The sequence below is a fragment of the Pseudoalteromonas sp. SR41-8 genome (genome assembly GCF_014163915.1).
GTDB classification, from domain to species: domain Bacteria; phylum Pseudomonadota; class Gammaproteobacteria; order Enterobacterales; family Alteromonadaceae; genus Pseudoalteromonas; species Pseudoalteromonas rhizosphaerae.
Window position 1 is genome coordinate 314,988 of record NZ_JACJEE010000001.1, and the last position, 57,671, is coordinate 372,658.

At 40.3% G+C, this 57,671-nt stretch carries 45 protein-coding genes; 20 read left to right on the plus strand and 25 right to left on the minus strand.

Annotation, left to right across the window (positions count from 1 at the left end; genetic code table 11):
- Window positions 1-200: 200 nt before the first annotated feature.
- A complete protein-coding gene (locus H5162_RS01335) occupies window positions 201-1,175 on the minus strand; it encodes a transposase (RefSeq protein WP_182759415.1) in 975 nt (324 codons plus the stop codon).
- Between the two features lie 476 nt (window positions 1,176-1,651).
- Between H5162_RS01335 and H5162_RS01340 the strand changes: the two genes are divergently transcribed.
- Window positions 1,652-2,461 carry a peptidase S8 gene (locus H5162_RS01340; protein WP_145234434.1) on the plus strand — a complete coding sequence of 270 codons (810 nt, stop codon included), beginning with the start codon at window positions 1,652-1,654 and terminating at the stop codon, window positions 2,459-2,461.
- Window positions 2,462-2,647: 186 nt separating this feature from the next.
- Here H5162_RS01340 and H5162_RS01345 read toward each other — a convergent pair whose 3' ends face one another.
- The 3 genes from H5162_RS01345 to H5162_RS01355 are packed head-to-tail and all read right to left on the minus strand — an operon-like array spanning window position 2,648 to window position 4,371.
- Window positions 2,648-3,262: a flavin reductase family protein gene (locus H5162_RS01345; RefSeq protein ID WP_145234432.1), complete on the minus strand. Its 615-nt coding sequence runs from the start codon at window positions 3,260-3,262 to the stop codon at window positions 2,648-2,650.
- 9 nt (window positions 3,263-3,271) lie between these two features.
- Window positions 3,272-4,006 carry an SDR family NAD(P)-dependent oxidoreductase gene (locus tag H5162_RS01350; protein ID WP_182777429.1) on the minus strand — a complete coding sequence of 245 codons (735 nt, stop codon included), beginning with the start codon at window positions 4,004-4,006 and terminating at the stop codon, window positions 3,272-3,274.
- Window positions 4,006-4,371: a thiol-disulfide oxidoreductase DCC family protein gene (locus H5162_RS01355; protein WP_182730785.1), complete on the minus strand. Its 366-nt coding sequence runs from the start codon at window positions 4,369-4,371 to the stop codon at window positions 4,006-4,008. The genes H5162_RS01350 and H5162_RS01355 overlap by 1 nt, the downstream gene beginning before the upstream one ends.
- Window positions 4,372-4,591: 220 nt before the next feature.
- Between H5162_RS01355 and ppc the strand changes: the two genes are divergently transcribed.
- The 3 genes from ppc (at window position 4,592) to cdd (ending at window position 8,992) form a co-directional block, all read left to right on the plus strand.
- Entirely contained in the window at window positions 4,592-7,237 is a 2,646-nt protein-coding gene (gene ppc / locus H5162_RS01360) for a phosphoenolpyruvate carboxylase (protein WP_182777431.1), read from the plus strand.
- 396 nt (window positions 7,238-7,633) lie between these two features.
- Complete coding sequence (locus tag H5162_RS01365) at window positions 7,634-8,011, plus strand: hypothetical protein (RefSeq protein WP_145234423.1); 378 nt, start codon at window positions 7,634-7,636, stop codon at window positions 8,009-8,011.
- Window positions 8,012-8,059: 48 nt separating this feature from the next.
- Window positions 8,060-8,992 (plus strand): cytidine deaminase, encoded by a 933-nt coding sequence (gene cdd, locus H5162_RS01370; RefSeq protein WP_182730784.1) that lies wholly within the window; start codon window positions 8,060-8,062, stop codon window positions 8,990-8,992.
- Here cdd and udp read toward each other — a convergent pair.
- On the minus strand, window positions 8,973-9,728 hold the full coding sequence (udp, locus tag H5162_RS01375) for a uridine phosphorylase (RefSeq protein WP_149979966.1): 756 nt from the start codon (window positions 9,726-9,728) through the stop codon (window positions 8,973-8,975). The two genes, cdd and udp, sit on opposite strands and share 20 nt — an antisense overlap.
- Before the next feature lie 429 nt (window positions 9,729-10,157).
- Between udp and H5162_RS01380 the strand changes: the two genes are divergently transcribed.
- From H5162_RS01380 to H5162_RS01390, 3 genes are all read left to right on the plus strand, one after another.
- The gene (locus H5162_RS01380; RefSeq protein ID WP_145234417.1) at window positions 10,158-11,270 is read left to right on the plus strand and encodes an arginase family protein; all 1,113 of its coding nucleotides are present in this window, start codon (window positions 10,158-10,160) and stop codon (window positions 11,268-11,270) included.
- A 124-nt stretch (window positions 11,271-11,394) separates the two neighbouring features.
- A complete protein-coding gene (locus H5162_RS01385) occupies window positions 11,395-12,087 on the plus strand; it encodes an ABC transporter substrate-binding protein (protein ID WP_145234415.1) in 693 nt (230 codons plus the stop codon).
- 131 nt (window positions 12,088-12,218) lie between these two features.
- On the plus strand, window positions 12,219-13,514 hold the full coding sequence (locus tag H5162_RS01390) for a hemolysin family protein (RefSeq protein ID WP_145234413.1): 1,296 nt from the start codon (window positions 12,219-12,221) through the stop codon (window positions 13,512-13,514).
- Window positions 13,515-13,543: 29 nt separating this feature from the next.
- Here H5162_RS01390 and iadA read toward each other — a convergent pair whose 3' ends face one another.
- The 3 genes from iadA to H5162_RS01405 all read right to left on the minus strand — a co-directional run bounded on the left by iadA (window position 13,544) and on the right by H5162_RS01405 (window position 19,217).
- On the minus strand, window positions 13,544-14,710 hold the full coding sequence (gene iadA / locus H5162_RS01395; protein WP_182730782.1) for a beta-aspartyl-peptidase: 1,167 nt from the start codon (window positions 14,708-14,710) through the stop codon (window positions 13,544-13,546).
- 12 nt (window positions 14,711-14,722) lie between these two features.
- On the minus strand, window positions 14,723-16,129 hold the full coding sequence (yfcC, locus tag H5162_RS01400) for a putative basic amino acid antiporter YfcC (protein WP_182717600.1): 1,407 nt from the start codon (window positions 16,127-16,129) through the stop codon (window positions 14,723-14,725).
- Window positions 16,130-16,292: 163 nt separating this feature from the next.
- Window positions 16,293-19,217: a TonB-dependent receptor domain-containing protein gene (locus H5162_RS01405; protein ID WP_182777433.1), complete on the minus strand. Its 2,925-nt coding sequence runs from the start codon at window positions 19,215-19,217 to the stop codon at window positions 16,293-16,295.
- Window positions 19,218-19,556: 339 nt separating this feature from the next.
- On the opposite strand from H5162_RS01405, the gene H5162_RS01410 reads away from it, so the two are divergent.
- From H5162_RS01410 to H5162_RS01430, 5 genes are all read left to right on the plus strand, one after another.
- Complete coding sequence (locus tag H5162_RS01410) at window positions 19,557-21,257, plus strand: cyanophycinase (protein WP_182777435.1); 1,701 nt, start codon at window positions 19,557-19,559, stop codon at window positions 21,255-21,257.
- A 409-nt stretch (window positions 21,258-21,666) separates the two neighbouring features.
- Window positions 21,667-22,824: an efflux RND transporter periplasmic adaptor subunit gene (locus H5162_RS01415; protein WP_182730778.1), complete on the plus strand. Its 1,158-nt coding sequence runs from the start codon at window positions 21,667-21,669 to the stop codon at window positions 22,822-22,824.
- A gap of 12 nt (window positions 22,825-22,836) precedes the next feature.
- Window positions 22,837-25,968, plus strand: a complete 3,132-nt coding sequence (locus H5162_RS01420; protein WP_182757454.1) for an efflux RND transporter permease subunit — start codon at window positions 22,837-22,839, stop codon at window positions 25,966-25,968.
- Window positions 25,968-27,377 carry an efflux transporter outer membrane subunit gene (locus tag H5162_RS01425; RefSeq protein ID WP_182733974.1) on the plus strand — a complete coding sequence of 470 codons (1,410 nt, stop codon included), beginning with the start codon at window positions 25,968-25,970 and terminating at the stop codon, window positions 27,375-27,377. Before H5162_RS01420 ends, H5162_RS01425 begins: the two co-directional genes overlap by 1 nt.
- A 137-nt stretch (window positions 27,378-27,514) precedes the next feature.
- Window positions 27,515-28,129 (plus strand): TetR/AcrR family transcriptional regulator, encoded by a 615-nt coding sequence (locus H5162_RS01430; RefSeq protein ID WP_182730775.1) that lies wholly within the window; start codon window positions 27,515-27,517, stop codon window positions 28,127-28,129.
- Window positions 28,130-28,222: 93 nt separating this feature from the next.
- Here the strand turns inward: H5162_RS01430 and H5162_RS01435 are convergent, their stop codons facing one another.
- From H5162_RS01435 to H5162_RS01465, 7 genes are all read right to left on the minus strand, one after another.
- Complete coding sequence (locus H5162_RS01435) at window positions 28,223-28,810, minus strand: GNAT family N-acetyltransferase (RefSeq protein WP_182733975.1); 588 nt, start codon at window positions 28,808-28,810, stop codon at window positions 28,223-28,225.
- Window positions 28,811-28,950: 140 nt separating this feature from the next.
- A complete protein-coding gene (locus tag H5162_RS01440) occupies window positions 28,951-30,069 on the minus strand; it encodes a HupE/UreJ family protein (protein WP_182777437.1) in 1,119 nt (372 codons plus the stop codon).
- Complete coding sequence (locus tag H5162_RS01445; RefSeq protein ID WP_182777439.1) at window positions 30,066-31,073, minus strand: hypothetical protein; 1,008 nt, start codon at window positions 31,071-31,073, stop codon at window positions 30,066-30,068. The genes H5162_RS01440 and H5162_RS01445 overlap by 4 nt, the downstream gene beginning before the upstream one ends.
- A gap of 51 nt (window positions 31,074-31,124) precedes the next feature.
- On the minus strand, window positions 31,125-31,640 hold the full coding sequence (locus H5162_RS01450; protein WP_145234389.1) for an Ig-like domain-containing protein: 516 nt from the start codon (window positions 31,638-31,640) through the stop codon (window positions 31,125-31,127).
- Window positions 31,641-31,651: 11 nt separating this feature from the next.
- Window positions 31,652-33,244 carry a DUF4331 domain-containing protein gene (locus tag H5162_RS01455; RefSeq protein ID WP_145234387.1) on the minus strand — a complete coding sequence of 531 codons (1,593 nt, stop codon included), beginning with the start codon at window positions 33,242-33,244 and terminating at the stop codon, window positions 31,652-31,654.
- A 177-nt stretch (window positions 33,245-33,421) separates the two neighbouring features.
- Window positions 33,422-34,108: an anti-sigma factor domain-containing protein gene (locus H5162_RS01460; protein WP_182777441.1), complete on the minus strand. Its 687-nt coding sequence runs from the start codon at window positions 34,106-34,108 to the stop codon at window positions 33,422-33,424.
- On the minus strand, window positions 34,105-34,644 hold the full coding sequence (locus tag H5162_RS01465) for a sigma-70 family RNA polymerase sigma factor (protein ID WP_182734204.1): 540 nt from the start codon (window positions 34,642-34,644) through the stop codon (window positions 34,105-34,107). The genes H5162_RS01460 and H5162_RS01465 overlap by 4 nt, the downstream gene beginning before the upstream one ends.
- 362 nt (window positions 34,645-35,006) lie before the next feature.
- On the opposite strand from H5162_RS01465, the gene H5162_RS01470 reads away from it, so the two are divergent.
- Window positions 35,007-36,008 carry a branched-chain amino acid aminotransferase gene (locus H5162_RS01470; protein ID WP_169018980.1) on the plus strand — a complete coding sequence of 334 codons (1,002 nt, stop codon included), beginning with the start codon at window positions 35,007-35,009 and terminating at the stop codon, window positions 36,006-36,008.
- Between the two features lie 274 nt (window positions 36,009-36,282).
- Window positions 36,283-37,908, plus strand: coding sequence for a diacylglycerol kinase family protein (locus H5162_RS01475; protein WP_182777443.1), 1,626 nt, complete (start codon window positions 36,283-36,285; stop codon window positions 37,906-37,908).
- Between the two features lie 42 nt (window positions 37,909-37,950).
- Here H5162_RS01475 and H5162_RS01480 read toward each other — a convergent pair whose 3' ends face one another.
- Together H5162_RS01480 and H5162_RS01485 are read right to left on the minus strand one after the other, a co-directional pair.
- Window positions 37,951-38,217: a VF530 family DNA-binding protein gene (locus tag H5162_RS01480; protein WP_145234376.1), complete on the minus strand. Its 267-nt coding sequence runs from the start codon at window positions 38,215-38,217 to the stop codon at window positions 37,951-37,953.
- A gap of 65 nt (window positions 38,218-38,282) precedes the next feature.
- Window positions 38,283-38,585: a DUF1496 domain-containing protein gene (locus H5162_RS01485; protein WP_182730768.1), complete on the minus strand. Its 303-nt coding sequence runs from the start codon at window positions 38,583-38,585 to the stop codon at window positions 38,283-38,285.
- 181 nt (window positions 38,586-38,766) lie between these two features.
- Between H5162_RS01485 and H5162_RS01490 the strand changes: the two genes are divergently transcribed.
- Window positions 38,767-39,000, plus strand: a complete 234-nt coding sequence (locus tag H5162_RS01490; RefSeq protein WP_145234371.1) for a TIGR02647 family protein — start codon at window positions 38,767-38,769, stop codon at window positions 38,998-39,000.
- A gap of 6 nt (window positions 39,001-39,006) precedes the next feature.
- Here the strand turns inward: H5162_RS01490 and maiA are convergent, their stop codons facing one another.
- Window positions 39,007-39,636: a maleylacetoacetate isomerase gene (maiA, locus tag H5162_RS01495; protein ID WP_182717586.1), complete on the minus strand. Its 630-nt coding sequence runs from the start codon at window positions 39,634-39,636 to the stop codon at window positions 39,007-39,009.
- A 7-nt stretch (window positions 39,637-39,643) separates the two neighbouring features.
- Window positions 39,644-40,945 (minus strand): homogentisate 1,2-dioxygenase, encoded by a 1,302-nt coding sequence (hmgA, locus tag H5162_RS01500; RefSeq protein WP_145234367.1) that lies wholly within the window; start codon window positions 40,943-40,945, stop codon window positions 39,644-39,646.
- Between the two features lie 129 nt (window positions 40,946-41,074).
- Here hmgA and H5162_RS01505 point away from each other — a divergent pair, with 129 nt between their 5' ends.
- The gene (locus H5162_RS01505; RefSeq protein WP_149979983.1) at window positions 41,075-41,506 is read left to right on the plus strand and encodes a MarR family winged helix-turn-helix transcriptional regulator; all 432 of its coding nucleotides are present in this window, start codon (window positions 41,075-41,077) and stop codon (window positions 41,504-41,506) included.
- Window positions 41,507-41,569: 63 nt separating this feature from the next.
- Here H5162_RS01505 and H5162_RS01510 read toward each other — a convergent pair whose 3' ends face one another.
- From H5162_RS01510 to H5162_RS01520, 3 genes are all read right to left on the minus strand, one after another.
- Window positions 41,570-44,647, minus strand: a complete 3,078-nt coding sequence (locus H5162_RS01510) for a carboxypeptidase regulatory-like domain-containing protein (RefSeq protein ID WP_145234362.1) — start codon at window positions 44,645-44,647, stop codon at window positions 41,570-41,572.
- A gap of 275 nt (window positions 44,648-44,922) precedes the next feature.
- Window positions 44,923-48,099, minus strand: coding sequence for a TonB-dependent receptor (locus tag H5162_RS01515; protein WP_182777445.1), 3,177 nt, complete (start codon window positions 48,097-48,099; stop codon window positions 44,923-44,925).
- A gap of 31 nt (window positions 48,100-48,130) precedes the next feature.
- Window positions 48,131-48,994 (minus strand): S1/P1 nuclease, encoded by an 864-nt coding sequence (locus tag H5162_RS01520; protein ID WP_182730766.1) that lies wholly within the window; start codon window positions 48,992-48,994, stop codon window positions 48,131-48,133.
- Between the two features lie 222 nt (window positions 48,995-49,216).
- Between H5162_RS01520 and H5162_RS01525 the strand changes: the two genes are divergently transcribed.
- On the plus strand, window positions 49,217-50,113 hold the full coding sequence (locus H5162_RS01525) for a PhnD/SsuA/transferrin family substrate-binding protein (protein ID WP_182759424.1): 897 nt from the start codon (window positions 49,217-49,219) through the stop codon (window positions 50,111-50,113).
- Window positions 50,106-51,053 (plus strand): hypothetical protein, encoded by a 948-nt coding sequence (locus H5162_RS01530; RefSeq protein WP_182759484.1) that lies wholly within the window; start codon window positions 50,106-50,108, stop codon window positions 51,051-51,053. Before H5162_RS01525 ends, H5162_RS01530 begins: the two co-directional genes overlap by 8 nt.
- Window positions 51,054-51,131: 78 nt before the next feature.
- On the opposite strand, the gene ushA is transcribed toward H5162_RS01530, so the two are convergent.
- Both ushA and H5162_RS01540 read right to left on the minus strand, forming a co-directional pair.
- Window positions 51,132-52,766 (minus strand): bifunctional UDP-sugar hydrolase/5'-nucleotidase UshA, encoded by a 1,635-nt coding sequence (gene ushA, locus H5162_RS01535; RefSeq protein ID WP_182733985.1) that lies wholly within the window; start codon window positions 52,764-52,766, stop codon window positions 51,132-51,134.
- Between the two features lie 77 nt (window positions 52,767-52,843).
- The gene (locus H5162_RS01540; RefSeq protein WP_145234351.1) at window positions 52,844-53,041 is read right to left on the minus strand and encodes a hypothetical protein; all 198 of its coding nucleotides are present in this window, start codon (window positions 53,039-53,041) and stop codon (window positions 52,844-52,846) included.
- A gap of 263 nt (window positions 53,042-53,304) precedes the next feature.
- Between H5162_RS01540 and H5162_RS01545 the strand changes: the two genes are divergently transcribed.
- Window positions 53,305-54,048, plus strand: coding sequence for a peptidylprolyl isomerase (locus H5162_RS01545; RefSeq protein ID WP_182730763.1), 744 nt, complete (start codon window positions 53,305-53,307; stop codon window positions 54,046-54,048).
- 50 nt (window positions 54,049-54,098) lie between these two features.
- On the opposite strand, the gene H5162_RS01550 is transcribed toward H5162_RS01545, so the two are convergent.
- Window positions 54,099-54,518, minus strand: coding sequence for an MAPEG family protein (locus H5162_RS01550; protein ID WP_182777447.1), 420 nt, complete (start codon window positions 54,516-54,518; stop codon window positions 54,099-54,101).
- Window positions 54,519-54,672: 154 nt separating this feature from the next.
- Between H5162_RS01550 and H5162_RS01555 the strand changes: the two genes are divergently transcribed.
- Window positions 54,673-57,552, plus strand: a complete 2,880-nt coding sequence (locus tag H5162_RS01555) for an insulinase family protein (protein ID WP_182757443.1) — start codon at window positions 54,673-54,675, stop codon at window positions 57,550-57,552.
- Window positions 57,553-57,671 lie beyond the last annotated feature (119 nt).

The window sequence follows — 57,671 nt, forward strand, 5'->3', positions numbered from 1 at the left end:
GTTAAAAGACATCCACTACTTTTAAAAATTAAAATGACACCCAAGTTCAATACAGTTACATGAGTTTTTATGTGTCTAATGATATTAAAAAACTCTTCTCAGAATAGTAAATGTTCATTTTGGGGCGAGTATAGCAAATAACTGGCAGCACAAGCTTCAGCCTTGAGCTGATAAAAAGTAAAGAGTTGTTTTATATGGTATTACGCTAATAGTTTTTCGCAATTTTTGAGGTTACTTCGTCGTTTAAAGTGTTGGTGTTTACAATACCGGTCAATTGCATCTGGTTTACCAACAGCACCATGAAAGACTTTAGTAAACTTACTGGTGATTTTTAGCCAGTTTTCAGGGCATATGTTTAGTTGCTCTAGTAGCGGTGGCAAAGAATGATCTATATAACCTGTTTTATCTGTTCTTATGCAGCGCCCTGTTTTATCAACAAGGTTTAGGTAAGAGTTCAGTTCAAAAGGCAAACCATTTACAGTGTGTTTTGTCGTTAAACCTGCAAAGCGAAATAAGGACCTAGGTTGTTTGGCATTTTGTGCTGCTGCAATACGTTTTTTAATACTTGTATAATTTGAGTTTTCAGGTGATGAAGCGGTTCCAGCACGGATTGGGTTTAGATCGACATAGGCCATACAAGCCACTAGTGCTGACTCATCAAGTAAAGCTTGAGATTTAAAGCGTCCCTCCCAAAATCTACCTTTACAATTATCTTCTTTATTAGCTTTGCGAGCAATGTACTCATTAAGTGATCGCATAAACCAGCTAATGTCCATTAGCCTTGAACGATATTCTCCAATGCTAGACTTTACTAATTGCAGTTCGACAGTAGAGAGCACCTCATTTTTCACAAAGCGTTGAGTTAATAAAGTACCTTTAAATGCTTTGTGCCAGCGTAAAGCAATGGCTTTATCATTTAGGCGGTTAGCTTTATTATTATCTACATGAAGGATGATATGTGTATGATTACTCATCACAGCATAGGCGCATACATCAATACAAAATATTGAAGCGAGCATTATAATTTTATCTTCAACCCATTCTCTGCGGTGCTCATACGATTGGCCCGTATGCTTGTCTATGCCACATAAATAAGCTTTTCTTACGCAACGAGATATACAGTGATAGTAGCGAGTATCACTTAGGCTAATTTGTCTTTTTCGAGCGATTGCCATAAAACCTCCAATGTTGTGTTTCTATAAAAATACTAGTCACTTTATATAGGACTGCAACTTTATGATGGGTTTGAATTGGAATCAGTTGTTGAATTTAGATTTAAATGGGTGTCATGTAAGTTTATATAGGATTGTAACTTTATGATGGGTTTGAATTGGAATAAGTTGCTGAATTTAGATTTAAGTGGGTGTCATATAAGTTTTTACTTTATATAGGACTGCAACTTTATAATGGGATTGAATTGGAATCAGTTGCTGAATTTAGATTTAAATGGGTGTCATGTAAGTTTATGTATTGAATTTAGATTTAAGTGGGTGTCATGTAAGTTTTTTACTGAATTTAGATTTAAGTGGGTGTCATGTAAGTTTTTTATCATTATGCGACTTGTAATAAGGTGTAATGTTTTATTTCATGTCGACGTTTACGCTTATAGGGCTGTTAATCCTAGCAGCGTAAACGTCACAGGAACTCGACAATGATTACTTCAAAACTTTTATTTGTGGTTTTACTTGGTACGGCATCGATTGCGCATGCTGGTACGCAGTACACAACACAACCTGCAAGCAATATTACGACAACATCGGCGCAGTTAAATGGTTATTCGGCATCTACTATTGGCTTAAGTGGTGAAATAATTGATTATGGTGAAACCACAAACTATGGCTTTAGTGTTTTAGTCACACCCGCAGGAGTTAATGGCCCTGTGAGTGCGCAAGTAGCTAATTTAGATTGTGGAACGCAGTATCATTTTCGGTTTCATGGTGATCCAAAACCGCCCAGATCAACACTGCAAGGTGAAGATCTCACTTTTACCACGCTACCATGTAACCCCACTATATTAAACAATATCTCCCTAGAAACAGGTGGCCAATATTACGTTGTGGCTGAGAATAATGGGGGGGATACAGTGAATGCAAATCGTCTTGCAATTGGTCCATGGGAGCAATTTAATTTAATAGATATTAATGGCGGTGATTTGCTAAGTGGTGATGAAATACATATCCAAACAACATCAGGATACTATTTTGTGGCAGAGCAAGGTGGTGGGGCTGCACTTAATGCAAACCGAACTGCGGCATCAATATGGGAAACGTTCACTATAGAATTACCAAATAACCCTGGTGCATTAATTCAAAATGGTGACAACATCGCGCTTAAATCGATTAATGGTTATTACGTACAAGCGGTCAATAATGGTGGTTTTGGAACCAATGTTCTGCCTACAGTTATAGGTTGTAATGCAATGTATCCTTGCTCATTAGAAATGTTTAAAATAATATTTTAAGTGTGGGTCGCAATTACCAAAACAGTCTATTGTAAGGTAGTTGCGACTTTCAATATAGTACGTTGCACTTGCTGCTGAGGTTTACTCCATAGCGCAGTGTTAACAACCGTATCAAAGTATGATATTTAATTATTCAAAGTATATATGACACTCTTAACAATCATTTTCAAAGCTCAGCTGCACTATTTAACGAGGTTTTTTAGCATAGGGTAGACGCGTTATAGCGTGTGTTTTGTGATAACTATCTAAGCCGCTAATGGTGACGGTGTTGATTGACTCTAAATCGATAAAACCATCCTCTAAAATTGCTGAGTCTTCAACATGTAAGTCTATAATCTCACCGATTACTAACTCAGTGCCATTTACGGCAAGGTGTTGATGCTCAACAAATTTAACTGCATACTTTAAACGGCTTTGAGCAACAAACGGAGCCGAAAAATTAGCCAGATACTCGGTTGTAAGGCCTGTAGCATCAAATTCAGATTCATTTTTATCGTAACGGGCAGAAGTCTGGTGAGCTTGTTCCACAATCTCGCTATTCACTTGGTTAATAGTGTAAACACCGGTTGCTAAAATATTCTCGAAAGTATGACGAGGTACACTATGTGGGCGCATAATCATACCTACAAGCGGTGGATGCGCGCCAAGGTGAATAACCGAACTTACAATTGCTAAGTTGGTGTTGCCTGCACTATCTTGAGTACCAATTAAGTTGGCACTTTTAAAACCAGATAGTGAGTTTATTAAATGCGTACGGTAGTGTTTATCTAACTGACTAATGGCGTCTGTTGTAAAGTGCATGGTTTATCCTTACCAGTGTATGTGCTCACCTTGCCAATCAATGTAGGCGGGTTGACCTACCTCAGTGAGCTGTTCAGGTTGTTGTAAAAGAGTATAAAGTTGTGATGCTACAAACTCAGGTGTAAAGAGCTTACCTGCGGGTACATTTTTTTGAAACGGCTTAGATAAATTAGTATCTGTTGTGCCCGGATGAAAAAGAATTAAACGTGTTTGTTTTGCGCGTCGTTGCAGTTCAATAGCTGCTGTTTTGAATAACATATTAAGTGCTGCTTTTGAGGCGCGGTAGCTGTACCAGCCGCCTAAGTTATTGTCTGTAATACTACCTACTCGCGCACTTAAGGCCGTTATGGTACAAGGTGTTTTGTGGCTAAGTAGCGGCGCGATTGCTTGCAGGCACAAAATAGGAGTCAATGTATTGGTGTTGAGTAAGGTATTGAAATAATGCTCATCGATATCGTCGAGTTTTTTTTCAGGCAAAGATTGCGCATAATGTAGCTGGCCGTTAAAAATAACTACCTGAGTTGGGTATATTGCGCGCTCTTTAAGTAAGTTTGTTAATTCACTTAAGCGTGCTTTGGAATAGTCACAAACAAACTGCTCAACAACAATACCGACAGCGGATGTGTCAATAGAGCTGCGACTTACACAAAAAACCATAGCCTGTGGATCGTGTTTGGCAATTTCTTTTAGATACGCATTTGCAATTTCACTTCTTGCACCGAAGATAATATAAGCGTTAGTCATTATTTTATCCCACAACTTGATTGACAGAAAATGCGTGTGATCTGTCTGCGGTACTTAGCAAACAGGCGATAACCTAAATCGGCAATAAAGCGTATTATGGGTAATTGTAGCAGCTTTAGCCATGAATGACGGCCAACCGTTTGCCATGCTTCAAATGTGACATCTAATCCGTAAATCATTTCACCGTTATCACGCTGGCCATGCAAAAACGCCATGGCATCGTGGCGTTTTATGTTTATAAAGCGCTGCTCAAAATCATCTTTATTTATATCTTCGAGTATTATTTTGTTGTGTGTGTCAGCACGCTTAAGTGAATCCATTTCTTTAACACAAAGCGGGCAATTACCATCGTAAAAAATAATCATAGTTACTCAAAATTCATCGATTCATTATGTCTTGTTACGAAATAGAATAAGCCTTGGATCTGTTAAATTATCCATTTGGATGATATTAATAGAGTCTTACAAATATAAAGGTAAGCAAAGTGTCGATTTTTTACCGCATTTTACACTCCACACTTAAAAATCGAACACGGCTTATTATTAGTACCTTTATGGTATAAACATCAACAATGGAGTATCAGGAATGAGTGAACAATATGCCGCCTTGCGTGGGAACGTTAATTTATTGGGGCAATTATTAGGCCAAACAATCAAAGACGCCCAAGGACAAGCGATTTTAGATAAAGTAGAAGAAATTCGAGCTTTAGCTAAGTCATCCCGCACAGGAAACGAGCAAGACCGCCATACCTTAATTAATGTTCTGCATGCTTTAACCGATGAAGAGTTACTGCCAGTGGCACGTGCTTTTAATCACTTTTTGAATCTAGCCAATGTTGCAGAGCAGTTTCATACTATTTCTCGTTTTAATGACGTGGGTTTTTGTCAGCTAAGCCCGTTAACACAAACTTTAAAAGCATTAGCTAGCCACGCACAGCAGGGTAAAATAAATCCCAATGAAATCGCAGAAAGTTTAGCTAAACTGCATATCAATTTAGTTTTAACTGCACACCCAACTGAAGTAACTCGCCGTACAATTATTAACAAACACGTTGAATTAAGTGATTGTTTAGCAGCTCTTGAGCGTACCGATAACCTGCCTTATGAGCGTGAAAATATATTAAACCGTATCGCACAGTTGATCAGCCAAGCATGGCATACAGACGACATCCGTCGTTCACGTCCAACCCCAATTGATGAAGCGAAATGGGGTTTTGCAGTTATCGAAAATAGCCTTTGGCACGCCGTTCCGCGTTTTTTACGAGACTTTAATAAAGAAGTAAAAGAGCACCTTGATTTAGAGTTACCAAACGATTACAGCCCCGTTGAATTTACCTCATGGATGGGGGGCGATCGCGATGGCAATCCATTTGTAACAGCATTAGTGACGCAGCAAGTGCTGGATCATGGGCGCTGGATGGCACTTGATTTATACAGTCGCGATATCGACACTTTAAGCACTGAGCTTTCTATGTCACAAGCCAGTGATGAGCTAGTCGAGCTCGCTGGACAAGATTTTGAACCGTATCGTGCGGTATTAAAAGTACTCAAAGCGCAAGTGAGTGAAACCGTTGCTCATCTTGGCGCTAAAATTATGAATAAGCGCACCGATGCACAAGACATCGTTACTGACATTGAGCAGTTAAAGCAGCCGCTTGAGGCATGCTACCGTTCTTTGCTTAAGAGTAACATTGCGGTGGTAGCCAATGGCTTATTATTAGATGTGTTACGTCGTATTAATAGCTTTGGTATTCGTTTAGCTAAACTTGATGTGCGCCAAGACTCATCACGCCACAGTCAGGTATTTTCAGAGCTCACTCGTTATTTAGGTTTAGGTGATTACGACCAATGGCAAGAAGAAGATAAGCAGGCATTTTTATTAGCCGAGCTTAACTCTCGTCGCCCGCTTATTCCTAAACATTGGCAACCAAGCGCTGATGTAAAAGAAGTCCTCGACACCTTTGATGTAATCGCCAAGCAAGATGCGTCGACGTTTGGTTTATATATTATTTCAATGGCACGCACAGCCTCTGATGTATTAGCAGTACAACTGCTATTAAAAGAAAGTGGTTGTAGTTTTAAACTGCCTGTTGCGCCATTATTTGAAACCTTAGATGACTTAAATGCAGGCAGCGATGTTATTACTCAATTGCTTGATAATAACTGGTATCGAGGCCAAGCTGAGGGCATACAGAATGTCATGATTGGTTACTCAGATTCAGCCAAAGATGCTGGCATGATGGCTGCCGGATGGGCGCAATACGAGGCAATGGATAAGCTTGTACAATTGGCAGAGCAACGTGGTATTGAGCTGGTATTATTCCATGGCCGTGGTGGTACTGTTGGTCGTGGTGGCGCACCTGCTGCACAAGCCTTACGTTCACAGCCACCAGGTTCACTCAAAGGTGGCCTGCGTGTTACCGAACAAGGGGAGATGATCCGCTTTAAGTTTGGCCTACCTAACGTGGCGCTGGAAAGTCTAAACATCTATGCCGGTGCTGTGCTTGAAAGTAATTTGTTACCACCACCAGAGCCAAAAGATGAATGGCGTGATGTAATGGCGTTGATCAGTGAAAAGTCATGTGAGCATTACCGTAATGTAGTGCGTTTTGATGAAGACTTTGTGCCGTACTTTAGAATGGCAACACCAGAGCAGGAACTATCAAAATTACCGCTTGGTTCGCGTCCAGCAAAGCGTAATCCCAATGGTGGTGTTGAAAGCCTGCGAGCTATCCCGTGGATTTTTGCTTGGAGTCAAAATCGCTTAATGCTACCAGCATGGCTTGGGGCACTAACTGGTTTACAAGCTGCACTTGAAAAACATGGCATAGATACCCTTAATGAAATGAGTCAACGCTGGCCGTTTTTCAGAGCCCGTCTAGAAATGCTTGAAATGGTATTCAGTAAAGCGGACTGTTGGTTAAGTGCGCATTACGACGACGCTTTAGTTGAAGAGCAATACAAACCACTTGGTGAAAAACTGCGTAAAGAGCTCAAGCAGGCCATTTCACTGGTACAATCGTTAAGCCCACAGCAAAGTTTGCTTGCCGATCAACCTTGGATAAAAGAGTCTATTGGTTTGCGTAACCCGTATACGGATCCATTGAATGTGCTTCAAGTTGAGTTGTTAAAACGTTCGCGCGAAGCGGCAGAAGGCAGCTCTGGTGACATTGATAACGCGTTAATGATTACTATGACTGGGATTGCCGCAGGTATGCGTAATACCGGTTGATTATCCAATAATTAAGTGTGGACTTCTTTGCTGTGTTTAGCAGCGAGAGGTCCATTAATTAGTTAATTGAGCACTAACAGTGCGCTGTGCTGGTAAGGTTCGGCGCATATATTACCAAGTAAGTTATATTTATCCGCATTAAACATCTTATTTAATCTTAGTTCAGCTTAGATGTATTGAATACAGTTACTTCCTATCGTTAAGCTGTTTCAGGTTATAACTTAGTTACAACAAGGTATTTTTTGGTATCATTTTAGCAAAAAAAACCATCCTTTATTCTGTATTAACGCTCTGGTCAGACCTGATTTGCTACTAGATATTGACTGTCTGTTTTTTTTATCTAGAATGTCGGCTGTTTTGCCATAATGGTAAGTGTATTAATAATTGAGTAGTAATATGTCAAATGTGTCTACTTGCATCACGTATGATGCATCTACGTCATTAATAATGATGACGCTAAGAGGGACGGCAAGTGCACAGGATGTGATGAACTTTTATCAAATCGCGCAGCAGTACGTATCTATTTACGGCAGTAATAAGTTACTCGTTGATGTGTCTGAATTAACGCATAAATTTCCGGCAAGTGAACTGCTGACTATTATGCCAGCAGTATCTCAGTGGTTAGCTAGTTGCTTTATTGCTCGCGTCGTTAGTTTTGATGGTTTTATGCACGATTTGTTTTTGCAAAAAGCACAACGCTTTGATATAAAGGCAGAAAACTTTGATTGTTTTAACAGCGCGAAAAATTGGTTAGTAAATCAACCTAGCATTTAAGCGTTGAACCTTCTAAACTAGTTAGCCATTAAATCATAAAACTAGTCTATGTCTTCATTAACGCCTACAGTAAGTACTCAAACTAGCTGCGTTTTTAGCTTCAGTGAAAAACAACAGCAGCAGTTATATCTTCACGTAAAACAGCACAAGGGTATTTTAAATACCGCTGATATTACAGCTTTGTGCGCGCAATATAAGCAACCTGTCGAGGTTATACTGCGTGCCTGTTTACCTATTGCTGCAAAATTTGCAGTTGTGCCTATTTCACATTTTTTTGTTGGGGCAATTGTAGTTGGCTACGATAAACATGGTGAGCAACATTTTTATTTTGGGGCGAATGTTGAATTTGCACAACAAGCATTAAGCTTAGTGGTTCATGCTGAGCAATCGGCAATTAACAACGCTTGGCTCAATGGCGCGAAAAAAATAGCTAAAATTGCTATCAGTGATGCGCCATGTGGTTATTGTCGTCAATTTATGAATGAGTTGGCTGATGCGCAGAGCTTTGATATTTTATTACCGCAGCAGCAATTCAAGCTGGCTGATTTGCTCCCTCACTCATTTGGCCCGCAAGATTTAGGTAATTCTTATAGTTTGTTTAACCCTGCTCCACAACAGCATGAATTTGTTGTAACTGATGAACTGGATAAAACGTTGCTAAGTTATGCGTTGGCTGCATATGTACCTTACTCTGAAAATTACAGCGCAGTGAAAATTAGTACTTTCGAAAATGGCAATTTTTATGGTTGTTATGCGGAAAATGCCGCGTATAGCCCGAGCTTATCACCACTGCAAAGTGCGGTGAGTCAATTGCATTTAGCCGGTTTGGCAATGACTAAAGATGTTGTCAAAGGGATTGAGTTACTACAAACGCAGGGCAAGGGAAATCAGTTGAGTGTCAGTCAAGCAGTACTGGCAAGTTACACCGAATTGCCAGTACTACAAAGTATAAGTTTAAATATTAAGCCAACAGCAATTTAGCGGCTTCTAGTACCACGGCGACTGATTTTTTCTCAATCTCGCCGTGATCTACATTGGGGATTTCTTGGCGAGTACGATTAACCAACACACCAGCTACACAGGCTGCTTTTAGCCCCAGTGCTGCACACATTGTAAATAAGGTTGCTGATTCCATTTCATAGTTCATCACGCCCAGCTTTTGCCATTCTTCACAGCTACCTTGAAATGCTTTTGGTACATAACCCGAGTAAGTGTCGTAACGTTCTTGACCTGGGTAAAAAGTATCGCTTGATGCAGTAATACCAATATGAAAATCAATGCCTAAATTACCGCACGCATTTACCATCGCTTGTGTGGCGAAAAAGTCAGACACCGCAGGGTAGTTCAATGGCGCAAAATGTTGGCTCGCACCATCTAAACGCACAGATGCTTGGCTGATTAAAATATCACCTTCATTAATATGAGGTTGAATAGCGCCAGTTGTGCCAATTCGTAAGAATGTTTCAACTCCCAATTGCGCCAGCTCTTCTACTGCAATGGAGGTTGAAGGACCACCAATACCGGTTGAGCAAATAACCACAGAGTTACCGTTAAGTTGACCTAAGTAAGCATGAAATTCTCGGGTTTGGACGAGGCAAGTTGGGTTTTCGAGAAAAGTTGAAATACGTGCTGCACGATCTGGATCGCCCGGTACAATTGCAAGTTTTGCACCGTGTAGATCGTCGCGGGTGAGTCCTAAGTGAAATACCTTTTCCATAGCGGGGCCTTATTTATAACTTTTGTTCTAACGTCAGTTAATAACGCTAATTTATAAAGAGTTGTTGTCAATTTAGCATAATTACTACAATGCATTGCCTTGTACAGGACGGATGTCCGTTATCAAATTTATTCATTCTCTTTGAATATTCAAGCAACTGACTTTAATTTGTGTCATCGCCGGTAGTTGACTTGTATTCATAGACACTATATCAATCCTACTAGGCACTCTATTTTAGTTTATACGTTGTTGGAAGAATAAGTATAACCAATTGTTATTATAGAGATTTATATAGTTATTTAAAATGTAGCTAAAGCGGCGAGAGTAATAAAATTGCGAGTGAAAATCGGCGCGTGAATCTTTTATTAATTTTATTTTCAACAACGCTCTTTTGCATAACTACGCAAAAGCACACAGTAAGGAATTGCAATGAGCACACAATGGCACACATTTAAAAGTAAAGTTGAGCACTGTTTATGTCCGCCGGGCGATGGCGTTTTTACGGTTAATACTGCAAAAGAACGAAAAGCGGCGCTGCGTATGAAACTGTATGGGCAAGAAGATAATGTCGATACGCTATGGCGTGCATCACTCGATACACTTAGTCAAAGTGAGCATAAAGCGGTGACTTTAGGCATTAGCTCTGACTGTGGTGGTGGCATTTTACGCGGCGCCAACTGGGGGCCGTTGTTTTTACGTTCAGCATTGATTGATCAGCAGCCTCAGGCAAAGTCGTTTGATTTAGGTGATGTAAGGGTTATTCCACATTTATTGCATGATAAATATTTAAACGACGCGACTATCAGTAATTGCCAACAGGCATTATATGATAATCCAAGCAGTGAGTATTATGTCAGCCCGTTGTCTATCACTGAAGATGTATGCGATAGCTTTTATGCAACGTTTACTGATAAAGGCATTTTTGGTATTGGTGGTGATCATTCAATTAGTTACCCGTTAACTAAAGCGTATTTGAAGGCAAAGCGTGCGCAAGGTAAACGCACTGCGATTATTCACTTTGATGCGCATACCGATTTACTCGTTGAGCGTTTAGGTATCGATTTATGTTTTGGCTCGTGGTGCACGCATATTTTAGAGTTTTTACCTGCACCACATCATCTGATCCAATTTGGTATTCGTTCAAGCGGTAAGCCAAAAGAACACTGGGAATCTACCTTTGGCGTTAAACAACATTGGGCCCATGAGATCATCGAACGAGGCGCGCCGGCAATTGCCGCAGAAGTAATTGCTCAGCTTAAAGCTGATAATGTTGATGAACTCTACGTCAGCTTTGATATTGACGCCCTCGATGAAGAGTTTGCATCAGCAACAGGCACACCCGAAGGGAACGGTTTAACGCCGCAGCATGCTTTGGATATCTTGGTTGCTTTGGCTGATGAATTTCCGATCACTGGCGCTGATATGATGGAAATTGCCCCATTTACTGACAGTTCACTGATTGGTCAATCGAGTTCAGATACAACGCTTAGAGAAGGTGCAAAAATTTCAGCATTTTTAATTAATGCCATGAACCGCGCATAGTCAATAACAGTTAGTATAAGCAGCATGCTGAGGCATGCTGCTTTTTTAATTCACAAATCAGCTATTTGCCGTTATATTTAATTTACATCAAGAGAGGCTTAAAATAATAATCGGTGGGGTAAGAGTGGCTAAGTGGTGTTATTTTTTATTAATAATCTTAAGTAGTCAAACTGTAGCTAAATTAAACATAGTTACAGAAAACTTTCCGCCTGCTCAATATATTGATGAAAATGAACAGCTTGTTGGCTATATCGCTGATAAAGTTCAAATGGTGTTAGCTTCTTCAACACTCGATTATACAATTTCAGTGCATAGTTGGAGTACTGCATTTAATATGGTACTGCGCGATCCGCAAACGTGCATTTTTTCTATGGCGCGCTCAACTTCTCGTGAAAAGCAATTTATTTGGATTGCAGAATTAGCACAGTTGAACACTTATCTTTATGCTTTGAATTCGAAAAGCATCGTTATCGATTCCCTAGAGCAAGCAAAGCAATACCGAATTGCGGTATTAAAAGATAATTACAGCCATCACTTTTTATTATCACAGGGCTTTGAAGAAGGTGTAAATCTAATGCTGATGAATAGTTTTGATAATATTTTTAAAATAGTTCAAAGCCGTCAAAGCACTATCGATATCGTCGTATTACCTGAACAACGCGTTAAATTTGAACAGTCTAAAAGGCAGGTTACTGACAAGTTAACACCAATTTTAAGACTCAAGATCACGCAACCAGCACTGTATTTTGCTTGTAACAAAGCGCTAGATAAGCCAACTCAAACCAAACTCAGCAACGCATTCAACGCGTATCAGTAAGCTTTTATTGTTAGTAATGTACTGATATTTAATTACTTTTAATATTAATTAAATTTAAATTGCCCAACCTTTAAAAGGGGTTATAATCCAGCTGCTTTTGCTTATAAAAGCGCTTATTTTTGGAGTTATAAATGGGTGACTTAATCGGGATTGGTTTATTAATCTTGATCAGTGCGTTATTTGCTATGTCGGAAATCGCCATCGCAGCATCACGTAAAATTAAATTAAGAGTCATGGCTGACGAAGGCAATGCTAAAGCGGCTGCAGTATTAAAGCTGCAAGAGCAACCCGGTGCTTTTTTTGCCATGATCCAAATTGCCCTTAATGCAATTGCTATTTTAGGCGGTATAGTGGGCGAACAAGCGCTTTCACCTTATGTTGAAAGTGTACTTGTGTTGTTTTATCAAGGACCGTTACTTGCGCAAATTAGCTTTTTACTGTCGTTTTTGACAATTACTTCATTGTTTATTTTATTTGCTGATTTATTACCAAAACGCTTAGCTATGATCCTGCCAGAGGCTGTTGCGGTTCGCGTAGTCACGATTATGCGTTGGGTAACGTATGCATTAACACCGTTGGTATTGTTTTTTAATGGTGTAACTAATATTGTTTTACGCTTATTCAATGTGCCGGCAGAGCGTGAAGACATTGTAACTACCGAAGACATAGTCGCAATGATGGATGCAGGCGCAGAATATGGTAGCTTACAACAACAAGAATATGATTTAATTGGTAATGTATTTGATTTAGAAGCGCGCTTTTTATCGAGTGTAATGTCACCTAGAGATCAAATAGTCTACTTTGATATTAACGAAGCCAGCGATGGTATTTCGGGCAAAATCATTGATCATCCACATAATCATTTTTTGGTATGCAATGGCAATTTAGATAAATTAATTGGCTCAGTTGAATCAAAAGATATTCTTCGCCAAGTGCTCAAAGGCGATGCAGCGAATATTAACGACGAAATGCTCGAAAAAGAGATTTTTTATCTACCAGAAACACTGAGTTTGTCAGAGGCATTAAATGCCTTTAAAGGCGCAGCAAAACCCTTCGCTGTGGTGGTAAATGAATACGCACTTGTCGTGGGAATTGTGACAGTTAAAGATCTGATGAAAGGCTTTATGGGAGATTTGATCACCCATAATGGTGATGAATTAATTATCGCACGTGATGCAAATTCATGGTTAGTTGATGGTTTAACCCCAGCCGTTGAGTTGGCAAAAGTGCTCGGTGTGGATGAATTTCCAGATCAAATGCATTATGAAACTGTTGCCGGATTTTTAATTTATACCATGAAGCGAATTCCTAAACGAGCAGAATATATTCAATACGCAGGTTTTAAATTTGAAGTTGTGGATGTTGAAGGGATCCGAGTTGAACAGTTATTGGTGTCTAAAATACTACCGGTAGAACCAGCCTTATAATAAACGTGAGGCGCTATGCGCCTCATTATTTATTCAAAAGCGCCTTTTATTATTGCAAAGCCGTGCTCAACCATATGAATGCCATTACTCCATACATGTTGTGGCGCTAAAGTGTTGCTATCAAGTAAAACTAAGTCGGCGTCTGAGCCTTTGCTAATAGTGCCTTTTTTAATCCCCAGTACATTAGCGGGATTAGTGGTTATGGCCATTAATGCGTGCTCTATACTCACCTCATATTGACGTATAGCTTGTTGGAAAGCACCTAACAGAGATGCTTCTTTACCAATTTCAAGCCCGAGCAAATTAAATTGCTCGTCAAATATTGGCAGGCTGGCATGGCCATCTGAACTCATAGTCAATTGTGTTGGCTTAACATTGTGTGTTAAACAGTAAGCTAACGCTTGCGCGGCAGCATATTCGCCATGGGCAAGATCATACTCAGTTGTGCTGGTGGTAAAATCAATTGTACCGCCGGCTTCACAAAATAAAATCCCAGCGTCAAGCAGCGCTTTATTTCTATTCATGTGTGTTGGATAAAACTGACTCAATGAAATATCAGTATTTTTATCAACCTCATGCAGAATCGCTAAGTGACTATTAACGGGGCCGACATGAATGCTCACGGTGCCTTTTTTTGCGCTTAGCATGCCGGCGACTTTTGCTTCTGCTGCCAGCTCTGCGAGTTGTTGAACGGTGGGTTGGCTGCTACGGTGATCTGAAATCGCCACTTCGCCTACGCCAATAAACTCGTCAATATACATTAGGTCATTTGTAATACTACCCGTCAGTGTTTTAGCGGGTAAGTGATAAGAGCCAGTATGGCAAAATACATTAAGACCAAGCTCTTTTAAGCCTTTCGCTTTAGCAACTAAGTTGGTTAGTGTGCGACTGCTTGAGTCAGTGCCCAGCGCTGCAATAACGGTTGTAATACCTGCTAAGGTGGCATCAGTTAAGTTCATTTCTGGCGTTCGACTAGTAAAACCTGCTTCGCCGCCACCGCCTGTAATATGGACCAGAGAGTCAACAAAGCCTGGTACTAGAATGTTTCCTCGGCCATCGATAATCTTTACTTCGGTATTACTTTCTAGTTTGATCTCGGTTCGAAAATCAATCACTTTAGAACCAGCGATGAGTACATCCATCTGCCCTTGAGGGCTTGGAGTATAAAGGTTTGCACCTCGAATTAATGTCAACATAGTGAAGTCTTTTTATTGATAATTGATAAAATAAGCAAGAAATATGAAGCCGCTTGCTAAAGTAAATAATGCTAAAGTGAAACGCCAAATAAAGGCTGCCCATTCGCTCCAATCAAGCTTTACAATACCTAAGCAACCGATCAAGCTGGCTGAGGTTGGAATGAATATATTCGTTAAGCCATCGCCAAACTGAAAAGCTAATACCACAATTTGTCGTGAGACATTGAGTAAATCGCCTAATGGAGACATCAGTGGCATAGTGATAGCGGCTTGGCCGGACCCTGAAGAAACAAAAAAGTTAAACACACTTTGAAATAATAACATTCCCCATGCCGCAACAAAGTCTGGTACCGCAGCGATACTACTAGCACTATGATAAAGTAATGTATTTAAGGTTGACGGTGCATTTAAATCACTGCCGCCAAGTAATAATACCACCCCTTTGGCAAGAGCGACTAACATAGCTGCGGGCAACAATTCTTGTGCACCATGTTTAAATGCATCTGCACTTTGGTTGGCTGTTTGTTTATTAAAAATACTGGCTATAAAAGCACTGATCACACCAATACAAAAAAACTGTGCTGCGAGCTCTGGAATATAGTATTGGCGCGCCATCACACCCCACACAACCCAAGTAATACCCGTTATAAAAGTAATCAAGATAAGTTTATCGGCGGTATCTAATTTTATATCAGTATGGGAGTCGCTTTGCGCGGTGTTAATGGTTCTGATCGAGTTGGCATAACGTATAGTAAAAAATAAACCAAATAGTGTAAACACAACCCATGCGATCATTCTAAAGCCAGCACCAGAAAAAACTGGTATTTCAGCAATAGATTGTGCAATTGCAATACTAAAAGGATTCATCCAAGACGTTGCAAAGCCAATTTGTGTGGCAACATACGTAGTTAAAACCGTTACTTTGGCATCATAGCCGAGCTGTTTCATGATCGGTAGTAAGACAATACAAAAAGCAATGGCTTCTTCGCCCATACCAAATACTGCGCCACCTAACGAAAATAACACAAATAATAATGGTAGAAACAGCCATTCAACTCGCTGAGTTTTATTGATAAGCGCCATAATACCGTTATTAATTGCGCCTGTTTTCATAATGATACCGAACGCGCCGCCGGTAATTAATATAAATGCCATGACACCGATGGTTGCGCCGTACTTGTCACCCGATACTAAACCTTCAAACAACACATTTGCCAGGCCAATTTCACCGCCTTCAGCAAACAGCGGCGTTTGCTCGCTTACAGCCACTGTTTGGTATTGAGAAAGTTCAACACTGTGGCTATCTTTTTGGGCGTTAAACATCCCAGGAGTAATAAACAAGGTTGCCAAGTAGGCAATTAATGCAACTGATAACAAGATGATACTTGCATCAGGCATAGTAAATTGTTTGTTTTTCATAATTTCACTTTTCGCAAAGAAATAGGTTGCTTAGACTAAGCCGCACACCTGCTTATTTTAACACGAAGTTTATTTGAATAAGTGACCCTACTCTACAAAGCAAAGCCACTTAGTACAATTTGGATGGTGTTACGCACAGCGACTAGTGCTGCGCGTATAATTTTTAGAAACGATAGCTGACACTAAATGTATAACGCGCGCCATAAGCATTATGGTTTATAGAATCAAAACCACGACTTGAGCCGTATAGCTGTGGCGGCTCTTTGTCAAAAATATTATCAATGCGCGCTCTTAAGGTAAGGGCTTTATTTACGTAGTAACCTGCAGATAAATCCCATACGAGCCAATCGTCAACTTGATGATTACCTTGTGAGTCAAGTTTACCTAAACTTTCCAGTTCATCAATTTCACGGCCTCTAAGTCCTTCAATGTCATCATCATAGCTGCTGGTATAATTTGCGCCAAGGTTTAGGTAGTAGCTTTGAGCTTCCCAATCGATTGACATGCGACCGATGTTTTCAGGGTAGCGATACGTGCCAACTAACTTTTCAATTGCATCAGACCCTGGTTTACTGCGCTCAAATTCAAGATAGTGCGTGCCATCAAATGCAAAAGTTAAATCGCCACCTGAAAGCCTAAAACGGTGATCAAACTTAATATCAATCCCTGCTAATGTTTGTGTGCCGGTATTTTCAAGTGGGATAACATGGTCACGAAATAATGGTAAAAATAGCTCATCATCACGTGGGTTAAACTCGGTAATATAGTTATCTAAAATTTCATTTAGATTGGCACCATCTTGCTCGATACTTAAACCACTATTGTCATAGACACCACATAACCTATTATCGTAAGAAATACCTTGTTGACCTTCTGGGACAATACCGCAATGGCGCAGTGATGCATCAGTAATGGCACGATCTAGCACCGCAGTCATATTAGTATCAATCACTTCTTCGTGATCAAACTGCCAGTAATCAACGGTTAGGTTAGTATCAGCGCTTGGGCTCCAAGCAAAACCAACACTAATAGCTTCTGATTCTTCTGCTTTAAGATTTTTATTTCCAAGCTCGAGTGAGTTAACACTTACCTCTGTTCCTTGGCCCATACAATAAAGATCAGATACTGCTTGGTTAGCACCGCAATCGAAGGTTGATTGAGTGGTTCTTAATTTAACACCAGCTTGCGTAAGAGAAGGGGCACGGAATGACGTAGACCATGAGCCACGTAACACTAACGAGTCGTTAGGACGATAGCTTAAGCCTATTTTTGGATTAAAGGTGCCGCCAAAATCGTCATAATGATCGTAACGTCCTGCCGCCTGTAGCTCAACTTGATCGGTCAATGATACACTTATTTCTGCGAACGCCGCGTATTGAGTGCGATCAGCCTCTGATAAGCTCGAGCCAAAACCAAATACATCCACTAAGTAGCGGTTTTCAGGGCGTGCTTGCGAGTCAAGTGATGGAATGTCAGTTAATTCTTCACGGCGAGCTTCAACTCCAAATGATGCATAAGCGGGTAAATCATTAAAGGTGAATAGCTCACCGTTAAAGTTTGCATCCCAGCCGTATACGGTGCTTTCGCCACTGCGTGTTGGACGTGCCTGTGCCGTTGCTAAAACCGCATCGTTGGCGGCATCGCCTTGCACAAATGGATTATAAAATGGCAGTAAATCGCCAGATACACAGTTAAGGCTCGTGCCGTCGTAGCTTGCTAATGTACCGTCTGAGCATAGCTCACCAGTAATAGCAGCATGAAATTGATAGCGATTGTAAACACCATCAATGGCTTCTTGCTCAGAGCTTGAGCGAGAAAAGGTCACGCCTGACTCCCAGCTCCAGTCACCAACGTCACCTGCAAGGCTACTCACTAAGCGGAAGTTTTTAGTTTCTACTTCGACAGTACGTGGGGCATTAAAACGCGCATCAAAGCCAAAGCCATAAACTTCGCGGCCAGCTTGCGTATCAAATGGGTCAATATACAACTGATCCATCAAATCATTACTGCCATCTGCATTATCATAAATGAACAGCGCATCTTCTAAAATGAAAGGGCCATCTTCATCATTTATTTGATTAATCGGTGAGGGTGACGAGTACGCTTTTGCCTTTGTTTGGCTATAGAAAAAGTCAGTATGCCAATCAACACCGCCTAAGCTGCTATTGAACATAAAGCCAGTCGATAGACTCTCAAATGGCGTATCCAGATAATCGTCTTGATTTGGGTAATAGGCACAAATGTCTTCACCAAATTCAGTTGTAACTAATTCAGTCTGGCAATTTGGCGCTGGCAATTCATTCCCGTCCCGCGAGCTGTAATAATAAATATTTGGCGCGTTTTCAAGTTTTGGTAAGTACGAATAACTATTCATCAGTGGTGATGATGCAGTGAAATCTCGATCGGTTGCTTTAAATGCGTTACGGTCAAAAATATCGGCAAAAACCGTTAAGTTACTCTCACCAATTTTTGTACCGTATACTAGGTTAAGTTGTTTTTTACCTTCATCATGACTGTTAAAGCTGTTTGCGTAGGATGCGTTTACTTCAGCGCCTTCAAAGTCATCTTTTAAAATATAGTTAATTACACCTGCTACGGCATCTGCACCGTAAACCGCTGATGCACCGGTTGCAAGAATATCAATGCGCTCGATAGCTGCAAGTGGAATTGAGTTCACATCGACAAAGTTTTCCGTGCCAGCGGCAAATGAACTGGGCGCAACACGACGACCATTAATCAGTGTTAATGTGGCTGATGGGCCCATGCCACGTAGGCTTGCTGCAGATTGTCCCGCAGGTGTTGAAGTGGACGTGCCACCGCTTTCTGAAGTGGAAAAAGTGCCGCTACCACCTTTGAACACGGATAAATCCTTTAGTAATTCGTGAATCGTGTTGGCGCCAGAGCGTTTGATGGCATCTTGGTCTAATACCGTTAGTGGAATCGTTCCTTCAAGATCGACGCCTTTTAAACGTGATCCGGTGACTTCTACTCGTTCAATGTTTTCAGCTTTAGTGTTTTCTTGCGCATACAAAAAAGTTGGGCAAAGCACTGCGCTTATTGCCGTTGCAATTGTTAATTGACGAAACATATTAGTTTACCTTTGTCTTTATTTTAAGCACAGGTGTACTGCACAGTGCTTATTTTTTGATTATTTAGACAGGGCCGTGATCGATAGACACAGTTAGCCCCTCACAGAGAATGTGAGGTAGTGGCTACTCGTCAAACCACTCCGAAAGGTAGTGAGGAGAGTAGAAATATGTACACAGCGATGTTGCGTTTTTAAACATAATTCCAATCCAAAAGGTTTTTGACAAAGCTAGTATTTGGGTGCTAGCTTACTCGCGATTTAAAAGTTCCTTATTTTTATAGCAAGCATAAAGTTTTACTGCAAGCTATTTTTTATCATTTTTTACATGAGTATAACATTATGGAAAACTTTCGGGAACATCTTGCAAAGAGCCCTAAATGTGGTTTTTTTGCTGCTTTTACACTGATAATGACCGCTTTTTCGACGAATATATCTGCAAATCAAACTGAGCAAACCTTGCTGTTAATTGGTGGCGCATTAACGACTTGTTCAAGTTTAAGTCCTAAAAATTGCATTGAAAAAACATCATTAATAGGAAAAAAAGCGAATCAATTTCAATTGACGGGCAAAGCACTAAAAGAAATAAAAAGCCAATGGCCTGATGATAGTACTAATAACCGCAATGAAACCTTGCGGGTTTTATCAAAAATTGCCAAGCAACAGCCTAATCTTATCGATAAAGGGTCTTTGCTATGGGCTTGGCGGGATTTAGATAGCCGCTCGCTCAATAATTTAACTGATCGAGAATATAACTTTGTCACTGATATGCTGGAAGTGGCGGTTGTTGATGCTAAAGGCCAGCGCATAAAAGAAACGGTGCAAAGTAAACAAAATAATGAGCCGGCTGCTAATGATATAGTTAATTTTATTTCTGCAACAGCTAAAGTAAATAGTAAACAGCCGAGCTTATTAGCTATCACAGCATCGAGTCGCGACCCTTATGAATCGGCTGACTTTTACGAAGGCTTACTGGATTTTGATCGTATTAAAAGTTCATGGCTGGCATTAACTCCGGCATTAGCGCAAGCAATCACAACTGGGCAATGTGAAAAGCTAGCGCAATTTCGCCAGCAAAACATGCAGGTGTTTAATCGCCACAAAATCTATCCTGACCGTATTCAAGCTGAGCAACAACTATGCGACGCGGGTGTTGATAATTTAGTTGCAAAAATCGAATCTGCAACAGGTATTATGCTCAACGGTGGCGATCAAAGTTTAACTCGAAAAGTGTTATTTGATGGTACGGGCAAGCCTTATCCATGGACCGATGCTATACGTTCACGTCCGCTATTGGTAGGTACAAGTGCAGGCACAGCGATTCAAAGTGGTGGCAGTAACCAGTTTGGTAGTGTTGCGATGATCACTAATGGCACTAGTTTAGCTGCATTGCGCGATGGTGCGCACGCAGTTTCTGCACCGAGTGAACGTTGTGAAGATGATTGTAATCAAGGGCTAAGCGCAGATACATTAACCTATCAAACTAATGGTGGGCTGGGCAGCTTTAGTGCAGGTATAGTTGACACCCATTTTAGTGAGCGAAATCGCACTGTGCGTTTAGCGACATTGCTTGCAAAAACAGGGCAACAGTATGGCTTTGGTGTTGATGAAACGACAGCCTTGGTGATCATAAAATCACAACTGAGTACGATTGTGACAGTGTTAGGTAAGCATGGGGTAGTGCATTTAAATAAGGGCAAAGATAAATACAGTTTTGATTATTCATTTTGGCCAGCTGGTGCGATTATAGATGTAACACCCCAAGGGTACCAATTAAGCCAACGTACTATAGACAGTGCTTTGCCTGCAATCAAAATACCACCTTTGCCAATGCAGCGTTTCAATAACATACTCACCGATGCTAAATTGCGCTCGCTTACTCAGGCAATGTGTTTAACTAATGAGCAGTCAGCGGTAGGTCAGCAAGATGAGTTTATAGTGACTTTAAATGCCAGCAAAAATACCCAGTATCAGAGAATAAGTCCAAGCAGTTATGGCTGTGCAATTGAACGACTTAGCGTTAATATTACGACGATTCAATGATGCTTTGATGTAGAGCTACTGTTACTCACAGTAGCTCTTCTTTAAATGACAAAGTAATGTGTTAAATTGTCAACAACACCAATTTGGATATATTAGCTACCCATTTCCCCTCAAATCTCACAACCGATGATTGAACATCTGCTTGCTGTGTCGCTTTTCGTTCCAGACGTACAAAATGACTATTTTTAATATTTACTGCAGCTGCATTGTTATGCTCATTAAAGATAAAATTAACTCTTTTTGTACCTGCAATTAGCAATCGAGTTGGTCTGTTTTTTAGCTCACCGTCAAGTCTTTTTACATCACTTTACATGCTCTTAGATCTTTTAAAAATAATTCTCAATTAACATTGGAAAATGTAATAATTTAATTTAGAATGATCGTTCATTCTAAATTAAGGGTAGTTAACATGCAGCGTTCTCGCGTCGTTCTTTTTACTGTCACCGCTTTGGCAAGTGCAGTTGCTTTATCCGGTTGCGATCAAACTCAGCAGGCGAATGCGCCTGCTGCGCAGCCAGCTCCTGTTGGCGTAATTACATTAAAAAGCCAACCATTAACACTTACTAAGGAGCTTCCAGGGCGAGTAACTGCGTCTCAAGTGGCGCAAATTCGTCCTCAGGTAAGCGGTATCATTCAATCACGTTTATTCACTCAAGGTGCTGAAGTCAAAAAAGGTCAGGCTTTATATCAAATCGACCCAGCTACATTCGATGCGCAAGTAGCAAGTAGTAAAGCTGCTATTAGTAAGGCACAAGCAAGCATTGCTAATGCAAAAGCTAAATCAGATCGTTATGCTGAGTTACTAGCAATAAAAGCAGTCAGTCAACAAGATTTTGATGAAGCAGACGCAAGTTATAAAGGCGCGCAGGCTGATTTATTAACAGCTCAAGCGCAGCTTAAAACCGCACAGATCAATCTTAACTATAGTAAGGTTTCATCACCTATTAGTGGTCAAATTGGCAAATCGAACGTGACCGTAGGTGCTTTGGTAAGTGCTAATCAAGCAACCGTATTAGCAACCGTCACTCAGCTTGACCCAATTTATATTGACCTTACCCAATCAAGTAGTGAGTTGACTCGTTTGAAAAAAGCGATTGCTAATGGTGAGCTTGATAAAGATCTTACTGCGCAATCAAAGGTTGAACTCACTATGGAAGATGGCTCTGTGTATCCGCACACTGGCACTTTGCAGTTTTCTGAAGTAACTGTAGATCCAGGTACTGGCTCAGTAACGTTACGCGCCAAATTTCCAAACCCTGAAAAGCTACTATTACCAGGTATGTACGTCAGAGCTGTGGTTGTTGAAGGTGTTAAGTCTAATGCTATTTTAGTGCCGCAACGCGGTGTTAGTCGTAATAGCAAAGGTGAGCCTACAGCTATGGTGGTGAGTAAAGATAATACTGTTGAAGCGCGAGTATTAAAAACTGACCGTACAGTAGGTGCTAACTGGTTAGTGACAAGTGGCTTGAACGACGGCGATCAACTAATTGTTGAAGGTTTACAAAAAATAGCACCGGGCGCACCTGTTAATGCAGTGCCTGCCGAGTCAGCTACTAAAACTCAATAACGGAGTATTTTAATGTCGAGATTTTTTATCGATAGGCCAATTTTTGCATGGGTTCTGGCCATTGTTGTTATGTTGGCTGGAATACTTGCAATAAGGAGCTTGCCTGTAGCGCAGTATCCTTCAATTGCGCCGCCAGCCATTACTATTAGCGCAAGTTATCCTGGTGCGTCAGCACGCACACTTGAAGATTCAGTAACCCAAGTTATTGAACAAAAAATGAAAGGTTTAGATGGCTTGTTGTATATGTCATCAACTTCTGAATCCAGTGGTACAGCAACACTGACACTGACGTTTGATGCAGAAACTGACCCTGATATTGCACAAGTACAAGTACAAAATAAGCTAGCAACAGCTACGCCGTTGTTACCTGAAGAAGTACAACGCCAAGGTGTTGTTGTTGCTAAGTCATCATCTAGCTTTTTACTGGTAGTGGGTTTTGTGTCGCAAGATGGTAGCATGACCAATATTGACATTGGTGATTATGTGTCATCAAACGTGCAAGATATTGTAGCGCGTGTTGATGGGGTGGGCGAAGTACAATTGTTTGGCTCTCAATATGCAATGCGTATTTGGCTCGATCCGGCTAAGTTACAAAGCTATAAACTAACACCAGCGGATATATCTGCGGCGATAAAAGCGCAAAATGCACAGGTATCTGCAGGTCAACTTGGTGGAATGCCGGCGATAGCAGGTCAACAGCTTAATGCGACCGTTACCGCGCAAAGTCGATTACAAACACCTAAGCAGTTTGAAGATATTTTAGTTAAAACCAACAGTGATGGCTCTGTAGTTCGCTTAGTCGATGTCGCAAAAGTAGAGCTTGGTGGTGAAAACTACGGCGTGGTTGCGCGCTTCAACGGCAAACCAGCATCTGGTTTAGGCGTGAAGCTAGCCAGTGGAGCGAACGCCTTGGATACAGCGCAAGGTGTAAAAGATGCACTTGAAGAACTTAAACCATTTTTTCCACAGGGCTTAGAGGCGGTTGTTCCTTATGACACCACTCCTTTTGTTGCATTATCAATCGAAAAAGTAGTGCACACCCTAATAGAAGCGGTTGTTTTGGTATTTGTTGTAATGTACTTATTTTTACAAAACTTCAGAGCAACTATTATCCCAACCATTGCGGTACCTGTCGTATTGTTAGGTACGTTTGGTATTCTATTTACTTTCGGGTATTCAATTAATACCCTCACGATGTTTGCGATGGTATTGGCTATTGGTTTACTCGTAGATGATGCGATTGTTGTTGTAGAAAACGTTGAACGTTTAATGACCGAAGAAAAGCTTTCTGCGGTTGAAGCAACGCGAAAATCGATGGATGAAATTAAAGGGGCACTGGTAGGTATTGCTATGGTTCTGTCGGCTGTATTTATTCCGATGGCATTCTTTAGTGGCTCTACTGGGGTTATTTATCGTCAGTTCTCTATTACCTTAGTGTCGGCGATGGGGCTGTCGGTACTGGTTGCGCTTATTTTAACTCCCGCACTGTGTGCTACGTTATTAAAGCCTAGTCATGTACATACTGATGGTAGCATTATTGGTCGTTTTTTCTCAGGCTTTAATCGTGGTTTTGATAAAACCAATAAAGGTGCGCAAGGTTTTGTTGGTCGTATGATTAAACATTCCAAGCGTTACTTACTAAGCTATGCATTAATTGTAGCTGGCATGGTGGCTATTTTTTCAAGCTTACCAACTGCATTTTTACCTGATGAAGACCAAGGTATTTTGTTTAACCAAGTAATGCTTCCTGCAGGCTCTACTACAGAGCAAACGCTTGAAGTGGTTAAAAAAGTTGAAAACCACTATTTAGAAGATCAATCTGAAGCTGTTAGTTCAATTTTTACGGTAACGGGTTTTAGTTTTGCAGGCTCTGGGCAAAACTCAGCAATTGGTTTTGTTAGCTTAAAGCACTGGGATGAGCGCCAACGTGACGACCTATCAGTGGGAGCCGTTGCAGGAAAAGGCATGGGGTATTTTTCAACGATTAAAGAGGCATTTGTATTTGCTTTTCCACCTCCAGCGATTGTTGAACTCGGTACCGCAAATGGTTTTAATATGTTTTTACAAGACCGTGTTGGTTTAGGCCATGATGAGCTATTAAAAGCGCGTAATCAGTTATTAGGTATGGCGAGTCAAAGTCCAATACTTGCAGGCGTTCGCCCTAATGGGCAAGAAGATATGCCTGAGTTACAGCTGGATATTGACCTTGCAAAAGCAGAAGCGCTGGGTGTGTCGCAAGGTAATATTAATAGTACACTTTCGACGGCGTGGGGTAGTAGTTATGTGAATGACTTTATCGACCGTGGTCGCGTTAAAAAAGTATACCTGCAAGGTCAAGCCGATGCGCGAATGGTGCCTGAGGACTTAAATAAATGGTATGTGCGTAATACAAACGGCGATATGGTGCCATTTTCAGCATTTGCTAGTTCTTACTGGTCTTATGGTTCGCCTCGTTTGGAGCGGTATAACGGCTTTTCAGCAATGGAAATTCAAGGCAGTGCAGCACCAGGCTACAGTACAGGTCAAGCCATGGATGAAATGGAGCGTTTAGTTAAGCAGTTACCACAAGGTATTGCTTCTGAATGGACCGGTATTTCATATCAAGAGCGATCAAGTGGCGGTCAAGCGCCGTTGTTATATGGATTATCACTGTTATTTGTATTTTTATGTTTAGCTGCGCTTTATGAAAGTTGGTCAGTACCATTTGCAGTAATGATGATTGTGCCACTGGGTATTTTTGGTGCGATTATGGCCGCCTTTATGGGTAATTTATCAAACGATATTTACTTACAAGTGGGTTTATTAACCACCATAGGATTAGCGTCAAAAAATGCCATTTTAATCGTTGAGTTTGCGATTCATAAAATGGATGAAGGCTTGAGTGTAGTAGACTCGGCCATTGCGGCTGTGCGACTTCGCTTACGTCCTATTTTAATGACTTCAATGGCATTTGTGTGTGGTGTGCTTCCGTTAGCTATCGCCTCAAGTGCAGGCTCAGGTGCACAAAATGCATTAGGTATTTCAATTATTGGTGGAACACTTGCCGCCTCGTCACTGGTTGTTATTTTTGTACCTTTATTTTTTGTTTTAGTTCGCAGAGCATTCTCAGGCAAAACTAAAACAACGTCACAGGAGCAATCATAATGACATTCAAAACGTTAAGCTTAGCGAGTCTAAGCGTATTTGTGCTCAGTGCTTGCCAAATGGCACCTCCGCGTGAAGATATCGTGTTGCCGGTGCCTGATAGCTACGCAATACAGAGTGAGCAAGGTAATACAGCTGATTTAAGATGGCAGCAGTTTTTTGCGAATGAAAAACTGCAACACTTGATTGAGCAAACATTAGTTCATAATAAAGACCTTAAACTTGCCGCACTTAATGTGCAGCAAGTTCGTGCGCTTTATCAAATAGAAGACTCTGCCTTATATCCGTCAATCGATTTTGCTGCGTCGGGCACGCGTCAGCGCTTACCGGGAGACTTAACGTCAACCGGTAATGCACAAATTAGCGAGAGCTACAAAGCTACCGTGGGAATGACCGCGTATGAGCTCGATATATGGGGCAAAATTCGTAATCAATCTGATCAAGCTCTGCAAACTTTGTACGCGTCAGAGCAAACTCAAACGAGTGTAAAAATTAGCTTAATTTCTGAGTTGGTAAGTGCGTGGCTAAATTACGCTGCTGATAAAGAGCAGTTAGCGCTTGCTACGCAAACCCTAAAAAGTCAGCAGGCATCACTGGCGTTAACCGAAAAAAGCTATGCACTTGGCGCGGCATCAAAGTTAACGTTGGCACAAATTGAGAGCACTGTAGCCACCGCAAAAGTTGATATTGCTAACTATCAGCGCTTGTTAAAGCGTGATAAAAATGCCCTTGATTTATTAGTAGGTCAGCCGGTTTCAGCGCAGTTGCTACCTGTTGAGAGTTTAGATGAAGTACTAAATTTCCCGACCGTGCCTGTAGGCTTACCATCCGAGTTACTTGAACAACGTCCTGATATTAAAGCAGCAGAGTTTCAGTTATTAGCTGCTAACGCTAATATCGGTGTTGCAAAGGCGGCATTTTTTCCAAGTATTAGCTTAACGGCTAATGCCGGGAGTGCGTCGAGTGATCTAGATAATTTGTTTTCAAGTGGCACTGGCACTTGGAGCTTTATGCCATCGATCACGATACCGATATTTAATATGGGTCGTAATCAAGCAAACTTAGATGTTGCGCAAACTCAGCAACAGATTGCGCTAACCACCTATGAACAAACGATTCAACAGGCATTTAAAGAAGTCTCTGATGCGCTTGCCGATAGGGAAGGCTATATGCAGCAGCTAAGTGCGCTTGAAGATCTGTATAATAGTAATCAAGTGTCGTTTACACTCTCTGAAGCTCGCTTCGAAAAAGGCGCCGATAGCTATTTACAAGTGCTGGATGCACAACGTAATTGGTACAGTGCTGGGCAACAACTCATTAGCGGTAAAAAAGCCTATATTACGAGCCAAATTAGTTTGTATAAAGCGGTTGGAGGCGGTTGGCAACGATCGGCTCAACAGAGTGAATAGCCATTAGGCTGCGCCATTGTATAGTTTATCACTAGTTTATTAAGTTCTTTGTGGTAACCGACAAAGTTGATGTCAAAGGGCATATAAGCTAGTGATAATTATTAGGTTAAAGAAAAGCAGTGCTTTTCGGAGTTACTATGAAAGAAAAATCTAAGAGACAAACCGACCCTGCACTTGTGCAAGCACGCCGTGAGCAAGTGCTTAGTGCTGCGGCCGATTGTTTTAGACGAAAAGGCTATCATGGCGCAGGAATGGCCGAGATCTCAAAGACCGCAGGGATGAGCGCAGGACATATTTACAATTACTTTGCCAGTAAAGAAGCGATCATTGAATCGATTATAGAACAGGATATGGAAAAACTGTTCTCTATTTTTCAGGAGTATGAAGATCAACCTGGTGACTTAGTAACGATTTTACTCGATGGTTTAGATCACGCAGTGGATCATCATACTGATGTAAACCAAGGTGCACTGGATTTAGAGATGTTCGCTGAAGCTGCGCGCAACGATAAAGTGGCAGAGCAGTTGCGAAAGTCTGATTGTTACGCCAGAGAGAAAATGCGAAATCTTTTATTGAGTGAACGCAGTTTGATAAAAGACCTTAGTGCAACTGAACTTGAAAGTCGTATCGAAGTGATGTTTGCAATGATAAATGGGATTACCATACGTAAAACCCTGAATCCACATGTTGATAAAGCCACGCTATTATTAGCGCTTCGCCCGGCAATGCGGGTGTTGCTCATACCGTTCTAATTAGAGCCGAGGCCTTAAGCGCAAAGAGGTGTCGTTTAATCCTCTTTGCTGCGTTATTTTGGGGCTTAAAGCGTAATACCTTAAATTTATAAGTTAAGTATATTTTAGTTTGTTCAGTAAATGATTCTTCACGGCTGGCCACTCTGATGCAATAATTGAATAAACAACAGTATCGCGAATCGATCCATCTCTTGTTATTTGATGGCTGCGTAAAATACCATCTTGTTTAGCGCCTAGCCTTGCAATTGCCTTTCGCGACTGTTGATTAAAAAAGTGTGTTCTAAACTCAACTGCAATGGCATTGTGAGTATCAAATAAATACTTCAACATCAAAAGTTTACATTCAGTATTTACAGGACTTCTTCGTACAGCCTTGGCATACCATGTGTAGCCTAGTAATGCGCGCTTATGCTGTGCGTCTACGTTATAGAATCGAGTTGTGCCAACTATTTTATGGCTACTATTACACCTTACGGCGAAGGCGCTATTGCCGTTTTTGGCTTCAATAATTGCCCGTTCAACATAACTGTGCATTTGTTCTGGCGAAGGAACATTGGCATACCATAATTTCCAAGACTCTCCATCAAGCACCGCATGTTTTAATTCATCAATATGATGTAAGCTTAACACCTCAAGCGTTATAAAGTGCCCAACCAATGGCATTGGTTTTAACCACTGCATATATTTCCCTTACTCCTAGGGCCATTGTTTAATATCTCAACGTTTTGTACATAGAGATGATCCTATAAGGATTCAATGATAGCAACTTACACATTGAATTTTACAATTAATCTGTTGATTTCAGCTATAAATCAATAACCTCAAATCCGCTCCATTGACCACTGTACCGCGATTATTGCGATGGCGAGTGAGCCTGCAGGCATCACCCATTTTTGATACCAGTGATAGTTTCTTGCCCAAATAAGGACTGGTAATGTAACTGCTAATATAGCCAGTTGGCCTATCTCTACACCTAAATTAAATGCTAGCACGCTGAGTAATTGATAGTCACTGGATAGCCCTAATTCACCTAATACACTCGCAAAGCCCATGCCATGCAATAAACCAAAGGCGAATGTGACCCAACCTAAACGCACAACTAATGGCCAAATATTGTTAAGAGCTGCAAACAACACCGATATAGCGATTCCCAATTCTACCCAGCGACTGTTAGGTGTAACTAATTGCATTGCAGTGGCGGTCAGAGTGATTGAATGCGCCAAAGTAAATGCGGTAACTATCCATGCGGTGTGTTTGAAGATCGTGACTTTTGATTCTACACCTTGCCATTTTGCTGATTTTTTTACTAATACACTGGTAAGCAACAATGCAATTAAAAATAAGATATGGTCAAGTCCGAGCCAAATATGCAGCACTCCTTGGTAAACATATTGATTAAAAGTGGTGAGGTAATTGCTTTTAGTAAAATCAAAAGTTTGAAGGGCATTATTTTTACTCATCACGCGAGTTTGTTCATTGATAGTGACAATTGCTTTATGATTGGCATCAGTATCGAAAAATGCCTGATAATGAAATGCTATGGCGCTGTGGTTCGTGTCCAGAGCTGGGCAGGATAATTGCAATTTAACAACTACATAGGGTTGATTAAAATGACTATCAAGCTGCAACGGAGCGTCGCTGGTAAGCGTACATACTTGCTCGTCCGCTGATGTTACCGTCAGTGAGGTCAGGACAAAATCACTTATGGCGCTATGTTTTGCACTGATCTCATGCCATGCGATAGCCCCATCTTGGTTTAAATCAAACGCCACCTGTTGCTCTAAATCGGCAACGTTGATTTGCCAACTACCTGTAAAATGGCTGTCATCAATTGCGTTTAAATTAATATAGCTGGTACTTAATTGGTGTGCTTGAGCTGTTCCTTGCAACATGAAAAATAAACACAGGTTACAAAAAAACGCAGTTACAAATGCGTTCATAAAGAGGCTCCTTGTGCACGTGTAAGTAGTTGCTGATCGGCATCAAGCTTGGCTTGTTGCCAATTTATTTTTGCCCAGTATAGGGCTTTTTCTGGCTGTTTATTGATGTCTAAATAATAGTGAGCTAAATCACTGGCATGGAAACTGTCTTGGCGTAATTCACGCAGCGCGACTCTTTGCGCCATTAAATTTTGCCATTGCGTCAGCGAGGTATCGTTGTAGTGTTGCTCTGCAATTGCTAAGCGCAGCAACAAGGCATCCTCTAAATTTTGTTTTTCATTTACCAGTGCGGGCAAAGTGTTAAGCACTTTTTGATAATTCCCTTGCGCTAAATAAATATCTGCCCATAACACTACAAGGCTGACGGGGGCTGTTTTTAATGGCAATGACTGGATATGAGCGAGCGCTTCATCGGGTTTATTGAGTCTCAGTGCCATTTCAGCCAATACATGGCGGGTATTATCGCTTTGTTTATTACTTGTAATACTGTTTGCTAAACTTTGATAACTTTGTGCTAATTGACCGTCTTGGCTTAGTACATCAAATGTACAGGTATTAATTACATCCATTGCTGTTAGAGCCAAGAGTTTTAAGCATTGTTGTTTGGCGGCTTTAAAGTCACCTTGAACCATTAGCATATTGGCGCGTAATAGATGGGTGTTAACATGGTTAGGATCGCGTTTTAGTACTGCATCGGTGATTGCTAAGGCTGCTGAAAATTGATGTTCACGTTGTAAAACGCGTGCATACATGTAGCCAATTTGTGGTGTGGGAGATTGCGCATAGCGCTGCTGTAACTGGTTTTTTAATAAGCCTTGGCGAAGCTCAGTTTGACCTACTTGTTGGCTATTTATCAGTAACGTCATTAATTCGTCTTGATTAAGGTGTGCGGTATTTATTGTGCGGGCTTTTGCGATGATCTCGTCATCTGCTGGCGTATAAGGTTCAGCCCCTGCATTAACAGAGATCAATAAACAAAGGTAAGTAAAAGCACGGGTGATCATAGCATTCTCCTTAAAAAGGCCATCCATGGCCTGCAAGTTTTATTGTGTGATTTAGTTGTTACCTAACAAATCGTCAAATGTGGCATTTTCATCCGCATTTGTGAATGTACGGCCGTTCACACTCAGTGGCTTATCGGTAGCCGCTTGGTTAAATGCTGCACGGCCTAGTTGTGCAAAATCGACTTCAAGTGCTTCAATAGTGATATCAACCATTGCGGTAACTTGGCTGTTTACCCCATCACTGACTGCAAAGGTAAAGCTATCAGAGCCAGTCGTTTCAAGGTTCGGCGTATAGGTGTAACTACCATCACTATTAACCACTACCATGCCTAGCATTGGCTCAGTAACCAGACTGAAGGTAAGAGTATCTCCTTCAGGATCAGAACCTTGTAGCATGTCTTCAATTACAACTTCGGTTTGTGTGGTTACCATATCAGCTGTTGCTATGGGTGCTTTATTTACCATCGGTGGTATCTCGACGGTGTTATGGTCGTCATCATTGCTACAGCCGCTGAGTGTAAGCGCAGCAAGCAATAACCCAAGATGTGATAATTTAAAATGTTGCATGAGTGTTCTCCTTATTTAGACCCTGCAAGTGGAGTTGCTAGATATGGGAAGCTTGCATCCATCATCGTAGCGTTCACTGGTGCACCATCAGTAAATGGTACGTTACCTACACTGGCATCATCAGATGTGCACAGGCCTAAATCAGTATTTGTACCATTTACTGGAATTGGATAGCATAAGCGACCCATTACCACACGTAGCGCAATATCAACTACATCATCACCAGGACGACGGCCATTTGGGAAACCCGCTAAATCATCGCCAGCAACACCGAATGCTGATTGATCTGCTTGTGCTTTTGCAGCGATATTGGTATTTAGACGCAGCATTTCAGCGCCTGTAACAGTGGCCAATTGATTAACGCCTGGGAAACCAGTTAAAAATGCAGTTACTAAGTCATTACGTGGAAAATTCGTTGGTGCAAGGGTCGCTAGATTTGCCCCTAAGGTGGTGTTAACCGCATCTTTGAACAGAATATTTAATAGCTCTGGTAAAGATGGGTGGGTAACATAATCAATAAATTGACCATCGTCTTTAGGCTGTGAACTTGAGAAGGTATCTTTGTCTTTTAAACCAATTACCAGCTCATTAACAAGTGGATTACCTAAACGAGATACTTGAGTAAGCGCACCACCGTTTACCGCATTGTTCGCAAATTTAGCATTTGGGTTTAAAATACGCGCCTGTGGTAAGCTAGCTGTAGTCCATGTGCCAATAGTGCCATTGCCATTACCAACTACACAGCTTTTAGGTACTTCAATAGCAATTGCGGTCACATTTTTATCTGCTAAGTCATCATTATCTGCCGATTGTGTAATGCCTCCAGGGAAGCCCTCGCCATCACCTGCGCCCGGCGCACTGTCGCCTTCTACCGGCACATAGTTCACTAAGTCAAAGGTTTTGCCTAGGTTCACCACGAATGGATCTTTACGTTGGCCAACAAATACTTTTGCCATACCGTCACAGCCCGGGATCGCTACTTGATATACAAATTGCGCTGCGTAGCTTTTATAGCCATCCATTGATGAAAACGTTTTATCGCCAATATAATCAAGTGGCTTGTGGAATTCATTACTGCTGGTCATGGTATTAGTTAGCATGGTTTTGCTACCTGTACGCTGATCACCTGCGATCATCGTCATAGTGTATGATTCGCTAAAGTTAACTGCGGCATTATTGCCAGCTGCAACACCACCAACATTTTTAAGTGGTACAGCAACAGTACGTTGGTTGCCTTCAGGGCCAACGGTTAATGCAACGCCTTGATTGTCATTAGGCAGCATACTTTTGAAGTTAAAGGCGAAACTAATATCTTCAATCGCATCGCCATCGTTATCAATATGGATGCTGTAGGTTGCATCAGGATCCATGGCAAAATAGTTAGGTCCACCATAGCCATCTTGCAGTGGAATATAGTTTGCAATCAGGGTGACATAATCACCACGGCCTTGTTCATAACTGTTAAATGCATAAAAATCTGTTGAATCTAAAGTCGGGAAACGACTGATATTTGGAGCTTCACGGTGACTTGACGCCTCTGATGGGGCGCTTACTAAGGTACTGCATACTACAACTGCTAATATTGACGGAGTTAAAGCTTTCATGACTTTGTCCTTTAGTTTTAATAAATAGTGGTCATAGTTAATAACGCATGGTGGTCGTAATTAGATGCAAAGAAACGTAAATAAAGTTAATAAAATGTCTTTTTATTTGTATTGTTTTGATTTTAAAGCAATAAAAAACCAGCTTGCGCTGGTTTTCAACTATCTTTTATTGTTTTACTACAATAAAATTAATTCAGTAGTGTAAAGTACTTCGCTAGGTAAGCCGTTTGGTGAGCCACCTATTGGCTCTATACTAATTGCTAACAGGGCAATATCTTGCGCGTTAAAACGTGCGTCTTTCAATATTGATTTAACGCCATCTTTAGGAAGTAGCCCTAATGATATTGGTATATCTTGCCCTTTTAAAATCATCCACAGCTCATAATCTTTATCCGTCCTTGCCGTAAGCTGCTCGCTGGCTTTTATTGATAAGCCTTGCTCGTTGATATCAATAAACCATAATGGTTTTTCGCTGGCATCTTTAAACAGTGCAATTTGCTGAGTGTTTTGCCCTACAGGCGTTTGTGGCTGCCAAATAATCAAAGCTAATACTACACAGGCTGCGGTAGCAATTAACGACCACGCTTGCCAAATACCAGTTTTAGGTTGAATAACATTGTTCGATACTACTTGCTGTGGGTCAATACGTTGTGAAATTGCTTCCCAAACATGGTTATCTGGCGGCACAGATTTAATTGAGCTGGCTAAATTATTTAAATGTTGCTCCCACATCCAGGTCGCCTCTCGAACACGATTTGATGAGAGCATCAAACGTTGAAAGCGTTTGCGAGCAGAGCCTTTTAATGTTCCTAACACGTATTCAGCCGCCAACATATCGATGAGTTTTTGATTGTCATAATTCATAACGTTAAGCACCTTTGCAACTGTTGCAGGCCGCGTCTGATCCAGCTTTTTACTGTGCCAAGCGGAGTATCAATATGATCAACTAACTCACTGTGAGTCAAGCCTTTGTAGTAGGCTAAGTGGATCGCCTGTTTTTGCTGTTCATCTAGTTGCTCTATACAATCAACGAGTTTACTTTTATCTTCGTAATCAATAGCTAAAGGTGAGTCAGTTAAATCATCTGAGATTGCTGAGTCGTCATCTAGCGCTTGCTCTTTACGGACTTTATGATAGCGCAAAGAGTCTAAGCTACGATAACGAACAATGCTGATCATCCAGCTGATGACAGTGCCTTTAGTTACTTGATAATCAGATGCATTGTGCCAAATTTTCACAAATGCATCTTGTAGCGCTTCTTCAGCATGTGCACGATTGCTTAACATTTTTAAGCTGATCGCAAACAGCTTTGCACTTGTGGCATTATACAATTTAGCAAATGCCTGTTTATTGCCCTGTGCGGTTGCACTTAGTAGGGGTAATAATTCGTCGGTTTCCATAAAGTTCCTATTTTTATTGTCAGTTGGTAAACGTTTCAGGATGTAAATTGGATGCAAAAAACCAACTAAATGATGGGTGCTTACTATTATTTTCATGCTTTTCCACCAGTTAGCCTAGCAGCAAAATACGGCTTATCAAGTTGAGAAGCTCCGTCGGCTATTTGGTAGCAAGGTTTTACAATCGAAGTTTTGAAGTGATTAATGACTCTTTTAAGCAAAACAATATGGCTGACAAAATTGAAATTTTACCAAATTGCAAAAAAATCCCGTTGCTTACAATAAATGCCTTGTTTTAGTTATGGTTAAACGGTGCATGAATGTCATACAATGGGGTAAAAGTAGACCACATAAGAGAGATTAAAATGGCCGCATTCGGTACCGTATTTATGCCGCAGATGATTCAAGCACGTTTTACTGATAACGCTTGGAGCGAAAGCTCTGTTGTTCCGTCAGATAAAATTGAACTTCATGCTGGTGCACATGTTCTTCACTATTCAAGTACATGTTTTGAGGGGTTAAAAGCATTTCGCCATGAAGACGGCTCAGTTTATATTTTCCGTATGGACGCTAACATTGCCCGCATGAAACAAAGCTCGCATTTATTAAGTTTACCTGAAGTTGATGGAGCCATGCTTGAAAAAATGATCATTGATATTGTTCGCCAATATGCTGATGAAACGCCGTTACCACCGGGCTCTATGTATATTCGTCCAACTCATATCGGTACTGAAGCTGCAATTGGTAAAGCGGCTGTGCCGTCATTAAGTTCATTATTGTATGTGCTATTATCACCTGTTGGTGATTACTTTGCTGGTGGCGCGACTGCGCTGCGAGTATTGTTAGAAGAAGATGGTATGCGCTGTGCCCCACACATGGGTATGATCAAAAGCGGTGGTAACTACGCTAGCGCATTAGCACCCATTACGGCAGCACGCTTGCAACATCAAGCCGACCAAATTCTATTCTGTCCAGGCGGTGATGTACAAGAAACTGGTGCCGCAAACTTTATTTTAATTGATGGTAATGAAATTATTACTAAAGCGCTAGACAGCACCTTTTTACATGGCGTGACGCGCAGCAGTATTTTAACCATCGCTAAAGATTTAGGTATGACAGTATCCGAGCGCAATTTTACAGTCACTGAATTACTTGAGCGTGCTGCAAAACCGGGTACTGAAGCTGCTTTATCTGGCACTGCTGCGGTATTAACCCCAGTGGGTACTTTTATTCATAATGATAAAGAATACAAAGTGGGCAGTGGTGAAGCAGGGCCAACGACAATGCGTTTGCGCCAAGCCCTTAACGATATTCAATGGGGTAAAGCACCAGACCCCCATGGCTGGTTAACCAAAATCGACGTGTAAAGTTAAACGATATGTTTTTATAAAAAGCCTAGGTTATTTATAACCTAGGCTTTTTTATGGTCTAAGTTATTTAATAATCTATACTTTCAACTGTGTAAGTTAGCTGCAAAGGTGTGTAAAAATAACGTATGTAAACACAGCAAGTATCACTAAACTAATCAGTTGATATCTTAATGCTATGAAATATATATGAATATTTATTTCTGTGAAATTTTATTAGTGGCGCATAGATTGCATTTCTATTTGGGTATAACTAACGACAAAAGGAGCGTTTATGTGGGCCGCAATAAGTTACTTATTATTGGCAATTGTATTTATCATTATGGGGTGGCAGGTTAGTCCTAGCTATTTTTCGCTGCTATTCTATTGGACGGCTTTATCTTTATTACTGGTAAGCGGTGCCTATTTTTTTAATATTGCAAAAATTTTTCGTAAACGAGAAAACGGTGTTATCCCGTTTTACATTCGTTGGGCTTTCATACCTTTTTTATTGGGGGCACAAGTTTATAACGCGTGGAGCCGAAAGCACGATAAAGTACCGCCATTACAACAAATTAACGAACACTTATTTTTAGCCTGTCGGTTATTCCCTTCAGATATAGATACTTTAAAAGATAACGGTATTACCGCGATTTTAGATGTAACCTGTGAATTTGATGGACTTGAATGGTCATCAACACAAGAAAACATAAACTATTTAAATATCCCTGTGCTTGATCATCGAGTCCCAACACGTTCGCAGCTTAATCAAGCGATTAACTGGATTGCCCATCATATTAAAGATAATCGTCGAGTGGTGGTGCATTGTGCGTTGGGTCGTGGTCGATCGGTGTTTGTGATGGCGGCTTATTTACTCAGTCAAAATAAGGAGGCTGATGTACATCAAGTGCTTGCGCAAATAAAAGAAACACGCGAAACCGCTAATTTAAATAAACACCAACTACGTCAAATAGTTAAACGCCATAGAAAGGGTGAGTTATTAATCAAAAATAAAGCGGTATTAATTGCTAATCCAGTTTCCGGCACTAAGTTATGGCAGCAAAAAGAGCATTTAATTGTTGCGCGTTTATCTGCTTATTATAACTTAAAAGTGATGATCACATCAGTCGAGAAAAATGGGATTGTGTTGGCCAAACAAGCGATAGCTGATAAGCCAGATATGATCATCGCCTGCGGAGGCGATGGCACAGTGGCAGAAGTGGCAAGTGTTTTGGTAAACACAGACTGTAAATTAGGTATTATCCCATTTGGCACGGCCAATGCTCTAGCACATGTTTTAATGGGAATTAAGTCAAAGTTGATCCCTGTGGAAGTAGCATGTGATTTGATTATTGAAGGGCAAACCAAGCAAATGGATACAGCATATTGCAATGGTGAGTTAATGCTGCTGTTAGCAGGGATTGGCTTTGAACAACACATGATTGAAAAAGCCGATCGGGATACTAAAAACGAGCTTGGTCAGTTCGCATATTTACAGGGCTTCTGGCAAGCTTTAGGCGAACAAAAAGCCCAAGATTTCACAGTACAGCTAGATGATAACGAGCCGCAGCAAATACATACCAATAGTTTAATTGTCGCTAATGCTGCACCTTTTACTACTTTACTAGCGCAAGGTGGGGGACAGCCTGATCACTATGATGGCTTGCTCGATGTTAATTGGCTTACTCCAAACCAAGACGCATCAGCCAATGTATTAAGTATTGCTGAGCTGGTATTTAGCAGTATTACCCAAGCACATTTTGCGATTAATTCACATCATACCAATGCGCGCCGCGTTGCAATATCGGCGACTCAGGAAATAAAATATGTACTTGATGGTGAAGTTAAAAGTGCTGATAAATTGATCATTGAAATTACTCCGCAATCACTGGAGGTGATCTGTGCAGAGCAGGTCGAGTAACTGAACTTGTTGCGCGTTATAAGCTATAACGCGCAATGGCTGTTACTTCTTTTTAATACTAGGCCACACAAAGCCACTGTTTTGCGGTTGTGCATCGACACAGTTATCGAGGTATAACTGCTCGACCTTGGTACGAGCCCAAGGTGTTTTACGTAAAAATTTTAGGCTCGATTTTACACTTGGGTCTGATTTAAAACAGCGAATATCAACATGCTCACCCATCGCTTTCCAGCCAAGTGTTTGCTCGAGTTTTACTACTATTTGTTCGAGTGTAATGCCATGTAACGGGTTGTTTGCTTGCTGATTCATAATTCACTATTGCTTGATAAAAGTCGCTGCTATTGTAACGTAACTGTGCGTTGATACCAATTCTATTAATTAACGCGAATTGTTTTAGGAGCGGTTGGGTAAATAATTTCATTTTGCTCGTTGAGCATTAACCAATTTAACGCGCTATTATTGTGATGAGGGTTTTTTGCTGCACAAATCACCCGCACATTAGCCATTATAATAATCGCACCTTCGCTGTAGCGTTGATCTTCAAACCAACAGAGTTGTTGCTCGCTAACTATATTTTTTGCGTCAAGAAACAAGGCTGGTTTTTGATTATTACTGAAACTATTAGCCGAGTAAATTACACTGATAAAACAGATGCCTATAATCGTTATAATTCGCATATTTAGCCTTTGCATTAAAAAATAACTACACTAAGCTTATACCTAAGTTATCCCAAAATACTAGTTTCAGTTGCAATTAAATGCGTTTAAACCAGCCCACTTAGGGTTTTAGGGTGACTTGGCCATAAAATGTGTTAGGGTAAAATCCACAAAAATAATTTTCTAAAGACAAGGTGAGCACATGCAATTTAAACAAACGATGATTGACGAATTTACACTGTTAGCAAAATTTCCATTAACCAGTAAAATGCAAGGTATTAAGTTACATAGCGATGCTGATGAAAGCTTATTAAGCGCAGCACAACGATTGTTTGATAAAGGTATTATAGATAGCCCAGATGGCGGTTACTTAACCGATCTGGGCTTAGATCTGATAGAGCACGTAACCGTGCTACACAGTGCGTTGGGTAATTAAAAAATATCAGGCTGCATCCGGTTGGTTTTGTGGTGCAGCATCAATAAATGCATCAAGCTTGTTACAACGTTCATAAATGGCTGCTATTTTCGGATACGCAGTCATATCAACGTTAAAACGATAAGCATTAAATACTTGCGGCACTAAACACACATCAGCAAGGCTAGGTTTATCACCCACACAATATTCATTTGTATGATCAAGTAGCTGTTCAATTTTTTCAAAACCAACCTCTACCCAATGACGATACCAGGTATTTTTGATTGCATCGTCAGCACCAAGTTCACCGCTTAAATATTTCAGTACCCGTAGGTTATCAATAGGATGAATATCGCAGGCAATGGCATAACATAAATTACGGATCTGGGCTTTTTGCCAGGCATCACCAAATAATAGTGGTGTGTCGGGGTGTGTTTCTTCAAGGTATTCTAAAATTGCCATCGATTGTGCGAGTACACCGTCATTGGTTTCCAGCGCAGGTAATAACCCTTGCGGGTTTTTATCTAGGTATTCAGGTGCTTGTTGCTCAGATTTTAGTAAGTTAACAGTTACTAACTCATGCTGAATATTTTTTAAATTAAGCGCAATACGCACGCGATATGCGGCAGATGAACGAAAATATGTATAAAGTTTCATGGTTCAATTATCCTTGTGGGCCACTGTAGTGTTTTTTAATAGTACGCCAGCAGTCAGTGTAGTTAGGTTGGCGCTCTTTGCCTTCTAATGCGTATTTTGTTGGTGAAATAACGTAACGTGATTCAAACATAAACGCGAGGGTATTTTCGTAGCGTTGCGGTTCAAGCTCTGCGTTAGAGGCCTTTTCAAATACATCAGCTTCTGGGCCATGCGGTGACATACAATTATGTAAACTCATGCCTCCTGGTACAAAACCGTGCTCTTTGGCGTCGTACACGCCTTCAATTAAGCCCATAAATTCACTCATAATATTGCGGTGATAATAGGGTGGGCGAAAAGTGTTTTCTGCCACCATCCAGCGTGGAGGAAAAATTGCAAAATCAATATTAGCAACGCCTTCTGTGCCTGATGGGGATGTCAGTACTGTGAAAATAGACGGATCCGGATGATCAAAGCTCACTGTATTCATTACATTAAAACGTGCTAAATCATATTTATAGGGTGCACTGTTGCCCGTCCAGGCTACAACATCTAAAGGGGAGTGGCCTATATCACAGCGGAACATATTACCGTTGAACTTAGCAACCAACTCAAACTCACCTTCTTTATCTTCAAAGGCAGCAACAGGGTATTGAAAATCACGGTCGTTAGCGTAGCCGTTGGCTCCCACTGGGCCGCGCTCAGCTAACACATAAGCATGACCATAATTTTCACAGATATAACCACGAGCAGTATCAGAGAGCAAAACGACTTGGAATTTAATGCCACGCGGGATCACTGCGATTTCACCCGCTTTAATCATTAAATTACCACATTCTGTTTTCAGCAGTAACTGACCTTGCTGCGGCACAAATAACATTTCGCCGTCGGCATTATAAAAATAACGATCAGTCATTGATTTATTCGCTACATAAACATGGATGCCAATTCCTGTTTGGCCATTGGCGCTGCCGTTTGCAGCCATAGTGATCAAACCATCAATGAAATCGGTTGGTGTGGTTGGAATATCAATTGGATCCCAACGAAGCATTGTAGGTGGAGTCGGGACTTCGGTAATTGGGGCGGTGCGAATTAAACCGTTATCAATTGCGCTGTAATCACCTTGGACAACCGATGGGCGAATACGGTACATCCAAGTGCGGCGGTTATCAGCACGCGGCGCGGTAAATGCGGTGGTACTAAATTGTTCAGCGTATAAATCGTATTTTACTTTTTGCGGGCTAAACTGCCCAATAGGCAATGCGCCAGGCAGAGCTTCGGTTTCAAACTCATTGCCAAATCCTGTCATATATTTTAATTCGCTGGTCATCACTCGACTCCTTTATGTTTTACTGTAAGATACTCTCAAGTGAGACTAAATTCAAACATCGTGCTTTTTGTCACTGTACATATTTATGGACACTTAAACATGATTGTAAATTAAGAGGACATAGCCGTTATGGCTCTCGATTTAGAGACATTTTTACCTTATCGTCTGGCTAACTTAGCCAGTAAAATGAGTGAACAGTTTGCACCCGTGTATCAACAACAAAGTGATTTAAGCATTCCTCAGTGGCGTATTTTGTTTAATTTAGCCCAGTTTGGACAAAGCAACGCGAAAGCATTGTGCGAGCAAGCAGCAATGGATAAATCCACGGTATCGCGTGCTATTAAGGCATTGATAGATAAACACTATGTAGTGAGTTTAATCGATCCAGCAGATAAACGCGCCAGCTTGTTAGCGTTGAGTGAGCAAGGGTTGGGCTTGTATCAGCAATTAGCCCCAGCTGCTTTAGCGTGGGAGAAGAATCTGTTGGATGTTTTAACTCAAGCCGAGTATCAAACCTTGCTTAGTTGTTTAGATAAGTTAACTAGTAAATTAGATGAATAAAACAAAAAGCCCATCAAAAGATGGGCTTTAAAATTAATTTAATTTGTAAGTTACTTTAGCAAATTAGAATGTGTATTTAACACCTACACGCATTTCCCAAAGTGACGGCTTAGTTTCTACACTTGCACCTGCTGGATCATTAAAGCTGGTGTAAACGTATTGACCATTAACAATTTCAGTCGTTACAGCGTTTTGTAATGCGCTGCCGCTTTTCAGCACGCCCCAATCGTCATTTAGCATGTTACCGATGTTTTTGATAACAAAGTATGCTGAGCCTTTTTGATCATCAGTAAAGCCCATAAATTCTTGCTCAACTTTGAAATCGAACGTAACCCACCAATCACCATCAATGCTGTTACGGTTATTGATTTTACCGCGAGTTAGGCCTTCGCTTTCAACCCACTCATTAAAGGCTGCTTGATCAAAATCTGCACCATAAACAACTTGGCTGTCGTCAAGTGTTGGTACATACAATAATTGACGAGCAGCATCGTTGTATCCCATACCACCTGATCTTGAGTCAAATCCATATGAGTAAGGTGTTGTTTGTTGTGCTTGACCAAATAGGTTGAACTTAGTCTCGTAACCATCAAATAACTCATGGCTATACGCTAAACTCATCGTAAAGCGGTGCGGAATTTCATAGTTAGATGTTGCCACACCTGGGTTTTCAGAATCAGACACCGCAACGTAATGATAGTTAGAAAATGCTACAGAGCTAGTCATCGGGTTAACATCTTTAGACACTGTATATGCATAAGAAAGAGCAAAATCGATGCCATTATCAAATGACTTGTTCATTGCAAGAGACAGAATATGCGAGTAAGCATCATCGCCTTTAACATTGGTTAACAAGAAGTCTGAACCACCATTGTAAATTGGGCGACCATCTGGCGCTACACCAGTTTTTTCATATGCTAAGTTTTTAACAATGGCTGAATCTTGCTTATCGGTATAAAGGTAGTCAACATTAAACACATAATCGCTTTCAGTGATATAAGTACCACCTAGTGAGAATTTCCATTCTGATGGAATTTCAAAGTTAGGATCCGTCACATTTACATCAGCATCAGCACCACCTTGGCCTACTTTATCATATAAGCCTTGTGGAATATCGTAACCAGGTTGACCTGCGCCATTGAATGCTATTGCATCAGGACCAAGGATTTGGATATTTCTTTGATTAACTTGAACATTACGAACACCATCGTTTGAATAGCTGTTAGAAATCCATACGTTAGGGTTACCACCTGAATATAAGCCAATACCGCCGCGCAATTCTAACTGATCATTATATATCCAGTTAACACCTAAGCGTGGTTGAAGTAAGTCAACCCCATCAAGATTTTGGCTATTTGAATAGCCATAACGTTCTTCAAAGTTAGCATTATAAGTTGGTGTATCATCACTGGTATACCAGTCATAACGAAGACCTGCAGTAAATGTTACATCATAATCAATAAGTGCAAACTTATCTTGGAAATACACTGTATTCAGTGCATATTTGAATTCACCCGCTGCATCATCAGGATTTTGGCTTGAAGCGTTACCATAGTAAATTCTGTCTACAAAGCCGCTTTCAAACTCTTCAATAGAACCAAAACGGTATTCACCTTCATTATGCTGTACAAATAAGTTGAAAACATCAAGCTCTTCACGCTCATAGCCAAATGATAGCTCATGGTCTTCAAGGTAATATGTACCACCTAATTTAAGTGATAAATTATCATACTTAAGTTTGTTCGCTTGGCGAGAGTCATCAGGACCCATGTAAATATCAATATCACCAGTATCGATTCTAAACTCACCAAAACCAGATGCTGCATCAAGTGAATTTTGACGATTATCAAGTTTTGAGTAACCTACGCGAACTTCAGTTGAAAAGTTATCAGTCCAATCTGAATATACTGATGCTACGTAAGATTGTAGCTCAGCACCACGCTCATAAAAATGATTAGATAAAGCGATTTCGCTAGAATCTGCGTCTGACTGGGCTAGGCTGAAGCCGTCGTTATAGTTATAAACAAAGCTTGCACGGTGAGCTTCGTTAATATTCCAATCTAGCTTAACTAAGATTTTTTCATCTTCAACTGGCATGCTAGGTACCATAGTACCTGGGTCATAATTATATTTATCGATAGCAATTTGGGTAACGCGATCAATAGTTGCCTGATCAATTCGACCGTTAGCAAATGGCGTATAATTAAAAATTTGTGCGCCTTCAAGCTTCTCATAAGAAGTGAATAAGAATAGCTTATCTTCAATAAGAGGAAGGCCTACGTTAAAGCCGTAACGTTTTTCTGAGTAATCACCAAGCTCTTGTTTCTCGCCTTCAATTGAGTCACCTGACATTGAGTCATTGGTATAATCATAGAAGAAACCACCAGTGATTTCGTTGGTACCTGACTTTGTTACGGCGTTAATGTTACATGAAGTAAAACCACCATATTGAACATCAAATGGTGCAAGTTCTACTGCAACTTGTGCAATTGAATCAAACGAGAAAGGCATTCTTTCAGTAGGGTAACCACTTGAGTTTAAGCCAAAGTTATCGTTCATACGAACGCCGTCAACAGTTAAGCTGTTAAAACGTGGGTTACCGCCGCCACAATTGATAGCACCAGCGTTTGTTTCATCGATATAGATACGTGGATCAGCGCGAATAATATCTTTTAAGTCACGGTTAATAGCTGGTTTGTTTTCTAAATCATCTAAAGTGAAATAAGCAGCTGGACCTGTGCTGCCTGATTGAGCGCTAATTGGCGCGCCACTAACAACGATTTGTTCCATTTGTTGCGAGCGAAGTGCAACAGTTACTGGGTAAGTTTGACCAAGTGTTAAATAAACATCATCAAGTTGAGTATCTTCATATTTATCAGAATCAACAATGATTTTATATGGGCCGCCTACGCGTAAACCTTTTGTAGAGAAGTTACCTTGTTCATTTACTGTTGTTGTTTTTGTTGAACCAGAAGGTAAGTGGATAATAGTAATTTGAGTACCAGTGGCTGGGTTGCCATTTGGACCTGTGATTTGGCCTTTTACAGATGATGCAGTTTCATTTGCAAACGCTGCGCCACTTACGCCAACACAAGCTGCGATAGCAAGTGAAAGTGCTGTTTTGCGTAGTTGAATTTTCATTATTAATTTCCCGTGTAAGGTGTAATATTTTTTAGTTTTGGTATTAATTTGCTCGGATTTTCCAAGCAGCTAAATTGTACCCTATTATTTCATTACAAATAAGTTACATTGCACATAAATTTGTAATAAAAGTAGTTTAGAACAAAACTGCGGTTTTTCGAGCAATTTAGTACCCATGAGTCAATCTACTCATTAAATATGACAAAAGTATGAAACCCAGTGCTTTATGCATAAAAAAACCCGCTAAAAGCGGGTTTTACATAGAGTTTTAAAAATTAGAACTTGTAGCTGATACCAATCTTAGCTTGCCATGTTGATGAGCTCGTTATTTGGCTATAGTTTCTTACATCAGCGCCACCGAAGCTATTATCAATAATATAGCGTCCTTGGTCATCAAGACCACCAAAATCATAAATTGATTGGTCTGAATAGCCTAAGCGTTTTTCTATACCCCAATCGCTATTAAGTAGGTTAGCGAAATTATCAATCATAAGGTATAGCTCGCCACTATGGCCGTTAGCAAAGCCAGGGATTTCTTGTTTAATGCTGATGTCCATGGTGGTAACCCAAGGCTGCGTTCCAGTATTTTTACCGATAATGCCGCCGCGTTGAGAGATACCTGCGCGATCTAAACGCTCTGCTAATTGTGCCCAATTCATTTCAGAATCAGCCCAATTGACATTCGCATCATCAGCACCCGTTGGAATATAGGCCAAATAAGCACTGTTGCTAAATAAAGAACTTGTGTCGCCTAAGTGAGCATCTTTATACATATTCATTGTATAACTAAATGGACGACCAGAACGGCGTTCAAAATACATATTAAATTTAGTCGCATAACCGGCAATAAACTCAGCATTGTAGCCTAAGTTAATTTTGAAACTGTGCTCAACTTCATAAAAGCCACGTGCTGCCACATCTTGATTACGATTAGCCGTAATATTATGCTTATAGTTACCTTCAGCTTGCGACGCTGATCCAACAGAAGACTCAGTAACATCTTGATGAGCATAACTTGCAGAAACAAATAAACCGTTATCCCATTCTTTAGCAATACCAGTAGAGATAATGACAGAGCGACCATCGTCGGTTGAATTAGTCATTGCAATATCAACATTATCTTTCAATGCACCACTGTAGATGGTTTCATTAATTACACGCTCGCCGTCAGCAGCTAAACCGATAGGACGGATAGAGGTATTATGCCATACAGCTTCATTTTCTTTTTTGTGGTAAGCAATTTCGGCCTGCCATTTAAAGCCATTTCCTAATAGTTCAGAATCAAACTCATATTCAAAGCCAACTTGGGCACGAATACTTGAAGGTAGCTTGAAGTCAGGATCAATGTAAGCGGTGCTTCCAGCGCCTTTCTCTAACGAATTTTTTATAACATCAGGGACCTGAGTGATATCTGCTGGGTTATTTTGGTAGTAGTCGTTTATTACACTATTTGGTGCAGAAACGAGGGTAATACCATCTTTTTGAAATGAGTTGTTATACCAGACATTTGGAATGCCACCTTGGAAACGACCAATTCCACCGTTGATAGTTAATGCTTCAGTTGCATAATACTTAAAGCCAACGCGAGGTAGAATAATATCTAAACCATCTAGGTTTTCTTGATTACTATAACCATAGGTGTTTAGAAAGCTTTCATTAAGAGTTGGTTTATCATCAGATGATAAGCGCTCATAGCGAAGCCCAGCTGTCACTTCTAAGTCATCATTTAAGTAAAAGGTATCTTCAATATATAAAGCTAATTGACTACGTGTTGCATCATAGGCGGTATCTGCTGAATTATTAGTGTACGCATTTTGATATGAGAAGTTGTATGCACTCACTTCGCGGTTAGCAAATTGATCAAGACTAGTGAATTTCCATGTACCTAATGAGTTCTCAGCAAAGAGGTTATATAAACGAAGTGACTCATATTGAGCCCCAAAGTTTATTTCGTGCTCGTCCATTAGATAAGTTGCATCAAGTGTCAGTGTTAAGTTTTCAGTTTCAGATTTATTAGCATGGCGATATCTATCAGTACCAAAATTAAAACTAGGGCCATTTCTGCCATCTTCTTCTACGGTGATGCTACCTAAGTTAGAGCGAGTAACACTGTCAGAGGTTACATCTTTATAGGCAATACCAATCTCTGTTGAAAAGTCTTCAGTCCAATCAGAATAAAGCTTAGTGGCAAAGTTATTAAACTTAGTAACATATGCATATGTATTTGATTTTAATACAATGTTATTACCACCCTTACTAAAGTTACGCTCATCTTGATCATCTTGCCATTGATACGTGAAATCTAGGCGATGCTCATCACTGGCATTCCAACTAAGCTTAACCAATAAATTTTTATTGGTGTCTTCAGGTGCCCCCGCTAATGAATCGGTTAAACCATATTCGTCATTTAAAATAGCAATAAAGCGATTGTAGCTGTCTTCGGTTATATTGAATTCATTCGCTGCACCTGAATCTTCAAAGCCATACTCTAAATCCTGCTCACTTGACCACTGTGCGTAGTTTACAAAGTAAAATAGTTCATCTTTAATAACTGCGCCACCGACATTAAAACCAAAACGTTGTTCAGTTTGAATAGGTTTTACTTTATTTGTTGAATAAGTTTTATAACCGGCTTCATCTGTATCTTCTTCGTTAATTGTTTGAACATCGCCGGCCATATCAGGTGTAGATGTTTCATAGAAACCTGAAAATTTGAATTCATTAGTACCAGACTTCGTTACGGCGTTTATTGTACCGCCGCCAAAGTTACCTTTAGAAGCTGAAAAAGGCGATACGTCAACTGAAACTTGCTCTATTGCGTCAAGTGAAACAGGAGGTTGAGACGTCGGGTAGCCACCAAAATTTAAACCAAAGTCATCGTTTTGACCGATACCATCAACAGTTAGACCGTTAGTACGAGGGTTGCTCCCCGCAAAAGTTAACTCGCCATTACCATTGATACTTGCTAAAGGATTTAGACGGGCAATATCTTTAATGTCACGGTTAAAGCTTGGCATGTTACTGATTGTATCTTCGCCAAATGTACTGCTTGAACCACCAGATTGCTGAATAATTTTATAGCCTGATACTTCAATTTTTTCGATGTTAGCTGCTTGAAGCTGAGAATTAAGACGATATGTATCGCCCAGTTCTAAATATATATTTTCAAGCATGGTATCGGTAAATTGGTCTGAATCAATAAACACAGTGTAAGGGCCGCCAACACGTAAACCATTGGCAATAAAGGTACCGCTTTCATTGGTTGTTAATTCGCTTACAGTGCCAGTTGGTTGGTGAATAACTTTAATTTTCACATTTGCAGCTGCAGTGCCAGAAGGTGTAGTAATTTTACCACGCATAGCGGATGAGGTATCTGCTGCCATTACGCTTGTAGAAACACCTAAGGCTAGGATCACAGCCCCAGTTAATTTCGAAAGGCGAAGCTTATTCATTTTGTTGATTCCCGTGGAAAGTTAAGGTTTATTACTTGTTTGTGTTAGCTGACATCTTAAGTGCCTTTGCTAACGGTTTTGCTGAACTATCAAATAACGTATTTAATAATCCTGCTAATCGAATACCGGCTTGTTGTAAGCGAGTTTTAATAATCGGTGTATTTTCGTAAATGTAGCTAAAGCCAATCTCGTCATTATTTAGCTTGTATAGTTTGTCAGCTAAATTGTGTGACTCTGTTACCCATTGCTCTGGTGAACTGGCTAGGTACTCGGTAATTATTTCTGCATTATCAGTATCAATAAACTGCGCGAATTCAGTGAATGATAGGTTCTCATTTTCGATTAATTTAGTGTCCCACAATGAGTGCAGGTTGGTTGGCTGGCCAAAAAAGGTAACGTTAACACGGTTACCACCTCTGTCTTCTGCACGTCCGGCATGAAACGGCTGATGGCTATCGCCAACTAAATGAACAAGAAAGCGTAAGCTAAAACGTTTGGCATCTATTGAGCTGTTTTTGTTTTGTAGTGTATCGATGGCAAAATACATCCCTTCAAGAATGTTGCTTACATTATCTTTATTTAAGTTTTCATCGTGGTTGTGAGTAAATGTAGATGAGTTGCTTGGCGCGTTAATGTAATGCCAACGAGAAGATTTTTTTTGCCAAAAAGGACTCGGATCAGAGCGCATTTCATCAGCCCAAGTAGCAATTTGCGCTAGGCTTTGCCCTTCTAAAAGTGCTTTAAGCTCTGCTTTAGTTGCGTCTGTTATGTGATTTTCTGCAATTTTACCGACAATTCTGTGGCCATTTTGTCCCCAAGCCAATACATTTTGTGATGATAAAAGTACTGCGCCGACTAAAAGATAACTAAATCCATGTGTAATTTTGCGTAACATTTGTGTTTTCCTCAATGATCTTACTTTGGCAAGAGCGGCCTCTTCTATGGCGCGAATTGTCCTGATTTTGAGATAAATAGGAAGGACTCAAAGAAATTCATAATTTCCCATTGATAGTTCTTTTAATTCATAAGCTTAACTGTTTTGGGTAAAATTACTTGTTGTAATAAGTAATTTAAATTGGTCAAATAGAAGGATGAATCGTTTTGGATTGTTGAACTTTTGAAAATTAAACAGCTGCTTTTGCAACACAGCTTCTTTGTTACTGTTTTGTTACTGTTTTTTTTGTTGGTTTGGCTCAGTGGCCAGCTGAGTGTGGTTACATCAACGGGGACCTTGAAGCCTTTAATTGAAACATCTAGTCGTTGTCAGACGAGGGCAACAGAAAACCAAGCGCAATTAATTGTCTATGCCTCGTCGCAAAAGGTCGCTCGTTCTTTAACACAAAACCTGTGTGAAGATCCCGTTGTAGCAAAACAATATGGCGAAGTGATCGCTTTATGGGGTTACCGTACTGCCGATAGCATTGAGTTCATTGGTAAAGGTATTGCTGATTTAATTTTAGCAAAAAACAACATTATGTCAGCCTTCAAAGCTGAATCGACCTATAACTACCAGCCTGTGGTTGGCTTTCCAAGTTATACTGCGTTTTTTATTTCAGCTAAAGAAAAGCCAAAAATTAACAAGCAATACTTTTTGGGGAAACGGATTGGCTTACTTGATTATCCTACAAGCCGATCGGGGCATATACTACCTAAACAAAAGTTTAAAGATTTAGGGATCAACCTTGAAAATTTAAAAATTACTTACGCCAGTTCACATAATGAGCTTAGGGAGTTATTAGCCAATGGACAGGTTGATTTAATAGCCTCTTTTTGGAAGGAAGCAGATCAGGCGCATTTTTCTAAAAATTATATAACTCCAATCAGCGATAATGTAATAGGCACACGTTGGTACTTTAAAATGCAGCATGAGAACACTGATTTGCTGTGCGCTATCCAATCTCAATTAATCCAATTATCTAAGCAGCAAGTGTCGACTTATTTTAATCATGTTGAACCATACTGGCATTGTTCAGCGGGTAAAGCTGAATTCTTAGGAGAGCAACGTGATGAATAATAAGCGCTTGTTTGGCGTGACACTGCTTATTTTTAGTGCGGCGCTATTGACGTTTAAACTCTCTAGTTATCTGCAGCAGGCGCAACATAACGATTTAATAATGGCTGATATTGAAAACCGAATTGCACTAGATTTACCTCGGTTAGACTTATCAAATCGTTTTTTGAAACACTCGGGTAATCATGATGCTATTGTTGGTTATCTAAAACGTTTGAATATGCAATTGATACAACAGCCAATTCAAGTTAATACCATCAATGATGTCTCACTGGCATTAACAAATAATGGCCGCGAAAGTCGGATAGAGTATCTTGAAACAAGTGATCAAAAAGTTGCGATTACATTTTTAATTGAGACGCGTTGGTGGCATACAAGCGATATTTATACCTTTATTGTATTGTTATTATTGGCTTTTTTATTTTCTAAGTGGGCTGAACTTATTAACCGAACATCGCTGAAACACTTAGCATTAAAAGAACAAGTAGAGCAACTTCCACTGATTAATGTGCAAGTGAAACTAGTGATTGATTTGCAAGCCAAAGTTTTGGCTATTAATGATAACGCTGAGATAAAAGCTGGCTTAGCTAACAAACCACTGTGTTTTTACTTGGCTTTAATCGAGTTTTGCGTTGAGAATCCGGACGTGACACTTAATCAAAACAAAGATGTGCCGGATGAGTTAATTGAACTTGCTAATAAGTATTTTTACCGATTAACACAACTTGGCCATACTATTCGTAAACGGCCTAATTTTACTAACAGTCTAGAAAAAACCTTGAGTGAAATTAGGGCTGCATTGGATGAGGTACTTATTGAACACTCACAGCTGAAGGAAATATATTACCCTCCTAAGGCACATGGTGAAGGCTCTCGGTCACGGTTACATAGTTATGGTTTATCGAATATCAAAGCAGATGATATAGAGGTGATAGGCAAATAACCTTAACCTGGTTAGTGAGTTAGTTCAGAATAAAAACCTCACACTGCTAATACTTAAACTGTGTGAGGTAAGCTCTGATTATTTAGGAGCAAATTCAATGGCTTTGACTGGACTATTTTCAATAAAGAAGCGTTTTAATGCCTGTGCATCTGTTTCGTCAGTGCTGACAAATCCTTTATGATTTATCAGTATCGGGTAGCCGTCACCGCCAGATGCATTGTAGCTATTAATGCTCATGCGATAGGTTTTGTTTTTATCCAAAGCTTTGCCGTTGATCATCACTTTAGTCAGCGCATTATCGTTACGCTCGAAGCTTAATTTGTGGTATTGCAAATAAGCACCAGAATCCGGTGGGAAACTAGTTACAGTCTCAAGGTAATCCCAAAGCTCTTGGCCTTGCCAATCAATATACGCGATGCGATTTTTAAAAGGGTGTACTTTTAAAATATCTTTATAACTAACTGCACCTGCAGCAATACTATCACGTACGCCACCGCCACTGATGATACCAAAATCGGCGCCAACAACATTCATTTGTGCTTGCACAATAACGCGCGATAAGTTGGTTTGTTGATAACGAACTTTATTGCGATCGCCCTCAAGCTTTGCATCAACATAACCAATTTCACCTTCAATTTGTTTTGCACCTTTGGCTTGGTAATCAGCTAAAAATGTTTTTAAGGCAGCGTCTGGTTTGATGTATTCGTTGGCAAGCTCAGGCTTAATTGAACCATCAGCTTGCGTTTTATCAACGTATAAGTTAACTGGCAATAATTTATAATCTAATAAGGTTAATACGCCGTTTTCTTGTTTAAACTCGGCTTTGCCGACATATTTACCCCATTCATGAGCTTGCATTATCCACGTACCATTTTGTTGGTCTGGTTTACATGTCATACCGGGTTTAAAGTTATCGTCATTTTTATTTTCGCTTGCCATGCACACAGGTTCTTGTGAGTGACCGCCGATGATCATATCAAGGGTATGAGCCGGTAAAGAGCGGGCAAGGGTAACATCGCCAGGTGCATTTATGCCATAATTCGCATCAACATAATGACCCATATGAGTTACTGCAATCGTGATATCCGGTTGATATTGTGCTTTGATTTTCTCAGCTAAAGCTTGGGTTACTGCAACGGGCTCTTGAAATTCAAGGCCGCCGATATACTGCGGGTTGCCTATTTTAGCGGTATCTGTGGTTGTCAAACCAATAACGGCGATTTTCAGCCCCTGTTTGTTAAAAATCTTATAGGATTCGAAGGCATTTTTACCGGTTTTTTTATCAATTATATTAGCCGAAAGAAGCGGGAAATTTGCCCACTGCTGCTGTTGTTTTAAAACACTCAGTGGATTATCAAATTCATGATTACCAATCGCCATCGCATCGTAACCAATTAATGACATTCCTTTAAAATCAGGCTCTGCAAATTGCAGGTCTGATTCTGGAATGCCTGTATTTATATCACCACCAGATAGAAGTAGCACTGCGTGACCTTGTTGCTGCGCATCAGCACGTAACTGGTCGATTAAGGTTTTACGTGCAGCCATACCGTATTCACCTTTTTCGTTATGCCAAAAGCGGCCATGATTATCATTGGTATGTAAAATGGTGAGATAGTGAATATCTGCTGTGTCAGCTTGTTGAACGGAGGTTTGATGATTACTACATGCAGTAATGCTTAGTAACAGGAAAAATGAAAGTAATATGCGCATAATATGACCCGTGTTGTCAGTGTTGTGCTATTTATTAAGCGCATAGTTTAAACTAGTTTTATTGCAAAATAACGTAATTATTCTATTTTAATGTCATCTTGGAAATTTAACTTTCCAGTTGCCGCTAATTGACGTCGCTGTAACTCTTGTTCTGCTAATGCTGATTTTTCATGGTTATTACCCACCATCCAGTTTAAAAAGCTTGCCGGTAACTTAGTGTACGCCTCTCCTTGGTGTAAGCCAAAATCACATATGTGTTGCTCTTCATACGACATAGTTGTTAATCCTGTTGTGTGTGTTTTATTGTTATAAATAATACTAACAAAATAAACTCGGCTATTAAGACGATTTCGTTTTAAACAAAATTTATTTATAACGTGAGTGAATAACAAGATAATGTAATTACATGTAATTTAAATGTAATCAATTCGGTTTGATTTGTTTAAAGGTACGTTTTGCTATCGTAATCTCCACAAGAGTTCTTTATTATTTGCATTAAATTCACATAACCACAACATTCTTCAGGATAGATATAATAATGAAAAAACTATTACTGTGCGGTTTGTTAACCGCAACCTCATTTGCAAGCCATGCCACTGTAGTTGAAATGCAAACTTCACAAGGCGCTATTAAGGTCGATTTGTTTGATCAACAGACTCCGAAAACGGTCGAGAACTTTTTAAGTTATATACAAAGTGATGCGTACAACCAAACCGTGATCCACCGTTCAATCAAGGACTTTATTATTCAAGGCGGAGGCTTTACTTTTACCGATGATTTTAAAGCGATCACAACGTCACCAGCTGTTGTGAATGAGCCAGAACTATCGAATGTAAAAGGCACGATTGCCATGGCAAAAGTCGGCGGTGATAAAAATAGCGCCACCAGTCAATGGTTTTTTAATCTCAAAGATAATAGTGCAAATTTAGATAAGCAAAATGGCGGTTTTACCGTATTTGGTCAGATTACAGCAGATAGTTATGCAGTGCTTGATAAGATCTCTGCTTTAGTGCATTGCGGTGAAATACCGGTAGTTAATCTCACTAAAGACCAATGTGCAAGTGCAGATACTACGCTGACTATTGCTAATTTAGTGTCGATCAATAGTGTTGTGGTACTGGATAATGATCCAAATTCGTCAGTAAATTTATCTCCAAAAGAAAATACGCTAATTGACGATCCAACTCCAACTCAGCCTGATGATGGGGATAGCTCAAGTGGTAGTATGAGCTGGTTACTACCATTATTATTGCTTGGCTTTAAACGCCGCCGCGCAGCTTAAAGGTATATACTTGCTATCGGGTTATGTGTCCCGATAGCAAACGTAACGCTTTAGAGTGCAAATACCCGCATTACTAATAACACCCACATAGTTAAAACCAGTAAACAGCCAAGCAAAAAGCTATAATAGCGAGGTTTTACGCTATTGCTGCCTAAATGAATAATACTGTGAATGACGCGCGAAATCACAAAACCCCAGGCTAAAGTAATAAATACATAACCCGCTGCATTGAGCTGTAAAGCAGCTAAACAGGCTACAAAAAATAGCATTGGTATTTCAAACTGATTAATAAAGTTTCTACCGGCAATATGTACATCATCACCCGCATTATTTAATTGCATAGTGGCAAAATCTTGCATAGTAATCGTTTTGTTACGCGCCGCACTAAAACGGCGGCGGCCCATGACTACCATTACCGTAAAAGTGAGTAGTACCTGAGAAAACATCGCGAGTAATACATATTTTTCCATTAAGAGTCTCATTTGATAAATAACCTAGCTTTAAGCCTAGCAGTTTGTCTTTATAATTCACAATGTGTTACAAAGTATTTAGAAAAATGATTGCAAGCGTTTTGAATTTTACCGATCATTCAAACAACAAATAAGTATGGATCACATTCTCAATATGAAAAAAATAATTACTTTAAGCGCTATTGCTTTAGCAGTATTAAGTGGCTGCGGCACTACCACCACAGCGGTACAGCAGCAAACGTCATTACTTTCAGATACGCTGGTAATAAGTCCCAACGATACTCGTCAATATAAAACCCTTAAACTTGCGAATGAGATTGAAGTAATTTTAGTGTCGGATCCAACTGCTGAAAAATCAGCCGCATCATTGAGTGTGGGTGTTGGTTTATTACATGATCCAATCAGCCAGCAGGGAATGGCGCATTATTTAGAGCACATGCTATTTTTAGGCACAGATCGTTACCCAGATACCAAGGGTTACTCTGATTTTATGACTAAAAACGGCGGCGCCCACAATGCTTATACATGGTTAGATATTACTAATTACATGTTTGAAGTAAATAACGATGCTTACGATGAAGCATTGGATCGTTTTGCTGACTTTTTTAAATCCCCTAAGCTTTACCCAGAATACACCGATAAAGAAAAAAACGCAGTAAACGCCGAATGGTCAATGCGTCGCGAGATGGATTTTTTTGGTCAGTTTAAGCTTGCCCGACAAATGATGGGCGATCATCCAGCTAATCGTTTTTTAATCGGTAATCTTGAAACATTAGGTGATAAAGACGGTAGCTCTCTACATAAAGAAACCGTTGATTTTTATAATAAATACTACTCTTCTAACATTATGAAAGTAGCAATGATTTCAAATCTACCACTTGCGGAAATGGAAGCGAAAGCACAAAAATACTTCGCTGATATTGAAGATAAAAAGATCGACAAACCAACTGTTACCACAAAGCTAGATTTTGATAACGTAGGTGGAAAACGCGTTCACTACGCGCCGAATGAAGACGTAAAAGAGTTACAACTTGATTTTACTATTACCGATAACAGCAATGAGTTTGCCGTTAAACCTAACCGTTTTGTAGCATACTTATTAAGCAATGAAATGCAAGGTAGCCCGGCGCAAATTTTGCGTGATAAAGGCTGGGTTTCACAACTTTCAGCCGGGGCAGCACCAACCCAATATGGTAATTACGGTGCGCTGACGGTTAATGTGCAATTAACAGACGAAGGCATGAAAAACCGTGAAACGATCGTTGCAACAATAATGCAATATATTGATTTGATCAAAAAAGAAGGTGTAGATAGTAAATACTTTAATGAAATTCGCACTTCACTTAATAATGAATTTCAATTTTTAGAAAAAGGCGATGAATTTGGCTATGTCAGTAATTTAACTGGTAGCATGCAAGATTATCCACTAAACCACGTTATTAATGCGCCTTTTTATTATGCTAAGTTTGATGCAGCTGCGATCAACAACGTACTTGCGCAACTCAATGCTGATACTCTACGTATTTGGTATACCTCACAGCAAGAAGAAACCGATTCACAATTGCATTTTTACGATGGTAAATACCGCATTGAAGATATCAGTGATGCTGAAATTGCCAGCTGGAGTAAGCCTAGTCAGTTTGCCTTAGCATTACCCACGGTAAACCGTTTATTACCAGAGAGTTTTGCGATTAAAACAGCACAATTTGCAGAGCAAAAACACCCTAAGCTGGTATATGATAAAAATGGCGTAAAAGTATGGCGTCAAGCGAGTCAAAACTTTGCCGAGCAACCGAAAGGTTTGGTCGAAGTTTACTTAAATACCCCAGATGCTTTGACGGATATCAAAGCTAAAGTACTTTATTCAGTATGGTCTGACTTATTTAACTTACAACAAAGCAAGCTAAGTACCGAAGCTGCCGTGGCAGGTATGAGTGTTGGCCTTGAAGCAAGTAACGGACTTATCCTTTCAATGAGTGGTTTTACCGATAAACAAAATGTTTTACTCGCGCAAGCACTGACAAATATTGATGTGCAAGTAACTGAGCAAGGTTTTGCTCAAGCGCTTGATCGTTACCAACGTGATTTATTAAACGCCCAAAAACAATTCCCTTATTATCAAGCGTTTGGTGAGTATTCTAAATTAATACGAACTGGCAGCTTTGACACCGATGCACTGATCAATACGGCAAAAGCATTAACCATTGCAGATTTTGAGCAGCTTAAACAGCATACCTTCGCTAATAACGAAATGCGGGTGTTTACTTATGGTAACTATAACCAAACAGATGTTGAAGCGATAGCTAAAGAGTTAACGGCAGTTTTACCAGCGGCGCATATAAGCACTGAATTTGCGCGCAGTAAAGCGTGGTTACCGCAACCAGGCGAAACGATTGTATTGCAAAAAGATATTGATGTGGCTGATGTAGCTATCATTGATATGACCGTACACCCGATTGCAGGCTATAAGCAAAAAGCGCAAGCGCAAGTCTTACAAGGTCACTTTAGCACCGTCGCGTTTGACAAGTTACGTACTGAAGAGCAATTAGCGTATGCGGTTGGTGGTTTAGCAAGGCCGATTGAAGATTACTCAGCGATTGGCTTGTTTATTCAAACCCCGGTAAAAGATGTAAAAACCATGCAAGCGCGTTTTGAAGAGTTCAAAATGCAATATGCAGTAGAGCTTGATAACATGAGCGAAGAAACGTTTGCTCAACTTAAAAACGCCGTATTAGTGTCGCTTAAACAGCAGCCTAAAAATCTTAGCGATGAAATGGGCCCACTTATTGGCGATTGGTATCGTGAAAACTTTGATTTTGATTCAAAGGATAAGTTAATCGCTGAAGTTGAAAAAGTCACGCTTGCAGATATTAAAGACTACTACCAGCAAACTATGTTAAACCCACAAGCTGCGCGTTTAAACGTACAGCTTCGTGGTAGCAAATTTGCCGACAAACCGTTTGCAGATTTACCAAAACAAACATTGGTAACAGACTTACAAGCACACTTTAATGGCATTAAATTGCAAAAGTAATTTAGCACATTGAAGCGTTGAAAAAGATCAAAGCCCAAGCGATTTGCTTGGGTTTTTTTATGAAAAAATAAAAATACAGCGAACCTTTTACATTGCTAAACCGTCTTGTAGAAAAGATA

Bases quoted from the DNA above. Each gene is read 5' to 3' on its own strand.
- H5162_RS01335 (WP_182759415.1), bottom strand. From the start codon at position 1,175: ATGGCAATCGCTCGAAAAAGACAAATTAGCCTAAGTGATACTCGCTAC.
- H5162_RS01340 (WP_145234434.1), top strand. From the start codon at position 1,652: ATGATTACTTCAAAACTTTTATTTGTGGTTTTACTTGGTACGGCATCG.
- H5162_RS01345 (WP_145234432.1), bottom strand. From the start codon at position 3,262: ATGCACTTTACAACAGACGCCATTAGTCAGTTAGATAAACACTACCGT.
- H5162_RS01350 (WP_182777429.1), bottom strand. From the start codon at position 4,006: ATGACTAACGCTTATATTATCTTCGGTGCAAGAAGTGAAATTGCAAAT.
- H5162_RS01355 (WP_182730785.1), bottom strand. From the start codon at position 4,371: ATGATTATTTTTTACGATGGTAATTGCCCGCTTTGTGTTAAAGAAATG.
- ppc (WP_182777431.1), top strand. From the start codon at position 4,592: ATGAGTGAACAATATGCCGCCTTGCGTGGGAACGTTAATTTATTGGGG.
- H5162_RS01365 (WP_145234423.1), top strand. From the start codon at position 7,634: ATGTCAAATGTGTCTACTTGCATCACGTATGATGCATCTACGTCATTA.
- cdd (WP_182730784.1), top strand. From the start codon at position 8,060: ATGTCTTCATTAACGCCTACAGTAAGTACTCAAACTAGCTGCGTTTTT.
- udp (WP_149979966.1), bottom strand. From the start codon at position 9,728: ATGGAAAAGGTATTTCACTTAGGACTCACCCGCGACGATCTACACGGT.
- H5162_RS01380 (WP_145234417.1), top strand. From the start codon at position 10,158: ATGAGCACACAATGGCACACATTTAAAAGTAAAGTTGAGCACTGTTTA.
- H5162_RS01390 (WP_145234413.1), top strand. From the start codon at position 12,219: ATGGGTGACTTAATCGGGATTGGTTTATTAATCTTGATCAGTGCGTTA.
- iadA (WP_182730782.1), bottom strand. From the start codon at position 14,710: ATGTTGACATTAATTCGAGGTGCAAACCTTTATACTCCAAGCCCTCAA.
- yfcC (WP_182717600.1), bottom strand. From the start codon at position 16,129: ATGAAAAACAAACAATTTACTATGCCTGATGCAAGTATCATCTTGTTA.
- H5162_RS01405 (WP_182777433.1), bottom strand. From the start codon at position 19,217: ATGTTTCGTCAATTAACAATTGCAACGGCAATAAGCGCAGTGCTTTGC.
- H5162_RS01410 (WP_182777435.1), top strand. From the start codon at position 19,557: ATGGAAAACTTTCGGGAACATCTTGCAAAGAGCCCTAAATGTGGTTTT.
- H5162_RS01415 (WP_182730778.1), top strand. From the start codon at position 21,667: ATGCAGCGTTCTCGCGTCGTTCTTTTTACTGTCACCGCTTTGGCAAGT.
- H5162_RS01420 (WP_182757454.1), top strand. From the start codon at position 22,837: ATGTCGAGATTTTTTATCGATAGGCCAATTTTTGCATGGGTTCTGGCC.
- H5162_RS01425 (WP_182733974.1), top strand. From the start codon at position 25,968: ATGACATTCAAAACGTTAAGCTTAGCGAGTCTAAGCGTATTTGTGCTC.
- H5162_RS01430 (WP_182730775.1), top strand. From the start codon at position 27,515: ATGAAAGAAAAATCTAAGAGACAAACCGACCCTGCACTTGTGCAAGCA.
- H5162_RS01435 (WP_182733975.1), bottom strand. From the start codon at position 28,810: ATGCAGTGGTTAAAACCAATGCCATTGGTTGGGCACTTTATAACGCTT.
- H5162_RS01440 (WP_182777437.1), bottom strand. From the start codon at position 30,069: ATGAACGCATTTGTAACTGCGTTTTTTTGTAACCTGTGTTTATTTTTC.
- H5162_RS01445 (WP_182777439.1), bottom strand. From the start codon at position 31,073: ATGATCACCCGTGCTTTTACTTACCTTTGTTTATTGATCTCTGTTAAT.
- H5162_RS01450 (WP_145234389.1), bottom strand. From the start codon at position 31,640: ATGCAACATTTTAAATTATCACATCTTGGGTTATTGCTTGCTGCGCTT.
- H5162_RS01455 (WP_145234387.1), bottom strand. From the start codon at position 33,244: ATGAAAGCTTTAACTCCGTCAATATTAGCAGTTGTAGTATGCAGTACC.
- H5162_RS01460 (WP_182777441.1), bottom strand. From the start codon at position 34,108: ATGAATTATGACAATCAAAAACTCATCGATATGTTGGCGGCTGAATAC.
- H5162_RS01465 (WP_182734204.1), bottom strand. From the start codon at position 34,644: ATGGAAACCGACGAATTATTACCCCTACTAAGTGCAACCGCACAGGGC.
- H5162_RS01470 (WP_169018980.1), top strand. From the start codon at position 35,007: ATGGCCGCATTCGGTACCGTATTTATGCCGCAGATGATTCAAGCACGT.
- H5162_RS01475 (WP_182777443.1), top strand. From the start codon at position 36,283: ATGTGGGCCGCAATAAGTTACTTATTATTGGCAATTGTATTTATCATT.
- H5162_RS01480 (WP_145234376.1), bottom strand. From the start codon at position 38,217: ATGAATCAGCAAGCAAACAACCCGTTACATGGCATTACACTCGAACAA.
- H5162_RS01485 (WP_182730768.1), bottom strand. From the start codon at position 38,585: ATGCGAATTATAACGATTATAGGCATCTGTTTTATCAGTGTAATTTAC.
- H5162_RS01490 (WP_145234371.1), top strand. From the start codon at position 38,767: ATGCAATTTAAACAAACGATGATTGACGAATTTACACTGTTAGCAAAA.
- maiA (WP_182717586.1), bottom strand. From the start codon at position 39,636: ATGAAACTTTATACATATTTTCGTTCATCTGCCGCATATCGCGTGCGT.
- hmgA (WP_145234367.1), bottom strand. From the start codon at position 40,945: ATGACCAGCGAATTAAAATATATGACAGGATTTGGCAATGAGTTTGAA.
- H5162_RS01505 (WP_149979983.1), top strand. From the start codon at position 41,075: ATGGCTCTCGATTTAGAGACATTTTTACCTTATCGTCTGGCTAACTTA.
- H5162_RS01510 (WP_145234362.1), bottom strand. From the start codon at position 44,647: ATGAAAATTCAACTACGCAAAACAGCACTTTCACTTGCTATCGCAGCT.
- H5162_RS01515 (WP_182777445.1), bottom strand. From the start codon at position 48,099: ATGAATAAGCTTCGCCTTTCGAAATTAACTGGGGCTGTGATCCTAGCC.
- H5162_RS01520 (WP_182730766.1), bottom strand. From the start codon at position 48,994: ATGTTACGCAAAATTACACATGGATTTAGTTATCTTTTAGTCGGCGCA.
- H5162_RS01530 (WP_182759484.1), top strand. From the start codon at position 50,106: ATGAATAATAAGCGCTTGTTTGGCGTGACACTGCTTATTTTTAGTGCG.
- ushA (WP_182733985.1), bottom strand. From the start codon at position 52,766: ATGCGCATATTACTTTCATTTTTCCTGTTACTAAGCATTACTGCATGT.
- H5162_RS01540 (WP_145234351.1), bottom strand. From the start codon at position 53,041: ATGTCGTATGAAGAGCAACACATATGTGATTTTGGCTTACACCAAGGA.
- H5162_RS01545 (WP_182730763.1), top strand. From the start codon at position 53,305: ATGAAAAAACTATTACTGTGCGGTTTGTTAACCGCAACCTCATTTGCA.
- H5162_RS01550 (WP_182777447.1), bottom strand. From the start codon at position 54,518: ATGGAAAAATATGTATTACTCGCGATGTTTTCTCAGGTACTACTCACT.
- H5162_RS01555 (WP_182757443.1), top strand. From the start codon at position 54,673: ATGAAAAAAATAATTACTTTAAGCGCTATTGCTTTAGCAGTATTAAGT.